The following is a 55,213-nucleotide window of genomic DNA, read 5'->3' as shown; positions in this document are numbered from 1 at the left end:
GGTGTCCTCGTCGTCTGCGTCTTGCTCTCGGATCCTGAGATTGTACTCGCGGATGAGGTCCGCGTCCTCGACTTCCTCCTGGCCGGCGAACCCGGCCTGCTGGCTGTCGACTGTCCCGCTGGCGCTCCCCGGCTCCCCGGTGTCCGGCGACGACGGGAACGACTGGCTCCGGTCGATCTCCTCGTCGCCGCCCGTCGAATCGATTTCGGCGGTGAGATTCTCGTCGCCGGCCTGCACGTCCTCGCTGTCACCGAGTATCGCGTCGCCGTCTTCGAGCCCCTGGTACCTGCTGGGCCGGTCGTCCGGCGACTCCGTCTCCACCGGGTCGCGGTCGAGCAGGCCGATGTCCACGACGGCCACCTGCACCGTCGCCAGGCTCAGCAGGATGACGAGGACCAGCGTCCCGAGCAGCCGCCGGCTGTCGACGAGTGCGACGCTCGAACTCTGTTTCAGGCCCTCGAGAACGTCCTCGTAGAGCCGGGCCGCCATCCGCGTCTCGGCGCCGTCCGCGACCGCGTCCCGCGCCGTCCGGAGCGCGTCGGTGACGTTCGCGTTCGCCGCCTCGAACTGCTCGACGAGCGGCTGGCGGACCCGGTACAGATACTCGCCGAGGAACCAGAGTAGCCCGACGACGATGCCGACGACTGCACCTGTGGGGAAGGACAGCGCAGGTATCGAGCGGCCGACGGCCGCGCCGACGGGCTCTGTCACCGCCGCGGGAACCGACACTTGCGTCGGGAGTTCGGCCGGTGAGAGAACAGTCAGCAGGAGGTTCATCAGGAGAAAAATCAGCACTGCGTCCACCACGGCATAGACGAACGCCGCCTTCTTGCCCTCGCGCCTGACCTCGGCGATGGCGGCGGCCATCCGCTCGCGTGCCTGGGCCCGTTCGTTCCGGGAGCGGTCCTCGTCGTCGGGTTCGCCGTTGTCTGTGTCTGGTCCGTCCATCAGTAGTCCCCACAGGTCGGGTCCGGTGTGTCCATCCGGTTACAGATAGTCTCGATATCGTCTCTCAGCTCCTCGTTCTCGTCTTCGAGGTCCTCGATGTCGCTTTCGAGAGAGGAGATCCGTGATTCCAGCCTGTCGATATCGTCTTGCAGGTCTGACACCTGGTCTTCCAGCTCGGCGCGCTCGTCCTCTAGCTCCTCGTTTTCGCTCTCCAGGTCGCCGATTGTCGATTCGAGGTCGTCGACTTCGTTCTGAAGCTCATTGCGCTCGTCCCGGAGGTCGTCGACTGTCCCCTCCAACTCCTCGGCTCTGTTCCGACTGTCGCGGAGCGACTGCCGTGTCTCTGCCAACTGGCTCTCCGTGGCGTTCAGTTGCGCCTCCGTCTGGTTCAGGTTGGTCGCGACCTGGTTGACGTCTCTCGACCGCGTCTCCACCCGCTCTTCGAGTTCGTCGACTCGAGTCTGCGTGGATTCGAGATTACTCCGGGTCTCGGTGAGGTCCTGACGGAGCTCGGCGTTTCGCTGTCGGAGGTCCTCGTTCTCCGAGCGGAGCTCGCTCGCGGATTCCTGGTACAGCATCGTCGTGCCGGCGGCTCCGACAATCGAGAGGACGACGAGCACCACGAGTCCGAGGTTGATACGCCGGCCGATTGCGCTCACGGGAGACCACTCTCCAGGGAGGTGCGGCCGCGGTACACTTGAACACGGCGGGCGACCACCTCGCCGGTGAAAAGCAGGAGCGCGCCAAGGAGGGCGACCCAGTCCCAGGTGTCCCGAACGGTGCGGACGCGGGTGGACTTCTGGCGTGCCTGTCTGGCTATCTGCTCGCCCTGGCTCGGACTGAAAGTCTGCCCGCCCGTCGCTTCGACGAGCGCATCGAGGCTGTCACTCGGGCCGAACGCGCTGTACTCGACGGGGTAGTTCGCCGCGTACTCGGTGTCGAGTGCGGTCTGGTACCCGGCCTCACGGGGCGTGAACTCACCGCGGTACCGGCCGTCGCCGACCTGGCGGAAGGAGATGTCCGTCGCCTCCGGGCGGCTATCGCCCTGGTAGGTCAGCATCGTCGGACTCCCCACCCTGGCATCGCCGACCGCCGTGACGCCGGTCTGGGTGCGCATCGGGTCTCCGACGGCGTAGTTCACCGATTTCGTGACGACCAGCGAGTCCGGCCGGTCGAGCAGGCCGCCCATCGTGTTGTCCGAATCGTAGGCGGTAAGAGAGACCACCCGTCCCAGCCCGAACCGCCAGGAGGCGATGGCCGGCTTCCCGTCCGCAGTGGCGACCTGGTAGTCGGCACCGGGCTTGACCTGGACGTTGTTCGCCTGCCCGGGGTTGGCCGTCAGCTCGACGCCGGCGGTGATGAACGTGTCTTCCGTGACGATGGTGAGATTCTCCCCCTGGTAGCGCCGCGAGGAGCCGCCAAAGAGGAGCCGCAGCCGCTCGGTCTCGTCGGCCGCGAAGTACGAGCCGCCGGACTCGCTTGCGATCTGGCGCATCGTCGCGACGCCGATCCGCTTGCCGACGCCGACTGAGACGACGCGTGTCCCTTCGCGGCCGAGCTGGTTGGCGACGGCCGCTGGCGGGCCGAGCCGGTCCTGGCCGTCACTGAGGAGGATTATCGTCCCCTCGCGGTCGCCAAGCAGTTCGTCGGCGCCCTGGAGTCCGACGGCGATGTCCGTCGCGCCGCCGGTTTCGAGCCGTCGGATTCTGTCTTCTGTTTCCGCTCGGTTCCGACCGAGCGGTTGCAGCTCCGAGACGCGAAACGCCCTGTAATCGAACGCGACGACGCCGACCTGGTTCTCGTCGCCGAGCTGGTCGAGCACGTCCAGCGCGACGGCTTTCTGTATCGAGAGGCCGCCCTCGGCGCTACCGGAGACGTCGACGAGGATGACGATGTTTGACTCGCCGCCGGTCGCGTTCCCCACCCGGACCGGGAGCATCGAGGCCACCGGCGACGTCTCATAGCCCCCGTTCTCGTAGGCGTTGTCCCCGCCCGCGACGACCAGCCCGCCGCCGTTGATGACGAAGTCCTGCAAGGCGGTGGCGTTCCCGATACTGCCTGCCGGCGTGTCCTGCATGACGACGGCGGCGTAGTCGTCGAGGTCCGCCGGGACCGACGAGGCCGTCGTGACGTTGTACAGCGAGTCGAGGTAGTTCCGGAGCGGGTACTCGCCCTGTGAGACGTACAGCACGTCGGGCTGTTCGACGACGCGGACGCTCTTGTAGAACACGTCGTTTCGCGCGTACTCGTCGTCGCCGGACAGCGTCGCGGTCACGCGATGGGCCCCGAGCTCCTCGAACGTGTGGTCGACGGTGAGCGTGCCGTCCGGCAGGAGCTCGCCCTCGGTGACCGTCTCGCCGTCGATGGTCACCTCGACGGGCACGGGCTCGAGGACGCTCACTCCCTCCATCGAGACGGTGTACTGCGACTGGACGCCCCGACTCACCGTCGACGGCCCCGTGATCGCCACGGCTCGCTCGGTGCGTGGCGACTGCGGGGAGACGCTGTGGACGGTGGCGTTGAGCGCGGCGGCATCCTCGGCGGCCGTCGCCAGGCTCCGCCCCGCCGTGACGCGGCCGTCGGAGACGACGACGACCGTCCCGTTCTCCTGGAGGTTCGCCGCCACGCCGTCGCCGAGCCGCGAGTTCGACCCGCTGCCGATTGTCGCTCGCGTCACCGGGACGCCCTCGTCTTCGATGTCCCGTACCAGCTCGTCGGTCGTGTTCGGATAGACCCCCATGCTCGCAGAGTCGTCCGTCAGCAGTGTCACCCCCGGTTCGCCCGGCGTCTCGCGGGTCTGGACGGTGTACGGTTCCATCGCGCCCAGCACGAGCAGGCAGACGATGAGCACGCGGCTGGCAAGCAGGAGCCGACGGCTCCGGTTCGAAGCCGACCGCGGCCCGCCGTCGCCCCGCCGGATGAGATACGCGAGAATCCCGACGGCAACCGGCAGGGCGACCAGCGGCCAGAGGTGCTCGACGCCCACGGTGAGTCCCTCCGCGAGGGTGTAGGAGACCGCCATCAGAGGTCACCCCGCCGGCGCAGGTAGCCGACTTCGGCCAGTGCGAGCACCAGCCCGCCCAGCGCGAAGTACTCGGTCAGCGGCTGTGGCACTGACCGCTGTTCGGTCCGGGTCAGGTTCCCGGCCGTCCCGGAGCGCTGACCGAGCGCTCCGACGTCGGTGTTTGACTCGCTCTCGTCCAGCAGCGACGCGCTCACCTGCCGGCTCTCGCTCCGATAGAAGCCGGCCCGCTGGAGCGGGACCCTGGTTCCGGAGACGGAGCCGGCCGGCCCCTCGACAGTGGTGTTGCCGAACCGGACTGTCTCGCCGGTCTCGTGGTTCAGGGCCGGGAGCTGTTCCCTGTCCGCGAGGTAGTACACCGCCCGCTTCCAGAACACCGGGTACTGGTAGTTGAACTTGAAGCTGGACCGGTCCTCGATGTAGCCGTAGTACATGATTCGCCCGCCGGTTCGCTCCTCGGTCGCGATGAGCGGCGTCCCGTCGGCCAGTTGCACCTGGGCCGACCCGGAGCGCAGCGACCCGGAAATGTACTCGTCCGGAGCCTGGAAGTCGATGCCGCGGGTGAGCTGTGTCTGGGCTGTCTGGCCCACTGTCGCGCCCGCCCGGGTCTCGCCGGGTTCGATGAGGAGAAGGTCCCGGTACCGCTGTGGGAGGTTGTCCTGTGCCAGCACCGCCACGCCGCCACCGTCTTCGACCAGTTCGCGCCCGCTTTCGACGTTGCCGGGCAGCAGCGAACTCGGGTCGACGTTGCTGTACAGGATGACGTCGTAGTCGTCCTGAATCGTCGTCGGCGGCTGCCTGACCGTCACGTTCACCCGGTCGACGACCGACAGGGCGGTGGTCAGATACCGGTTCCGGTCGTTTGTCAGCACCAGTACGTCGACAGCCGCGTCCGCCGGCGCGGCGACGTAGACGCTGTCGTCGGTCGCGAAACTGTCGCCCGGGCTGAGCCGGGCCTCGCTTCCGCCGGCTGGAACCGGGAGCCTCACTGACCCCACGTCGTCGGGGCCGAGCTGGAGCTCTTGTTGCGTGTTGCCGAGCCGGACGGTCCGGGTGACGGTCGAGTCGCCGTAGTTTTTCACCGACAGCGTCACCTCCGAGCCGGAGAACCGGCGGTCGATGAACCCGACGTTCGCGTCGCCGCCGCCGTTGAACTGCCGGAGGTCGACGGAGAGGTCCCGTCCCCGCGCCGTCGTAACCGCAGTGGTCCACTCCTCGCCCGCGAAGTCGCTCAGGACGACGACCCTGGCGTTCTCGCCGGCGAGCGAGGCCGCCTGCGAGATAGCGCCGCCGAGCTCCCCCGGCGCGTCCGTCGGGCCCAGCCCGTCCAGCGCCCCCTGGGCCGCTGTCGGCGTGCCACGCTGGAGCACCACCTCGCCACCGTTGGTCGTGGTGACGACGGACGTCGTCCCCGTCACCTCCTCACGGGCGGTTGCGACGGCCCGCTGGAAGCGTGTCTGCCCGTCCGCGTCGGTCCCCATGGACGCGCTCGTGTCCACGACGATGACCGTCTCCTCGACCGTCGCGCGCTCGGAGACAGTGATATACGGCGTCGCCAGCCCGACCGCGAGCACCAGCACGACAAGCACCTGCAACAGCAGGAGGAGGCTCCGCGATATCCGTTCGAGAAACGGCGTCGCCGACTGCTGGCGTTCTCCGGCGACGAGAAACTGGAACGTCGGCAGTGTGACCTCCTGTGGGTCGGGTCGGATGAGATACAGCACCACTATCGGCACAGTCAAGAGGAGGGCTGCCAGTCCCAGAGGGGCGAGCAAAACGTCCGAGAGGACCATTACCTGTGTATCAGGCGGGGGCGGCATTTATTTTGTGACTCTAATGACACCACTGCGCAACCGTCCGAATCCGACGCCGTCTACTTGCGTCCCGGCGTCGAACCGGACGTATGCGTCTCAGTCGCGCCCGCACGGAGGAGGTCCTGCGGGCTCTCGTTCACGAAATCAGGGCGGAACGGCTCACGTTCATGGCCGGCTCGATAGCCTACCACGCGTTCCTGTCGATTCTGCCGCTGTTGTTGCTGGTGTTGACCTTCGTCCAGCGGACGGAGAACGTCACGCTGCGGGCCTCGATTGTCGACATCATGGAAGCCGTCCTGACTGCACAGGCAAGCGGCGTCATCCAGCAGGGGCTGACCGAGGCCGACGCGTCCGTGTCGCTTCTGGGCGTTGGGTTTCTGCTCTGGGGGTCGCTGCGCATCTTCCGCGGACTGGACACGGCCTTCTCGGACATCTACGAGACGGGGGCGGCCAACACCTTTCTCGACCAGCTCAGAGACGGGCTGCTCCTGCTCGTGACCGTCGCCGTGGCGATACTCAGCGCCAGCGCGCTCGGCAGCGTCCTGCCCGAGGCCGGAAGCGGCCTGCCGTGGGCGATCGCCGGCGGGCTGGTCCGGGCCGCCGGCCTGTTCGTCGTCTTCTACCCCATGTACTACGTTTTTCCGGACACCGACGTCTCACCGCTTGAGGTCGTTCCCGGCGTCGCGTTCGCCGCGATTGGACTCACCGTCGCACAGGTCCTGTTCACGGCCTTCAAATCCGGCTCGACGGGCGGGAACCTCATCGCCAGCATCCTCGTCTTGCTGAGCTGGCTGTACGTCATCGGCCTGATTGTCCTGCTCGGGGCGGCGGTCAACGCCGTCCTCTCGAACCGCTCCGAGGACGTGGATATCGACCCCGTCGTCGGCGAGCACGTCCAGCAGAACACGGCCCGGACGACGACGATGTCCCGCGAGGCGCTGCTTGCGGAACTCGATACGCTCGCAGACCGCTTCGGGCACGGGCAGGGGACGGTCACTGTCGAGGTCGCCGACCAGCGCACGGATATCGACTGCCCCGAGACCGCTGTCGTCGACCGTTCCTCTGACGTGTTCGGGCTGGACCAGTCCGTCGCGCTCACGCTCAGATGGTGGCCCGCCGAGGAGTAATCGGCGCTCTCCGAGTCACGGTTTCACCGTCTCCAGCACCCACGCCTCGGGCGTTTCCCGCCGGACCTCGAACGGGTCGAAGGCCTCCCGCGGTGCGTCGGCCAGTCGACCGAGGAACTGCCCGACCGGCGTCGGGTCGCGGTCGCTGACGAGGACGAACGACTCGCCCCCCTCCAGCGCGGTGAACCGGTCGCGAACCAGTTCCTTGCGTTCCTGTGGCGGCAGCCCCCGGATATCGGCAGCTGGGTCCTCGACGCCGACCTCGCCGGCGGTGTCGAGGGCGTCCCCGACTGCGTCGCCCAACCCGCTGACCGCGTCGGGGACCGCTCCGGGCGCCGGCGTCCCCTGGAGGTCGTGGGAGAAGGGCAGTTCCGCGAGGACGTCGGCATCGAGGTCGGCCAGCGCGTCCCCGGCGAACAGGTCGTTCGGTTCCCCACAGCAGTCACAGACGTACTCGGCCATGTTGACGACGGTCCCCAGGACCGGCACGTCGTTGTCCCGGAACAGTTCGACGGTTCGGCTGGTGTCGCTGACGCTTGCGTGAAACGGCGTCGTCACGACGACCACACCGTCGACGGGCACCTCCTGGAGCGTCGTCAGCACCACGTCGCCCGTCCCCGGCGGCAGGTCGAGCACCAGTACGTCGTCGTTGCGCCAGGCGGTGTTCTCGAAGAGGTCCTCGAGCGCGTCGTGGGCCATCGCGCCGCGCCAGGCCAGCGGCGCGCCGCTTTCCATCAGGCCGACGCTCATCACGTCCATCCCGCCCACGCGGACCGGCAGCGGGTCGCCCGCTTCGCTCGAATGGACGGGACCGGTCACGTCCAGCAGTTCGGGGACGTTCGGGCCGTGGATGTCGGCGTCGAAAAGCGCTACGTCGCTGTCGGCGGCCAGCGCACAGGCCAGCTGCGTGGCGACCGTCGACTTGCCGACGCCGCCTTTCGCGCTGGCGACAGCCACGACGTGGTCGAAGGACGCGACGCCGGCCTGGCCCTCGCTCGTGGGCGTCGTCCGTTCGACGTGGACGCTCTCGACGCCGTCCACGTCGTCGACCGCGTGGAGCATCGCCTGGACGACCTGGGTGCTCGTCTGCCCGTCCAGCGCGGTCAGGTCGGCCTCGATGGTTACCTCGCCGTCGGCCGCGTCGATGTTCTCCACGAAGCCCGCGTCGAACACGGAGAGGTCGGCGTTCGGGTCGCGCACGTCTCGCAGTGCGGCTTCGATACGGTCGGTCAGTGTGGTGGGCGTTCCGTCGGTCATCGTCTCAGAGGTCGGGCATCCGGTTGAGTCTGTCCTCGCCGGGCAACAGCCGGGCGTCGTTCTCCAGTGCGCCGCCGAACTGCCGCCGGAAGGTTCCGGGGTCCGCTTCGAGGGACCGCTCGGCGGTCTGTCTGACGACGGTGGCGGGGTCGTCGGTGAGTTCCCGCAGTCGTTCGCGGGCGCGGTCCTCGTCGACGCCGCCGAGCATGTGGGCGGCCCACTCGCGGACCCGTTCGCTGTCGTCGCGGCTCTGTTCTAACAGCAGGTCGGCCATGGCCTCGCCCCGGAGCTTGAAAAGCGAGATGGCCGCGTTGCGACGGACTGCGTGGTGGTCGTCCGTGATGGCGTCTTCGATGTCGTCCTCGTGGGCCTCGCGGTCGACGTTGTCCAGCGTGACGACGGCCTCGGCCCGGACCCACGGGTCGGGGTCGTCGAGGAGTTCCACCGCCACCGCCGCGGCCCGCTCGCCGCCGTGGGCCGTCAGCGCCTCGACGGCGAACTGGCGCACGTCGCTGTCGTCGTCGGTCGTCGCGGCCCGCGCGAGTCCGCTCACGACGGCGTCCGTGGTGTCCCGGTCTTTCAGCGCGAGGACGGCGCGCCGGCGGTCGGTCTTCCCGCCGTGTTCGATATCCGAGAGCAACGACGCCACCGCGTCGTCTTCGACGGGTTCCGTGTCGCTGGCGGCCAGTTCTTCGGGTGTGGCCTCGCCGATGGTCACGTCCTCGCGGCTCACCTCGATATCTTCGAGCGCCTCGATGTCGGTGTGTAATCCCGGACTGCGTTCGGGGTCGAGTTGCGGGTCCGGGTCCTCTTCGAGGTGCTTCTCGAACTCGTCGTCGTCGTGACAGCCAGTCATCGCCCGCCCTCCCGTACGAGCGCGGCGATACCGAGCGCGAACGGAAGCGCCCGCGGGAGCGACGCCGGGACGCCGGCGAACGCGACCAGTGCGACCCCAGCGAGGAGCACCCAGCGACGGGTTCGGCTGGCCGCGCTGGCCGTCGTCACCGCACCGGCGGCGGCCAGTGCCACGACCGGTAGGCTCGTTCCGACGACGCCCGTGCCGGTGAGCGTGACCGCGCCGGTGACGAAGGGGACGGCGCGACCGACGGCGACGACGACGGCGAAGGCGGCGAAGCCACCGATCACTGCGCCCCAGTCCGCCGTCGACAGCGAGCCCCAGTCCGTCGCCGCGAAGGCCGGCGTCGATGCAATAGCGAGCAGTGCAACGGTCGAGGCGACCGGACGGAGGCCCGTCCAGCCGCCGACGCCGCTGGCAAGCCCGACGCTCAGCGCCGCGACGAGCAGGGCGACTGCGACGACTGCGACGCGGTCCAGCCGCCGGCCCGCGACGGCGGCGACGGTCGCCGTCCCGAGGACGGTTGCGGCGGCCGCTGGGAGCGCCGCCGCGCCGCTGACGAGCGACAGCAGGCCGAACACGCCGACGAACAGCAGCCCGATACCGGTGAGCGGGTCGGCGTCGGTGACGGCGACGACGAGCGCTGCGGCGGCGACGAGTGCCGTAGACGCGGCCGTCGCCAGGCCGGGCGCGACCGGGACGCCGCCGTATCCCGGCGCGTTGACCAGCAAAACGGCGACGTAGCGTGCGGCGACCGCGATGGCCGCAGCGCCGACCGCGAGGCCCGCGAGCGAGCGGTTCCAGTCGGGGAGCAGTGGTCTGACTCGCCGCTGCAGCGCCGCTGTCATCGCTTCCCCTCCAGACGTGCCGCGAGGTCGTTGCGGTCGGCGCGGACGAACGCGTCCAGCAGTTCGCCGAAGGCGCCGTAGATGTCGGTTCCGGGCTCGTCGGCCAGTCGGTCCGCGACGCCGGCCGCCGCGTGGCCGAGGTGTCGGTCGTGGAAGTCCAGCCGAGCGGCCGCGGCGTCGTCCCCGACGGCGGCCTCCCGGCGGGCCAGATAGCCCGCGAACTCCAGTTCGTAGGTCACGGCGTCGTGGTTGTCCCGCTGGTCCTGGTCGATTTCCAGGCCGTAGTGGCTGTAGACCCGCGAGAGGTCCAGGTTCACGTCGTTCCAGGAGTGGTCCGGCCGGTACTTGGACTCGTACAGCGGGACCGGCGGTCCCTCCGCTTCGAGCGAGCCGTCGGTGCGGTCCGTGTACTCGCTGTAGCCGAGTTCGAAGATGTCGTTGTAGCGGGCCGCGAGCGTCTCGTAGGCGTCGTCGGTCGAAAGCGACGGGACGGCCACGTCAAGGCCCGACCGGTCGAGACACGCTCGCAAATCGGCTTCTAGCGTCCCGTCGGCCGCCACGCTGTGGAATGACTCCTCAGGGTACTCGAACGCCTTCGCGAGCGTCGCGTACACCGCGCCCCGGGCGGCCGCGTCCTCGTCGATGTCGTCCATCGGGTCGGTCGGTGTGGTCGCCATCACTCGGCCCCCCGCGTGCGGTAGATGCCGAAGCCGGTGACGCCGACCACGGCCACGATGGCGATGCCGGCGACGGTCCACAGCAGCGTCTCGTATGGCGGGCCCTGCGGGCCGCCGCTGAAGGGATAGTAGTGCCACTCGCTGACCGCTTTCTGGCCGGACCGCTCGCCGTTGGAGCCGTTCCAGACGGCGAAGGCCACGTCGAGGTCGCCGTCGGTCCGCAGGTCAGTCCGGTTCTCGCTTGGCGCGTCCAGCTGGCGCGAGTAGACCACCGCCCAGGTGGCGTTGCCGCCAGTGCCGCTGTAGCTCGCGTTCGCCTGCACGGTCGGGTTCTGGAACGGCGTGGTCGAGCCCGCGCCGCCGGCCAGCAGCTCCTGGGTCCCGGTCGACCCGCTCCAGTACCAGACGTTGACCCGGTTGTCCGGGCCGCCCATCGCTATCGGCGGCCGGGAGCTCGTGTTCGCCGGGAACTGGACCGCGACCGCGTCGGCGAACCGCCGCGTCCCGTTCGCGTCGACGTCCCGGGTCGCGTCGTGCCACTCCAGGCGGACGTACAGCCGCTCGTCGGTCCGGGCGGCCTGGACGTCGACCGTCTCGACGGACGTGTCGTCGGCGTTCGGAACGCTACTCGGGGCGCTCGCAAGCGGCACGTCCGAGGCCGGGACCTCCGCCCAGCCGTCCGCTGTCGGTTCGGCGAGGTCGACCGACGACACCTCCGAGACCGGAATCTCGTGTGCCGGCCGGGCGCTGGCCATCGGCGCGGCCACAGTCGAGACGAGGACGAGCGCCGAAAGTACCGCCGTGAGTACGAGCGTGCGCCGGTGGTCAGCCATCGTCGACCACCCCCGGAGCGACCTCCGGCGCGGCCGACTGGGGCCGCTCGCGGGCATCGCCCGCTCGCGTTTCCGAGCCGCTACGCGGCTCGCTACTCATCGTCGAACACCGCTGGCGTATTCGCCAGCGGATTCGAACTCGCTCACTACGCTCGCTCGTTCGAACGCCGGAAGACCGCCAGTCTTCCGAGCTCGACGTTCGTTCGCGGTGCTCACTCATCGTCGAAGACCTCCAGTCGGTACTGTTTGGCGGGGTTCTTGTCCTGGAGCAGCTCCATCAGCTCGCTGTCACCGCCCTGTCGAACGCGCTGCCGGTGGGCGTCGATGGTGTCGAGCGCCTGGTCGACGCCGTCGCCGAACAGCTCCCGCAGGTACTGCCGGGGAATCCGGTCGATGTCGACGGTCTCGCCGTCTTCCGTGTGCTGGCCCGGTGCAAAGGGCGGGATGTAGTAGACGTTGGGCTGTGTGCGGAACTCCGGATGGAGCGGCAGGGCTACCTCGTACTCCTCGATGAGCTTGTAGATGGGGCCGTCCTCGTCGTCGAGGAAGCCGACCAGCCGGAGCTGGGGGGGACACTCCTCGGCACAGGCCGGGGCGAACGTCTCCCCTTCGGGGCCCTCGCCCTCGATGCGGGGGTAACAGAAGATGCACTTCTCGGATTTCTTCGAGACGGTGTTGTAGTACACCTTCTTGTAGGGACACCCCTCGACGCAGTAGCGGTAGCCCCGACAGCGCTCCTGGTCGACGAGGACGATGCCGTCCTCCTGGCGCTTGTACAGCGCCGAGCGCGGGCAGGCCTCGACACAGGAGGGGTGGGTGCAGTGGTTGCAGATGCGCGGGAGGTAGAAGTAGTAGCTGTTGGGGTACTCGCCGGCCCCCTGGTCCTCGTCCCAGTTGGGCCCCCACTCCGCGCCGTCGCGGGGCCGCAGCGGCTCGTCGCTGCCCTCGTACATGATCTCTTCGTGGTTGAACTCCCAGGCGCGGCCGTAGTCCTCCTGGTCTGGAATCTCGCCGGGCGAGCGGTCGGAGTGCTCGCCCGACTCCCAGCCGCCGCCGGAGTCCTCCCAGCCACGCGGGTACCCTTCGCCGGGCTTGGTCTCGACGTTGTTCCAGTACATGTACTCGCTGCCGCCGTCCTCCGTCCAGAGGTTCTTGCAGGCGATCGTACACGTCTGGCAGCCGATGCACTTGTTCAGGTCCATCACCATCGCGACCTGGTGGTCGACGCCGTCTGCGACGTTGACCAGGGTGTCCTCCTCCTGTTCGTCCTGTCGGTCGGTGCTCATTCGGTGTCACCTCCGGTCGGTCGCACGTCTACGCGTACGTCGCTGTTGACCCCGGTCGGTCCCCAGTAGTTCGGGAAGAAGTACAGGTGTTCCCCGGTGTCTTCCGGATACTGGACCAGCTGGGTCGGTTTCATGTACATCGGGACGAGCGTGTTGAAATTGTCCCGGTCGGGGTACTGGAACTTCTCCCAGGCGAAGAACTGCCGGACGGTCCCCGGTTCGCCGGAGGGGTAGATCTTCGCCTGGACCTCGACGCTTCCGAGGTCGTTGTACACCTCCACGCTGTCGCCGTCCTCGATGCCCCGTTCGGCGGCGTCCTCGGGGTTCAGGTACACCACGGGCTCGCCGCGCTGGAGCCTGAGCATCTTGGGGTCGTCGCGCCACGTCGAGTGGATGGACCACCGGCCGTGGGGCGTGTTGTACGACAGCGGGTAGTCGCCGCCGGTGTCTTCCGGCCCCTCCTTGTGGGTCGGCAGTTCCTCGCCGAGTTCGAGATACCAGTCGTGGTCGATGTAGTACTGCTGGCGGCCGGTGAAGGTCGGCCAGGGGTTCTTGTCGTGGACGTAATCTTGCCACGGGACGTAGGCCTCCCCGTCTTTGATATCGGAACTCCAGTGGTCGCCGGCAGTGAGGAACCGCTGTGGCTGCTCGTCGATGTCGTCGAAGGTTATCTGCTCGTCGCTGTCCGCGGGGTTGGTCTCCTCTGAGTGTTCGAGGATGAACTCTGCGGCGGCCCTGTCTTCGACGAGCCCCCCTTCCTCACCGGTCTCCCAGTCGCGGACGTAGTCGTCGTGGATTGTCGTGAGGTCGATGGTCCGGTCGAACTTGCGGTCCTCGACCGGCTCGACGCCGCGTTCCCGGGCGCGCTCCTGTATCTTCTCGGCGAGCAGGCGGAATATCTCCCAGTCGGTCTTGGCCTCGCCGAGCGGTTCGACGGCCGGCGTGAACGGGTGCACGTAGGTGTGCATGTCCGTCTCCGAGAGGTCGTACTTCTCGTAGTGGCTGGCCGCCGGCAGGACGATATCGGAGTACATCGCCGTCGAGTCCATCCGGAAGTTGATGTCGACGACGAGGTCGAGTTTGGGCCAGAGCTGTTCTTCGAGGGCGACGTTGCCCTTGGCCTGGTTGAAGTAGTTCCCGCGCCAGACGAACATCGTGGACGGATTCGGCCGGCTCCCGTCCTCGCGTTCCTCGGGGTAGACCGGCATCCATCCCTCGTCGATGGACTCGCGTATCTTCTCGGCCGTGTCCGGATCCGTGTTATCGAGGATGCCCGCGTGGAAGTACGTCCACAGCGTCGTGGGCACGCCCCGGACGCTGCCGGTCGGGAACGAGAGCACCTTCCAGCCGTGGAACGACCAGATTTTCTCCTGGCCGACGTAGTGGTCCAGTCCGGTGCCTGGGTCGCCCAGGTTCCCCGTCAGCGTCACGAGCAACTGGATAGCGCGGTTGCCCAGGTCGTTGTGATACCAGTCGTTGACCCCCTTCCCGTGGATTATCTTGGCGGCGTCGGCCTCGGCGAACTCGCGGGCGACTCGCTGGTAGGTGTTCTCGCCGACGCCGGTCTCCTCGTGGACGACCGCCGGCGTGTACTGGCCGAGTTCGTCGGTGAGGTTCTCCCAGACCGACCGGACCGCGACGCTGCCCTCGTCGGTGTCGACGCTGCGCTCGACGCTCAACTGCGGGTCGAAGTCCAGTTCGATGCTCGCCGAGTGGTCGTGCTGTCCGTCCCGTTCACCCAGCGAACCGGGCGCACGACGGAGGGTGCCGTCGGCGTCGACCATGACGAACACCTTCTCGGGGTCGTCGGCGTCCCCGGCGAGGCCGACCTCGCTGGCCCGGAGGAACTTGCCGGTGTCCTCCCGGACGAGCAGCGGCATGTCGGTCTGCTCTTTGAGGTGGGCTTCGTCGTACAGCCCCTCGTCGACGATGGTCTGGGCCATGCCCAGTGCGAGCGCGGTGTCGCTGCCGCCGTGGGGCGAGAGCCACTCGTCGGTGTGGATGGCCGTCTGGGAGTAGTCGGTGAAGACCCCGACCCGTTTCGCGCCCTCGTAGCCCGCATCGAGGAAGTACTTGGCGTCGGGGATGCGCGTGACGTTGATGTTCGACCCCCAGGCGATGATGTAATCCGAGTTGTGCCAGTCGGCGGATTCGGCGTTGTCCGTCTGGGTGCCCCAGGTGATGGGCTGGCCCGGCGGCAGGTCCGAGTACCAGTCATAGAAGCTATGCGAGACGCCGCCGAGCAGATTGACGAGCCGGCTCCCGCTGGCGAAGCTCACCGGCGACATCGCCGGAATGGGTGTAAAGCCCGATATAGCGTCGTACCGGCCCGCCTGCACCTCGTCGATGACGTGGTCGGCAATCTCGGTCAGCGCCTCGTCCCAGGAGATGCGCTCCCACTGGCCCTCGCCGCGTTCGCCGGTGCGGCGGAGCGGGTGGAGGACGCGCTGGTCGGCGTTGACGTAGTCCGTGTAACAGGCCCCCTTCTGACAGCCCCGCGGATTGGGGTCCGGGAGGCTCTCGTCGAAGGTCGGGTAGTCGCCGGCCTGCTCCTCGCGCCAGACCTGGCCGTCCTTGACGTAGACGTTCCAGGAACAGGAGCCCGTGCAGTTGACGCTGTGGGTCGAGCGGGCGACGGAGTCCCAGTCCCACTCGTCGCGGTAGAGGTCCTCCCAGTCCCGGTACGGATACGAGCCGATGGGGTCCTCGACCGCTTCGAGGCCGTCCATGCCGTCGTCCGCGAAGGACAGCCCCGTCGCGCCCAGCAGCGACGCGGCGCCGAGACCGCGCACGAAGTCGCGGCGACTGATTCCCGCACTGTCCGCCTCGTCGTCGGTCAGGTCGTGTCTACTCATTGGTGATGAACACTGTCGCAGTCGCGCAGGCAGCGCCGACCACGGCCAGCGCGATGCCGGTGAGCGTGCCGCCGCCGACTTCGAGGCCGGCGGCGACCAGCCCGAGGCCGACCAGCTTGCTCGTCGTATCCAGCAGGCGATACTGGCGCTCGGTCAGGTCGATGCTCGCAGTCATCCGTCTCCCTCCGATTCGATGCTGTCCGGTTCGTCGCCGACGGAGCCGCCGTCGGCGGCCACGTCTCCCTCACGCGATGGTGCGGGCTCGCCGTCGCGCAACAGCAGGTACGTGATACCGCCGAAGACCGGCGGGACGACGAGCAACGCCGCCGTCAGGATGGGGTTGACGACGCCGGTCGTCGTTCCCAGCACCTGGTCCGCGAGGATGTTGTTCATCCCCGCGATGGAGGCGATCATGATGAACGCGACGGCGCCCACGCCGACGCCGGTCTGCCAGGCCCGGTCCAGCGGGTCCGCGGTGAAGTGGGTCGGCTCCGTCCGGTCGATAAAGGGCCAGGCGGCGACCGCGGCAAACACCAGCCCCGGGAGGACGATGCCGCCGACGAACTCCCCGTTGATGTGGGCCGGGCCGACGTCGAAGCTGATCTGTGGCAGGAGCTTCAGGAAGCCGTACACCCACATCAGGAACCAGTCCGGCATGATGAGTTCCGGCGTGGACGCGGGGTCGTTCGGGCCGTACTCGGCAACGTTGTGGACCGGGAGCAGGCCGGACAGCGCCGAGAGTGTCGCCGCAGTGACGAAAAACACCACCGCGGAGACGGCGGCCTGGTTCGGGAACGCCGGCAGACCGATGATGATGTTGTCGTCGTCCTCGTCGACGGGCTGACGGCCGCCCGTCACGTCGCCGTCCCGCGGGGCCTCGGTGTGTTTCTGCCGGATGAGGATGGCCATGTGGACGGCCAGCCCCACGGCGATGGCCGCCGGTATCACGAGGACGTGCAGGAAGTACAGCCGCGGGATGGTGGCACTGGAGGGGAACTCACCCCCGAACACCACCTGGCCGAGGAAATCACCTAACAGGGGGATGGATATCGTGAGGTTGTAACCGATGCTCGTGGCCGTGGCGGCGAACTCGTCGAACGGCAGGGCGTAACCGGTGTAGGCCGCGCCCATCGCCAGCGCCGCCAGCCCGGTCCCGACGAGCCAGTTCGGCTCCCGCGGGTTCCGGTACGCGCCCGTGAAGAACACCCGTAACATGTGCAACCCGATGGAGGCGACGAAGAGGTGGGCCGCCCAGTGGTGGAGCCGGCGGATGAACATCCCGAAGGGCACGTCGTAGGTGATGTGCAACACCGAGACGAACGCCTCGGGCATCTCCTGGCCCTGGAACTTCTGGACGCTGCCCTCGTACTCCACGTCGGAGGTCGAGGGCTCGAAGAAGAACCCGAGGAAGACACCCGACAGAATCAGCAGGAGGAAACAGAACAGCGCAACTTCCCCCAGCAGGAACGAGTCCTCGGCCGGGAACGCCTTGCCGAGGAACTTCTGGCCGTTCTCCAGGTCGAGGCGGGTGTCGAACCAGTCGTAGACGGCTTTGGCGCGGGACATCATCCACCTCCGGGGCCGACTGGCCCCTCGAAGTCACCGGTGGCGACGAGCTGGCCGTCGCTGGTCACCGTGATTGGCAGTTGCGGGAGCGGGCGCCCCGGCGGGCCGCCGCTGACCGCCGCCCCGTCCAGAACGTTGAACTTCCCGAAGTGGCAGGGACAGACCACCAGGTCCTCCTCCCTGTCCGAGACCATACAGCCAGCGTGGGTGCACACCTTCGAGAACGCGGCGTACCCGTTGACGGTGAACCCGGTCTTGATGTCGCCGCCGTACTCCGATTCGGGATAGCGCACCAGCAGCGTCGGGGCGTCCTCGATGCCGGGCCGGGGCTCCGGGAACACGGTCATGTGCTCGCCCTCGGAGAGGCGCCCCTCCGTGATGCGCTCGCCCTCGCTGTCGACGAGGTGGATGCCGTCGGAGTACACCGGCCCCTCGTACCCGCGCTCGAACACCTGCGTGGTGCTGGCAAGCGGTGCGGTGAGGCTGGCGACGGCGGTCAGGCCGCCGACGGTCGCGAGGAACTTCGCGAAGTCCCTGCGGCGGAGCTCCGCGCGGGCGTCCCCGTACAGGGTTGGCGTGCCGGTGGCGTCACACGAGCAGTCGTCGTCCTGTGCCTCGTCGTCGGGCTTCGGATACTCTCTCATTCGTGCCCCCTGTGTTCTGCGACTTCGACGTGTGGCATGAACCAGGCGTAGTACGCGACCGTCGAGAGCGCGAGCGAGAGGAACATCCCGGTCGCGTACAGCCCGAAGTACTGGGTGCGAGCGAGCGTGAGGTACTCGCCCGTGAACAGCGCCGCGAAGACGATAGAGAGGACTGTCAGCCCGCTCATGGCGACCAGTCCTTCGATAGCGTCCGAGGCGTCGTGGTACTCGACGACCCAGCGGTGCTCCGTATCCAGCCACGGCAGCGAGACGGTCCCGCCGTCGGTGACCGGCTCGGCGTCGTCGGGCGGTCGAACCGCTCTGTTCATGAACTGGTGGGCGGCCGTCAGCACGCCCACGAGGCCGAACAGGGCGACCCAGACGACGACGCCGACCTGGCTCGGCGACAGCTTGTTCGGCGTCTCGACCGGGCCTTCGAGCGGCCGGATGTCGCTGACGCTCTCGTCGATAGCGATCTCCTCCGACGGTGGCTCGCCGTGCATGGCGACGTACCACATCGGCAGCAACACCGCTGTTATCAACAGACCGATGAGTATCGTGTTGCGTCTCATAATCTTGGGTTGTCTCGGTTCGTCAGCGAGTCGAACGGCTACGCTGTGTTCGGGGTTTGTCCCAGGACCCGGATGAACGGCCAGCCCGACATCTTAGGCCCATTATATGGCGGTTTTTTATACGAACATGTTCGCATGGACCTTCTTATGCCAGCCGAGTCAACTACCGCGCATGTCGGGCCGGATGCTTGCCGAGGTCGAAGTATTCGGTCCTCGGTCGTGCAAGGTACAGCCACACGCTGACGACGAGTGGTCGGTGTCGACAGTCTCCCGGAGCAAAGCGAGTAGCGATGCCGACCGAGTCATCGAGGAGTTCACGCTCAGTGGCGGTGACGAGCCGCCGTCAGCGCTGCGGGACGACCACTCGACTGTGGAACACGTGTTCGAACACGACAAGCGACACATCTTCCAACTGTCCCGGGCGGCCGACCAGGGCTGTGTCTGTGAACGCATCGAAGCGGCCGGCTGCGTCGTCCAGGACTTCTCGGCGGACACCGAGTCCCTCGTCGTCACGTTCCTCGTCGACGACGTACCGACCCTGCGAGAGATCGTCGAGGACCTCAAGTCGGAGGGCGAAACCGTCAAACTCCGGCGACTGCTCGAAGACACGGCCTCGGAGACGGACCGCCCAGTGGTGTTCGACCGCGCGAAACTGACCAGCCGCCAGCGCGAGGTTCTGAGCCGGGCCCACGAGATGGGGTACTTCCAGCACCCGCGCGGGGCGACCGCCGGCGACGTGGCCGATGCGCTGGATATCTCCACGTCGACGTTCACCGAGCACCTCGCCGCCGCCCAGCGGAAACTCCTCGACGACCTGCTCGACTCCTGTTGACTGTCCCCACTGCCGGATATTTGCCTTCCCCGGCGGCGAACTCCGTCACGGAGGGACACTGCGACGGCTCGACCGGTCCGCTGTCACAGAACCCTTTACCCTCGCCCCGGCGACACTGCAGCCATGACCGAGTTCGACGCCGACAAGTTCGACGAGAAGTACGTCCACTACTTCGAGGAGCTCGAAACGGCGTACTCGAACGCCTACCAGGAGCTGCACGGGCAGTACGACTCCGAAGTGCTCCGCGGAATCGACCGGCAGATTCTCAGCGAGAGCGAGCCGGTATACGAGGGCGACGGGACGTTCAGCGTCCGGCTCCCCGAGGACACTGCGGCGCGTGCGCAGTCCCTGCCGGGCGACGAAGAGACGTTCAACACGGTTCTGTCGGCGTTCACTGACGCCATCGAACGCGAACTCCGTCGGCTGTTCGAGTTCGAGTAGCCACCGTCTCCCAGGCGCTTCCGTCACCGGTCGGAATGGCGGATCGAAAACACCAGAATCAATGCAGTGCCGATGCTAGATTGACCAATTATACTAATGGCGACCGATTCAGATCTTCACTGTCTCTTTACCGCCCCCATCGAGGAGCAGGACGACTCGTACGTTATCGAGATTCCGAAACAGGAGGTCGAACTGGGGACTCTGGCCCCAGAGACGCTGTACCGGATTGCACTGCTCCAGTCGACTGGTGGGCCGTCCCGGCAGCAGGGAGAGCCCGAGTCAACGTCCGAATCTCGGTCCGACGAACCCAGCAGGGAACCGGAGTTCGCACCGTCGTCCCCGCCTGTCGCCGAGGGTGAGACGCGCGTGGTCGAGATCGACAACATCGGCGACAAAGGCGACGGCGTCGCGCGTATCGACGGCGGGTACGTCGTCATCGTCTCCGACGCGGACGTCGGCGAACGCCTCCGCGTCAGGATGGACCAGGTCCGCGAGAACGTCGCCTTCGCGGAGGTCGTCGAACGGCTCCCGTACTACGAGTAAGCCGCCGCCTCTGTCGAGTCGGTCTCCCTCCGCGCTCTGCCGGGAGTATCGTCCGAGTGCCGGCCAGACAGCCGAGGGTATATTTCACTGCCGACTGTCATTCCCGGTATGGGACACGAACACGACGAGGCGGCTAGCGACAGCGAGGCGGGTCACGGCCATGCGGACCACGGCCACGATGACAGTCACGGAGAGCACGGCCACGACGACCATCACGCCCACGACGCCGAAGGGGTCGGAATCGGGGTTCTCACGGTCTCGACCTCCCGCACGCTTGCCGACGACCCGGCCGGCGATATCATCGCTGCAGCCTGTGAAGACGCAGGCCACGAAATCGTCGAGCGCCGCCTCGTCGCGGACGAGATGGACGCTATCGAGGACGCCGTCGCCGCCCTGCTGGACGACGGCGTCGAGGTGGTTCTGACGACCGGCGGGACCGGACTCACGCCGGACGACGTCACCGTCGACGCCATCGAACCGCTGTTCGACCGGCCGGTTCCCGGCTTCGGCGAACTGTTCCGCTGGCTCTCCTACGAGGAGGTCGGGCCGATGGCGATGGCGTCGCGGGCGACCGCCGGCGTCGTCGACGACCGCCTGGTATTCTGTCTGCCCGGGAGCGAGAACGCCGCCCGGACGGGCGCGGAGAAACTTGTCGCGCCGGCGGTGGGCCACCTGCTGGGGCTCGTCCGCCGATAGTCCGGACCCGCACGGTTTTGGGCCGGCGTCGGCTACGGGTAGGCATGCCCGAGGAGTTCACGCACGTCGACGAGGCGGGGGACGCACAGATGGTCGATGTCGGCGACAAGGCCGAGAGCCAGCGCCGCGCGGTCGCGCGGGGACGGATTCGGCTCACCGAGTCCACGCTGGCGGCCATCGAGGCCGACGAGGTGGAGAAAGGCGACGTGTTGACGACGGCCCGCATCGGGGCGATTCAGGCGGTGAAACACACCTGGGAGACCGTGCCGATGTGCCACCAGATACCAATCACGAACGTCGAAGTCGAGTTCACCGTCGGCGACGAGGCCGTCGAGACCACGGTCGCCGTCGAGACGGTCGGCAAGACCGGCTGCGAGATGGAGGCACTGGAGGGCGTGACGACCGGCCTCAACGTCGTCTGGGACATGGTGAAGGCAAACGAGAAAGACGACGACGGCGAGTATCCCACGACGGCCATCGAGGACATCCGCGTGGTCGAGAAGACAGTCGACCGCTGAGCGCGGGCAACTGACAGCAGTTGCGTCGCTGCCATGAAAAAGGTCTATCTACGTTGCCCTGTTACTGGGTTGCATGCAAGTCCTCGGTATCGTCGGGCACTCCGAGACGGGGAAGACCACGCTGGTCGAGCGGCTGACCCAGCGGCTTTCCGGAACCGGACGTGTCGCGACGGTCAAGCACTGCACGCACGCGCCGGATATCGACACGGACGGGAAGGACACGGCCCGCCACCGCGACGCCGGCGCGGCCGAGACGGTCGCGCTCACCGACGACGGCGAGTGGTACGCGACTGGGGAGTCACGGACGCTTGAGGAGACGCTGGACGCCCTTGCGCCCGACTACGACTACGCCCTCGTGGAGGGGTATTCGGACGCGACCATCCCGAAGGTCGTCCTCGGTGACCGTGAGGTCGCCGACCCCGTCGTCCACCGCGCGCCCCACGGCGCGGACGCTGACCTCGACGAGATCGTCGCGGCGATGGAGGACCGGGACCCCTACATCACGCTGGAGACGCTCGTCGCGGACGTAAAGCGGGACCCGGACGAGGTCTACTCCGGCGCGATTGCGACCTTCACCGGGCGCGTCCGCGCACAGGAAGGGCCGGACGACCCGCCGACGGAACTGCTGGAGTTCGAGCGCTACGACGAGGTCGCCGCCGAAAAGATGGCCGCGCTCCGGCGGGACCTCGAAGCGCGGGACGGCGTTCACGCGGTCCGCCTGCACCACAAGACCGGGGTAGTCGATGCTGGCGAGGACATCGTCTTCGTCGTCATCCTGGCCGGCCACCGGGGCGAGGCGTTCCGCGCGGTCGAAGACGGCATCAATCGCCTGAAAGAGGAAGTGCCGCTGTTCAAGAAAGAGGTCACCGTCGACGAGGAGTTCTGGGCGCACACGCGGTAGTCAGAAGCGCCGTTTCCGCGACGGCGACCGCTATCGCCACGGTGTCGCCCGAAGTGCGTGGACCAGAAGCAACGTCCCCAGCGCGACGCCGAGCAGGACCACCGCCACGGGCAGCGCCGCGTCCAGCCCGTCCGAGATGAACGAGGCCCAGATCTGGACCGGCAGCGTCCGGGGGTAGTACGCCAGCATCATCGTCGCGCCGAACTCGCCCATCGCGCGGGCGAAGGTCAACACCATCCCGGCGAGCAGGCCGGGCTTTGCGAGTGGCACCGTCACCGCGCGCATCGTCCCGACCCAGTCACGGCCCAGCGACCGCGAGGCCTCTTCGAGGTGGTCGTCGATGCCGTCGAAGGCGGCCTTGGCGGTGACGACGAAGAACGGCGACGCGACGAACGTCTGGGCGGCGACCACGCCCAGCAGCGACCGCGTCAGCGCCAGGCCTGTGAACCCGCCGAGGCCGTTCGGGCCGACGACGGTCAGCAGCAACATCCCGCTGACGACCGGCGGGAGGACGAGCGGCAGGACGACGGCCCCCATCGCGGCGGTCGTCAGCACGCCGGTGTTCCTCGAGAGCCAGTAGGCCAGTGGCAGGCCGAACACGACGGCGATGGTGGTACTGCCGAGCGCGGCGACGAGGGAGGTAATCGCGGCGTTGATGACGTACGTCTCCGTCAGACTCGAAAACAGCGCCGCCGGTGAGTACGTGAGCACGAGCACCAGCACCGGGACGACGAAATACAGCAGCAGCACCGCTCCCAGGACGGGAACGAGTTCGCGCACGCCGACCGTGTGGCCGGGCCGAGTCTCACCGCGTGACAGTACTCGGGACATCTCCCACAACTCGTGGATACTCTTCGCGGACGGTAAATCCGTGTGGTGCGAGCCAGTCCCCGGACAGGACTGCCTCGAAGGCTGTACGCGTCGCTTCCTGTTCGTCACGGCGGACGGCCCCGTACTCGATGGGGCTGGCTCCGATTGTCGTGCCGTTCGGGAGTTCGTAGCTGGTCTCCCGATACTGGGCTGTGTGAGCGGGGTCGCCCAGATGTATCTCCGGCGGGAACTCCCGGAACGGGTAGTCCCGCTCGATCGCCATGCTCCGGTAGACGAAGGCCGCGTCGACGGCCCCGGTCTCGAACTGCGCGAGCAGTTGTGTCTCCGGATAGGTCTGGTCCGAGGCGAGGACCGCGTCGGAAAGGCCCGGTTCGTCGTAGTAGTCGGCCGCGAGGGCCAGCACGAACAGCGTCCGGTAGCCGAGCGGGTCCAGCGCCGGGTCGGTCCGGCCGAGCGAGACGTCGTCACTCTGGAGCGGGTCGTACCACGGCTCCGCGGCCGCGACGCTCGTCCCGCCGTCCGTCTGCGGGTTGTACGCCAGCACCATCTCGTTGCTGGCGACCACAGCGTACCAGGCGGTGTCCATGACCCGGTCGAACAGGGTCGGGTCCGCCAGGGCGACGATAGCCGGGTCGCGCTTCCCGTCGGCGACCAGGCGTGCGGCCCCGACGGACCCGCGGGCTTCGACAGCGAGTTCGACGTCTGTCCGGGTCTGGAGCGTCTCGCTGGCCGCCTTCTGGAGGCTGCCCGCGACAAGCACGTCTACCCGCTCCCGACCGAACGCCCCGCATCCCGCCGTCAGGAAGAGACCGCTCCCCAGCGCCGCGAGTACCGACCGGCGGGTCTGTCGGGCCATTGGTCGTTCATTTCTCGCTCTCGCACATCGGTGTTGGGGTCAGTCCCAGTATTTCCGGGGCCGACCTTCCCGGCCTCGACGCCCAGCCGTCTACTGACTCTGGGGGCTGTGTCGAAGAGTAGCACGGCGATAGTTCTTTATAATCGGTGTTCGAACGTTGAAATGATGCAAAAGAAAGTCATCGCCCTGGTTGCGGTCATGGCGCTTGCCCTCGCGTACTACGTCAAGCGGTAAGCCTGAATTCCAGAGCTGCACCGTCCCCTGAATCGTGCTGTCGGCCGCCCTGCCCACTGGTCCTCAGCGGTATCGTGTCGGGTGGGCCGCCTCCTCGCTGGCCGGCAGTATTCCTTCGGACTCACTTGCCGGCGACAGCGCCGGTGGGTTTCCGAACCCTTACCCGGCGAACACCCGTAGCAGCGTGTATGTACGGCGTCGTCACCCGTAACGAAAAGGAGGCGGAGTGGTCCGAGTTCGACCTGGCGTTCTACGAGGTCAAGGACGTGACCGGCCGCGCTGTCGAACCGATCGAGGGCGCGGTCAACATGGTGTCCTGTTTCGGCGACAACGCGGTCGAGAGCGAGGAGGACCTGCTCGCGTTCGACGAGGAGGGCACGCCGGCGACCCGGAACCAGCCGTACTTCGACTGGACGTACGTCTGTCCGACCCACGACCGCTACCGCGAGGGGCTGCTCGATATCATCGCGGAGGCGGCCGCGGTCAACGAGGACGTTCGCCTCGACGACGTGGGCTTTCCCCGCGACGAGTACTGCCACTGTGACCGCTGCGAGCAGCGCTTCGCCGACAGCGAGTTCGAGGACTGGTCGGCCTGGCGCAGGAACGTCATCACGGAGTTCGTCGCCGAGGCCCGCGAGGCCGTACCCGGTAAGCTGTATCTCACGCTGTATCCGGACCCCTACCCGGGCCACCTCGAAGCCCGGTCCGGCGTCGCCGTCGACGACATCGCCGAGTACGTCGACGAGTTCGTCGTCCCCATCTACGACATGGCGTACTCGACGACCTACTGGCTAGAGATTCTCGCAAAGGGGTGGCAGGACCGGCTCGCGACCCCGTTCAGCATCGAACTGTACGCCGTCGACGTGGACGTCGACGACCTCTCGAAGGCCCTGGAGGTAGCAGAAGAATACGCCGAGACCGTGCTGTTTGGCTACGACGCCAGTAACGCCCGCGCGACCATCCGGCGGATGAACGCCGACGCTCGCGAGGGCCAGTCGTTCGGACCCGAGTAACGCAGTTTCGTCGACCTACGCCCCGCCGCCGAACCGCCGCTTGCGCCACTCCAGAACCTCCTCGCGGTCGCGCGTGTCGTCCGGGAGCTCGTCGAACCACCGGGCCTCGCTGATCTCGTGGTCCGGGTCGTCCACGGCGATGTCGGTCGTCTCTGCCCGTGCCTCGAACACCGGCAGGACGCCCCAGGCCATGTTGCCGTCGCAGTAGAACTCCACCCGCCCGAGCATCCCCAGTCCCTCGATGGTCGCGTCGACGCCGCTTTCCTCCCCCAGTTCCCGGAGTGCGGCCCCCCGGAAGGATTCGTCGCCGTCGAGTTCGCCGCCGGGCAGGACCCACATATCGACGCCCTCGTGGCGCACCAGCAGGAGTTCACCGGTGGCCTGGTACGCGAGCGTGTGCGCGCCGTACGGTGCGCCGTGGTCCCGGGCGGCGGCGGCCACGTCCCGGAATCGACCCCGCGGAACGTTCCGGTGACGCGTGAATTCGACGTAGCCACTGTGTTGCTCCCGGAGATGGTGATACGTCTGTTCGGCGGTCTGACACGCGCCGTCGGCGAGAAACCACAGGTCGTCGACGCTCGTCATCTGTCCGAACGCCGTCGGAGCGCCCGCCGTGGCGGCGACGAGTACCCGGGGACCCCTGCCGTGCTGCTCATGGCAAGCAGTTGGCGCGAGGAGCCTATAAGCCTTCGACACTGAATCAGTCCCTTTTTGACGAGCCACCGAGTACCGCCGGGTATGGCATTCGAAGAGGACGACAGCGTTATTCTCCACGACGAGCACAGCGACTACGACGGCGAGGAAGGCACCGTCACGCAGGTCGTCGAGACGATGTTCGGCGACGCCAACTACACGGTTTCCTTCGAGGACGGACAGGAGCAGGGCGTCCCCGAGGACAACCTCGAAGCCGCCGAGGACGAGTAGGGCCTCGATGTCGTCGGTTCCGTTCCACTACGTCGACCTCCGGACCTTCTGCTACGCGACAGAGGACGACAAGCGCGTCGAGGAGGCGCTCCGGACGTTTCTCCCGGAGGACTATCCCATCGAGCGCGCCAAGAGCGAGGGCCATTACGGCGACCGTATCGTCGTGCTCTCGGCTCGCGTCGAGAACGCCGACGACATCCGGCACGTGCTCACGCAGGTGGCCTCGGCGCCGGACATCGACGCGGTGCGTGCGGAACTGGACGACCGGGTCGACGACAACTGCTCGTTTTTCCTCACCTTCGACAAACAGGCCGCGTTCGGGGGGAGCGTGGAACGTGGCGACGGCATCACGCTCCGGGCGAAAGTCGAGGCCTATCCCGCAAAGCGGGAGAAGGCCGTCGAAAACGCCCGCGACCTCCTAGAGGAGCTGTGATGTACGAGGCCGTCTACGCCCACCCCGACGGCGACAGCACCGTCGCCCGACACGCGCTGACGGCCGCCGACTCGGACTACGACGGCATCGTCGTCAGGAACCACGGCGACGAGCCGGTCGAGTACGACGCCGACGCCATCACCGACGCCTATGGCGTCGACGTCGCGGCCGGCGTCGAGGTCCGGGCGGAGGACCCGTCGCGGGCGAGCGGCTTCGTCGGGAACTACCGGAGCGACAGGACAGTCGTCGTCGTCCACGGGGGCGACCGCCGCATCAACCGGTTCGCCGTCGAGCAAGCGACCGTCGACGTGCTCGCCCACCCGATGCGCGATGACGGCGACTTCAACCACGTGCTGGCGAACGCGGCGGCCGACAACGGCGTCCGCGTCGAGTTCGACTTCGGTCCGGTGCTCCGGGCCGCAGGCGGCAGTCGCGTCCGCGCCATCAAGGAACTCCGGAAGCTCCGGGAACTAGTCGAGGACGCCGGCGCCCCCTTCGTCGTCTCGGCGTCGCCGAGCACCCATCTCCAGCTCCGGGCGCCACGAGACGTCGTCGCCGTCGGGGAGACCATCGGCTTCGACCCCGACACCGTCCGCGAGGGGCTGGCAGAGTGGGGTCGAGTCGTGGAGCGCAACCGCGAGCGCCAGTCCGACGCCGTCATCGAGCCGGGGGTCCGGCTGGAGGGCGGGGGCGACACCGAGTAACTGCGGCCGCCGGAATCCCCACTTTTCGACATCGACCACTGTAGTGCAGACCCTGGCCCGGTTTTTCGACCCCCCGGTACGTCAGCCGACTGACCCGAACGCGTTTGCATCCGACCGGAGTACCGGGACGTATGAAGCAGCGACAGAAGCACAAGCTTGCGGACACGGCCCAGCAAATCGTCGGCGGGTTCCTGCTGTCCGGTCCGTTCGTCGTGACCCAGGAGGTGTGGGCGCTCGCGCTGAACATGACCGTCTTCCACAACGTGTTCCTCGTCTGTATCGTCACCGCCATCGGATACGGCGGGCTGTACGGCGCTGACAACGACCGGGACCCAAGACGCGAGGCCGCGGTCGCCGGTGTCCCGGTCCGGTTCATCTCTGTCCTCGCCGTCGCCTTTGGCTCCGTCGGAACGCTCGCAATCGCGGTCACCGCCCCCGACCAGTTCATCGGTGGCCTCCCCCTTTACGACCGGGTGGTCGTCACGTTCCGCGCAATCAGCGTCGGTGCCGTGTTCAGCGTCGTCGGTGCGGTGACGACCGACAGCCTGTTCTAGCGCGACGCTGGGACAGGCTCGTTCCACAGGACACTGCTCCGGGCGGCCAGTGCGGTCTACCCCCATCTCACACCACACCGCTCATTGTCCTCCGTCCCAACACTGGCGTATGAAACACCTCCCCAAGCATCTCCGGCCCCGGTGGCGCTACCTCGCCGTCGAACTCGAAGCGTGGCCCAACGCCTCCTTCGACCGCCGGGCGTTCCAGCGCGAGGTGTGGTACGCCGCGCAGAACCTGCTGGGCGACACCGGCAGCGCCGAGACGGATATGACCGTCCTCCAGTTACACGACTACGACGGCACGGCAGAGGCCATTGTCCGGACCAGACGCGGTCAGACGGACGCGGCGCGGGCCGCGCTGACCTGTCTGGACAGCGTCGACGGTGACGAGGTACGGGTCCGCGTCCGGGGGATTAGCGGCACCGTGCGTGCCTGTGAAGAAAAGTATATACGCGGGCCGCCGGAACCAACTGAACAGAGACACGTCGTGTTCGAGAACGCAGACCGGAGCGCTACTGTTCGGCCTCCGCGCTACGATGTCGAAACGGCCTCCGACGGTGCGTTCGTCGGCGCGACAGCACTCGATTTCCGATAACTATGCAGGGACAAAACCAACAGCAGGCCTACGACCGCGGGATTACTATCTTCTCCCCGGACGGACGCCTCTACCAGGTCGAGTACGCCCGCGAAGCGGTCAAACGCGGCACAGCAAGCATCGGCGTCAGAACGAGCGACGGCGTCGTTCTCGCCGTGGACAAGCGCATCCGGTCGCCGCTGATGGAGCGCTCCTCGGTCGAGAAGATCCACAAGGCCGACGACCACATCGGCATCGCCTCGGCCGGCCACGTCGCCGACGCCCGACAGCTCATCGACTTCGCCCGCCGACAGGCGCAGGTGAACCAGCTGCGCTACGGCGAGCCGGTCGGCGTCGAGACCCTCACCAAGGAAATCACGGACTACATCCAGCAGTACACCCAGGTCGGCGGCGCGCGCCCGTTCGGTGTCGCGCTCATCATCGGCGGCATCGTCAACGGCCAGCCGCGACTGTTCGAGACCGACCCCTCCGGGACGCCCTACGAGTGGAAGGCCCTCGCTGTCGGGGCCGACCGCGGCGACATCCGGGACTACCTCGAAGAGCACTACGACGAGGGCATGGACCTCGACGACGGCGTCGACCTCGCGCTGGCCGCCCTCGCGTCGGTCAACGACGACGGAGTCACGCCGGAAGGTATCGGCGTCGCGACGGTCGACGTGGAGACCGAGACGTTCGGCCAGCTTTCCGACGAGGAAAAGCGGACCCACCTCGCGGAGGCCGACCTGCTCGACACCGACGAGGACGCGGACGACGAAGAGACCGACGAGGAGTAACGCGTCCGACGCGCCCTCGCGGGCGGCTGGACCCCCCTTTTCCGACCACGCAGTAAGGCCTTTAACTGGCCCACTGCTACCGACGGGTATGATATCGCTTGACGAGGCAGTGACGGCGCGCCTCGAATCCCACGGCCAGCGGTTCGAGGTACTGGTGGAACCGGACGCTGCGCTAGCGATAAAGCGCGATGACTTCGACGGCGACCTCGAGGACGTTATCGCGGCGGAGGACGTGTTCGAGGACGCCTCGCGGGGGGACCGACCGCCCGAGAACATGCTCGAAGAAGTGTTTGACACCACCGATCCGATGGCCATCATCCCCGAGGTGATAAAGCGCGGGGAGATCCAGATCACGGCCGACCAGCGCCGCGAGATGCAGGAGCAAAAGCACAAACAGCTCATCCAGCGGATCACGCGCAACGCGGTCAATCCCCAGATGGACGACGCGCCACACCCGCCGGAGCGCATCAGGTCCGCCCTCGAAGAGACGGATTTCAGGGTCGACCCGATGGAACCCGTCGAGGCGCAGGTCGACGACGCCCTCGATGCGCTCCGGCCGGTCATCCCGATCCGGTTCGACGAGGTCACGGTGGCCGTGCAGGTCCCCGCGGACTACGCCGGGAGCGCGCAGGCACAGATACGGCAGTTCGGCGACCTCGAACGCGAGGAGTGGCAGTCAGACGGCTCGTGGGTCGGCGTGCTGACGTTCCCCGCCGGCCTGCAGAACGACTTCTACGACGTGGTCAACGAGCACACCAGCGGCGAGGCGGAGACCCGAATCATCAAAGACGAAGACGACATCAGTACGCGCGGCTGAGGCCGCGGCGTCGCGTTATCCCTTCTTGAACCCGACCAGAAAGCCGGCGGTGAACCCGGCGCTGACCGGCAAGGCCGACAGCAGCGACATGATCCAGGACGGCGGCTGGGCCGCCGCCGCGTCCCCGGCGGTACCGGTCGCGTTCTGTGCGGCCCCGCCTATCGCCGACCAGTTCACTTCGAGGATGCCCCGCGTCTCCAGGAACTTGAAAAGCGCCAGCTCGATGCCGACGATGACGGCGATGAGCTTGGCGACTTTCTTTGCGGCGAACCCGATGATGCCGCCGATAAGGCCGCCGCCACCGAACTCGAGGCCCATCTGCCGGAGTCCCAGCCCGTCTAGTTGTAGTACGAACTCACCCATACCGCGTACCTGACTGTCTGTTTTTAAATCCTTTGTGCTCCCTCGAAGCGCCCCTTTTATACTCAGGTGCCGCCCGGGTGACAGAACGGTGCTCCCAGTCGGGACGACCCGAAGAATTCAGGGAAATATTTTTCAGACGGTACTATTTCTTTACTCATAACCAAAGATTTGTATGCGACGGACGAATCTTAGTTACTGTTCAGATGGCAGATACACCGGATACCAGTACGGCTGACACGGCTGACGTACGTTCGAAGACACCGAAGTCCAACCGGGACTGGTGGCCCAACAAGCTCAACCTGGAGATTCTCGACCAGAACGCCCGGGACGTCGGCCCGATGGAGGACGACTTCGATTACGCGGAGGCGTTCCAGTCGCTCGACCTCGAAGCGGTGAAGTCGGACCTCGAGGAGCTGATGACCTCCTCGCAGGACTGGTGGCCGGCCGACTACGGCCACTACGGGCCGCTTTTCATCCGGATGGCGTGGCACAGCGCCGGCACGTACCGGACTGCCGACGGGCGCGGCGGCGCGGCTGGCGGACGACAGCGCTTTGCACCCATCAACAGCTGGCCGGACAACGCGAACCTCGACAAGGCGCGACGGCTGCTCCTGCCGGTCAAGCAGAAGTACGGCCGAAAGATCTCCTGGGCCGACCTGATGATTCTCGCGGGCAACGTCGCTATCGAGTCGATGGGGTTCAAGACGTTCGGCTACGCCGGCGGCCGCGAGGACGCCTTCGAGGAGGACAAGGCCGCCAACTGGGGGCCGGAGGACGAAATGGAAGGCCAGGAGCGATTCGACGAGCCGGGAGAAATACAGGAGGGCCTCGGTGCCTCCGTGATGGGCCTCATCTACGTGAACCCGGAAGGGCCGGACGGCAATCCGGACCCGGAGGCGTCGGCGAAGAACATCCGGCAGACGTTCGACCGCATGGCGATGAACGACAAGGAGACGGCCGCGCTCATCGCCGGCGGACACACGTTCGGGAAAGTCCACGGCGCCGACGACCCCGAGGAGAACCTCGGTCCCGAACCGGAAGCGGCCCCCATCGAGCAGCAGGGGCTCGGCTGGGAGAACAAGAACGGGAACGGGAAGGGCGGCGAGATGATCACGAGCGGTATCGAGGGGCCGTGGACCCAGTCCCCGACCGAGTGGGACATGGGCTACATCGACAACCTGCTCGATTACGAATGGGAACCCGAGAAGGGTCCCGGGGGCGCGTGGCAGTGGGCGCCCACGAGCGAGGACCTGCAAAACAGCGTGCCGGACGCCCAGGACCCCTCGGAGACGCAGACGCCGATGATGCTCACGACGGACATCGCCCTGAAACGGGACCCGGACTACCGAGAGGTCATGGAGACCTTCCAGGAGAACCCGATGGAGTTCGGGATGAACTTCGCGAAGGCCTGGTACAAGCTGACCCACCGCGACATGGGGCCGCCCGAGCGGTTCCTCGGTCCGGAGGTTCCCGACGAGGAGATGCTGTGGCAGGACCCGCTCCCGGACGCCGACTACGACCGCATCGGAGACGCGGAAATCGCCGAGCTCAAGGCGGAGATCCTCGATTCGGACCTCTCGGTCTCCCAGTTGGTCAAGACCGCGTGGGCGTCGGCGTCGACCTACCGCGACAGCGACAAGCGCGGCGGCGCCAACGGTGCACGCCTCCGGCTCGAACCCCAGAAGAACTGGGACGTGAACGAGCCGGAGCAACTGGAGACGGTTCTGGGGACGCTCGAGAACATCCAGGCGGCGTTCAACGATTCGCGCTCTGACGACACGCGGGTCTCGCTTGCTGACCTGATTGTGCTGGGCGGCAATGCAGCCATCGAACAGGCGGCGGCGAACGCCGGCTACGACGTCGAGGTTCCGTTCGAACCCGGGCGAGTGGACGCCGGGCCGGAACACACCGACGCAGCCTCCTTCGACGCGCTCAAGCCGACGGTCGACGGGGCCCGGAACTACATCCACGACGACGTCACGCGACCGGCAGAAGAGGTGCTGGTCGACAACGCGGACCTGCTGAACCTGACGGCGTCGGAGCTGACGGCCCTGATCGGCGGGATGCGCTCCATCGGTGCGAACTACGGGGACACCGACCTCGGGGTCCTCACCGACGAGCCGGGGACGCTGACAAACGACTTCTTCGTGAACCTGCTCGACATGGGCACGGAGTGGGAGCCGTCGTCGGACTCCGAACACGTCTACAAGGGTCTCGACCGTGACACCGGTGCGGTCAAGTGGGAAGCCACACGCATCGACCTGGTCTTCGGTTCGAACGACCGACTCCGGGCTATCTCGGAGGTCTACGGCTCGGCCGACGCCGAGGAGAAGCTCGTCCACGACTTCGTGGACACGTGGAGCAAGGTCATGCGGCTCGACCGCTTCGACCTCGAATAGACCACGGCTTCGGTGGCCGTATTGTAGCGTTCAAGCGGGTATCGAACTCTCGGGCGTCGGTAACTGACCGCAGTCATCTAAATTCTACCGCGCACTTCTCGCCCTACCGGACGACCATGAGAGCCGCCCGGGAGGTTAAATAATCGGACACCGTAGATTTCTAACGAGTGACGGCGACACACACCACGGAACGGGCGGTCATTGCGAAGCGCGTCGACAGTGGCACGGCCGACACGGAGGAGATCCGTGACCTCGCTCGGGCGGCCGGCTACGATGTCGTCGACGAGGTGACACAGACCAGGACGGAGGACCCGGCGTACCACCTCGGCGAGGGGAAGGTGACGCGGTTGAGCAATGCGGTCGCCCGTGAAGGGGCCGCCGTCGTCATCTTCGACAACCAGCTCGGTCCGTACCAGACGTACAACATCGGGAACAAGCTCCCGGAACGGGTGCGTGTCATCGACCGCTTCCGGCTCATTCTGGAGATATTCGGCCAGCGGGCCCAGACCAGGAAGGCCCAGCTCCAGGTCGAACTCGCGGAACTGCGCTACGAACTCCCGCGGGCCGAGGCCAAGGCGAGCCTGGCCAAACGCGACGAGCGACCGGGGTTCATGGGCCTGGGCGAGTACGACGAGTCCCGCGAGGAGGACATCAAAAAGCAGATCTCCAACATCCGGGACGAACTGGACTCCATCGAGGAGACCGAGCGGCACCGTCGGGACCAGCGCCGGGAGTCCGGGTTCGACCTCGTCGCGCTGGCCGGCTACACCAACGCCGGGAAGTCGACGCTCCTGCGCCGTCTCGCCGACGACCTCGAGGTCGACGAGAACGACGATCTCCATCCCGACCTCGACACGACGGCCGAGAGCGAGGACCGCCTGTTCACGACGCTTGGCACGACCACGCGGCGTGCGAAGGTCGGCAAGCGCGAGGTGCTGGTCACCGACACTGTCGGGTTCATCCAGGACCTGCCCCACTGGCTCGTCGAGTCGTTCAAGTCGACGCTGGGGTCGGTGTACCACGCCGACCTCGTCTTGCTCGTCGTCGACGTCTCCGAATCCGTCGAGGCAATCCGGGAGAAACTGGTGACGAGCCACGACACCCTGTACGAGCGCAACGAGGCCCCCATCGTCACGGTGCTCAACAAGACCGACACGGTCGACGACGAGGAGGTCCGTCGCAAGAAAGACGCGCTCTCCTCGCTGGCCCCGAACCCCGTCGCCGTCAGCGCCAAGCAGGGGCTCAACATCGACGACCTGGCCGAGCGCATCGACCACGAACTGCCGGACTACGAGCGCGAACGGCTCGTGCTCCCGATGACCGACGACACGATGAGCCTCGTCTCGTGGATCCACGACCACGCCAGCGTCGAGACGGTCGATTACGGCGACCAGGTGGTCATCGAGTTCGAGGCGCGGCCGGCGGTCATCGAGCAGTCCCGGGCGAAAGCCGGGGACCTGGTCGGTGCGTCGGCCTGACTGTGGCCTACCCTTCTCGCTGCCACAGCACGCCCGGTATCTCTTCTAGCAGGTCTGTCGCCACCAGCCCGTAGCCGCGGTCCTCGACGACGCGGTCGCCGACCGTCCCGACAGTGTAGGCGGCGATGGCGGCGGCGTCGAATGGGTCCTGGACACAGGCGAGCGCGCCCGTCACGCCCGCGAGCACGTCGCCGGTTCCGCCGACTGTCATCCCCGGATTACCCGTCCGGCCGACGCGGGTCCGCTCGCCGTCGGAGACGATGTCGTAGGGGCCCTTGACCAGCAGCGTCTGGCCGACCTCCGAGGCGAAGGACTCGACGAGGTCCGCTCGCTCCCGCCAGTCCTCGGCGGTCTCTCCGCCCATACCGCGGAGTTCGCCCTGATGGGGCGTGCAGACGAGTTCGGCGTCTGTCTCGATGTCCGGAACCACAGACAGGGCGTCGGCGTCGACGACCGCCGTCCCCTCGAACCCTGACAGCAGGTCCGCGACCGCCTCCAGGGTCGCGTTTGCGCCCCCGAGCCCCGGTCCGACGACCAGCGTGTCGTGGTCCGCCGCCAGTTCGGCGAGGCGGTCGACGTGCGGTGGCGCGAGGTGGTCCCCGTCGAACGGCCTGAGGATGAGGTTCTCGCTGTAGGACTGTATCTCGCGCGCGACGACGGCCGGGCAGGCGACCCGGACGAGGTCGGCCCCGCCTCTGAGGGCGGCCTGGGCCGTGAGCGCCGGCGCACCGGTGTACGGGCCGCCGCCGACGACCAGTACTTCGCCGTTGTCGCCCTTGTGGCTCGCGGGGTCCCGTTCGAGGCGGGTGAGGTCGCCCCGTTCGATGAACAACTCCGCCGCGTCGGGGATGCCGATGTCGGCCACGGTGACTGGCACGTCGAGGTCCGGAAGACCGGGCTTGGTGTCGTGAAACGTGACGACGTGGTCGGCGTCGACGGCGGAGTCGGCCAGCTGCCCGGTCTCGGCGTCGAGGCCCGAGGGAACGTCCACTGAGAGGACGGTCCCGTCGCTCTCGTTCATCGCCGCCGCAGCCGTCGCCGCCGGTTCCCGGAGGTCGCCAGCGATACCGGTCCCCAGCATCGCGTCGACGACCACGTCGGGGGTTCCGAGGTCGACCGCTGTGGAATCTTTGACCGCCTCGGTCGGGTACTCGGCGTTCTGGAGGGCCTCCCAGTTCTCCCTGGCGATCGTCGTCGAGATGGCGTCGGGGCGACCCAGAAGCAGGATTCGGAGGTCGTAATCGTCGAGAAACCGGGCGGTAACGAGCGCGTCCCCGCCGTTGTTTCCCCGCCCAGCGACGACGGTGACCCGGTCGCCGGGGTCCGCGAGGGAACGGACCGCTCGGGCGACGGCGTGCCCGGACGACTCCATCAACTGTTTGCGCGGGACGCCGAGCGCGGCGGCGTTCTCATCGACCACACCCATTTCGGAGCCGGTGAGCATACCCGCGGGTTCGCCCGCCAGCGAGGTAACTCTACGGGACGGCGGCTTACCAGCGGACCTCGAAGCCGTCGATGCCCTCCGGGTCCTCGTCCTCGATTTCGAGGTCAGTCACGTTCGCACGTTCGCTCCCCTCCTGACAGAACTCGACCATCGCTTCCACGTCGGCTTCGGGGCCCTCGAACACCGCCTCGACGCGGCCGTCGTCGAGGTTGCGGACCCACCCGTCGACGCCCTGTTTTTGTGCGCGCTCCCGCGTGGTCGCTCTGTAATAGACGCCCTGAACACGACCGGAGACGAACACGTGCACTCGCCTGCGAGCCATAGCCGGGGGTTTGCCGGCCGAGCCCGTTATACTGTCGCCTCCCACGACGCCGTCTCAGTTCTCGTCGCTGCCCGTCCGGAGGTAGTGAAACAGATAGGTCTGCGTGTAGCCCGCGTACTCCCCACCGAGTGCGGCCCGGATGGCCCGCGAGGTGTCGGTGTAGTTCCCCCGTTCACACTCCGGGTAGTACTCCTCGATGGTCGTCCGAATCCAGGTGTCAAGCGGGACCGCTTCGAGGTAGCCAAGCGAGAACAGCAACACGCAGTCCGCGACCTTGTCGCCGACGCCGACGAACCGGGTGAGCGACTCCCTGGCGTCCTCGTAGCCGAGGCCGACGGCCGCTTCCGGGTCGGCCTCGCCGGTGGCGACCATCTCGGCGGTGCGCTGGACGTACGGGGCACGATAGCCCAGTCCGAGCTCCCGGAGCCGCTCCTCCGTCGTTTCGGCCAGGGCCGACGGCGTCGGATAGGCGCTGTAGGTCCGGCCGTCGAACTCGACTGTCTCGCCGAACGCGTCACGGAGCGCCTGCTGCATGCTGTGAATCCGGGCCACCCGCATCTGGGCCGAGCAGATGAACGAGACGAGCGCGCCGAAGGGCGGGTCCTGAACGAGTCGCATCCCCCAGAACGTCTCGTAGGCCGACTGGACCACGTCGTCGTCAGGTGCCGTCTCCCGGACTGCGGGGAGGTCGTCCGCAAGGCGGAGGAGCCGTTTGAGGTCCGCCTCGGCGTCGGTTGTGGCCTCCCATTCGAGGACGCCATCTCGCTGGCGGACGCGGATGACTGCCGGCGACCCGTCTCGTCGGACTGTGGTCCAGTACCACGCGTCGCCGCCGGTCTCTCCGTCGCGCTGGTACATCTCGCCGTCCGCCCGGTTCCAGAGGTAGGACTGACCGCTCTCGACAGTTGCCTGGAGGTCGATACCGCCGGCAAGCGACCCGACATCGATGACGCCCTGTTCCATTGTCGTATGATACGGACCAGGAGGTAATGGCGTTACGAGTTCCGTCCACGCCGCCTCGGGATGCATCCCGGGGAGCCAGAACTCACAGCTGGCTCACCTGTCACTGTTTTTTGTGGTCGTGACGTTCCGCGGCGCTCGGCTGTGTACCACTCGATTGCACACTCAGACCCTCTATACTCCGATATACGGGGAGTAACGCAAACGCTGTTTCAGGGCTAACCTTCATTATATTGGAAAACGAACATGCTAGTATGAATTGCCGAGTTGTCGTCGAGGCCGCAGTCCCAGTGTACGACGTGGCATCTGCGGACGAGGCAGTTCGCATCGCCATCTCGAAGACTGGGGAGATGCTGAACCCCGATCTCAACTACGTCGAGATCAACATGGGAGACCGGCACTGCCCGCACTGCGGTGAGACACTGGAACCCGCTTTTCTCGCTGCCGACGAGAGTCTCGTCGCACTCGAACTGGAGATGACCGTGTTCAACGTCGAACGGGACGAACACGCCGCCCGAATCGCCCGCAAGGAGATCGGGCAACGGCTCGAGAACATACCGCTTGACGTGCTCGAAATCGAGGAGATACCGGAGGAATCCGACGAGGATGCAGACACCGAGTCGAGCTCGACTGAGCCGACAGCCGAAACCGACGACCAGCCCGAGGACGAAGCGGATGACGTGTTACCCGAGTTCGAGGAGCTAATCGACGAGTAAGCGTGGGCAGCGGAGCAACGGGAACTGTATGCTCCACCCTCGACATCCGGCGATTCTGATACGAATTCGTCAGCCGTTATATGATTACTAACAGCAGCAATCTCGTGGAAACCGGTGAAGAAACTACGGACAACCGTTAATCCGCGGCGGCAGAAACAGGCTCTTTGGATTCGTTGGCCATCTCGGATGCAATACCGTCAGCAATCGCAAAGACAGCGGCCTTGTGGTCCGTCTTCGACTTGTGAATCGATGTCGGCTTGACGCCCAGTTCCTCGTATTCGTCGTGGTCCACTTCTGTCCCGGATTCTGCTTCGTAGTGGTTCTGTACCTGTGCAAGCAGGCCGTGAAGGTGGATGAGCTCCTGCTTTTTCATAGTCAACCCAAGGTAATAACTCGAAGGTTATAGTACTACTCTGATGAAGGTTAACACACGACTCTGCATTTACTACGTTATAGTTTATGATTATTTCGGGCTACGATCTACATTGTGTATATTTTACACTGAATTTTACGATATCTGTGGTGGGGCTGGCATGCAATATCAGGTGCCCCGGTCCAGTGACCAGTCGCGGACGGTCGCACAATACCGACTCGGTCTCATTGCTGACGACGGCGGCTGACAATCATGATTATGGGCTGGCTGCCCCCACTATCGGTATGGACAAACCGACTCTCCCGTCGGAAACTGAAATCGGCCGGGTAGCCCTGACTGTTGCTGATCCGCCACCGGTTGTCGATTTCTACCGTGATGTTGTGGGACTGGCGGTCCTGGATTCGGGCGACGGCCGGACGATACTCGGTGCGGGTGGACAGGCGCTACTGGTCCTGAACCACCGGCCGGATGCACCAGCGAGGGACTCCGCGGGGACCGGGCTGTACCACGTCGCGTTTCGCGTCCCCTCGCGAGCGGCACTGGGTGATGCACTCCGCCGAATCGACTCGGAGTGGACTCTCTCAGGTGCGTCGGACCACGGCGTCAGCGAGGCGCTGTACCTGTCGGACCCGGCCGGTAACGGCGTTGAGATCTATCGGGACTTTCCGCGGGCGTCGTGGAACGAGACACCGTCCGGACACGTCGAGATGGTGACCGAACCCCTCGATACCCAGGCGGTTGCGTCTGCTGCGGGCGGCGAACAGTCGATGCCCGCCGAGTCCGACATCGGACACGTGCATCTGGAAGTCTCGTCAGTCGAGACGGCCCGGTCCTTCTACGTCGATGCGCTCGGACTGCGAGTCAGGGCCACGTACGACGGCGCGGTGTTTCTGGCGGCCGGAGACTACCACCACCACGTCGGGGCCAACGTCTGGCAGGGGCGGTCCAAGCCCCATCACGGACAGGGTCTGGCGTGGTTCGAGGTCCGGCTCCCGGACGACGCGACTCTAGACGCGACACGCGAGCGCCTCCGTCGGTCCGGCTACGCCGTCTCAGAAACCGACACTGGTCTCACAGTGCACGACGGTGACGACATCGAACTCCGACTGCGGACCTGAGCACGGGACGTTTCGGCCTACTAACCGATGTGCCAAGTCAAGTGTCTTCGCGCGCTATCTGGGGCATGCACGCGACACGGTGGCTGGCTTTCGAAGCCGGACGCATGGGAACCGAAACCGACCGCGCGGCGTCGACCGGACGCAGCCGACACCCGGGAGGAGAGCGATGAGCGGCCCCCATCAGGGCCAACAGCTCGTGACCGCGGGAACCACGCTGTCGGAGGCCAACGCGGCGGCGGTGCTGATTCACGGCCGGGGCGCGACTGCCCGGAGCATCGTCCAGATGGGGGCGGAGTTCCAGCAGGACGGCCTGGCCTTGCTGGCTCCCCAGGCCGCGCGGAACACCTGGTACCCCAACTCCTTCCTCGCGCCGGTCGACCAGAACGAACCCGGGCGGACGTCGGGACTGCAGGCCGTCGCGGACGCCGTCATGGAGGCCGAGGAGGCCGGGATTCCGACCGACCGCGTGCTCGTGCTTGGCTTTTCTCAGGGGGCCTGTCTCGCGAGCGAGTTCGTCGCTCGCACCCCCCAGCGCTACGGCGGCCTCGTGGCTCTCAGTGGCGGCCTCATCGGCGAGACCATCGACGAAAGCGAGTACGGAGGCGACATCGAGGAGACGCCGGTGTTTCTGGGCTGTAGCGACGTCGACCCCCACATCCCCGAAGAGCGCGTCCACGTCACCGCCAGGGTCTTCGAGCAACTGAACGGGGACGTGGAGGAACGTATCTACGAGGGGATGGGACACGGCGTGAACGAGGACGAACTGGCGTACGTCTCGTCGCTGGTGGCTGATATCGTCAGCTAGGCGGCTCGACTGCTAGCCCGTTTACCGATATTGCACCGCTGAGTGGACGAACAGGGAGTTACCGCGCCCTCACCGCGAGACTTAGTGGTTAGGAAACTCACAGGTAGTATGGACCTTTCCCGCCGACAGCTTCTCGCGACGTTCGGCGCCGGTATGACACTCGGCGGTGCAGGCTGCGTGGGAGACGACAGCTCGAATACTGGATCTGGTTCGGCAGCCGGGTCCGGTACTGGACGCGACACGGTGTCGACAGCGACCGAAGGACGCGACGGGCCAGAGCCACCGACAGCCGACAGCCGACTGTATCTGGACTACGATATCGGGACGCTCGAAGAGAACGTCGTCAGCGGCGGCGTTCCCAAGGACGGGATTCCGGCCATCGACGACCCGACGTTCGCGGACACGCCCCCGGACGGGCTGGCTCCGGACGACCCGGTGTTCGGTGTGGTCCGTGACGGGGAAGCGAAAGCGTACCCACAGTACATCCTCGTCCACCACGAGATCGTCAACGACGCCATCGCCGGCGACCCCGTCGCCGTTACATACTGCCCGCTGACGGGCACGGCACAGGGATTCGAGCGCGGCCCGGTGGAGTTCGGCGTCTCAGGTCGACTGGTGAACTCGAACCTGACGATGTACGACCGGGGCACCGACAGCTGGTGGCCACAGATGCTGGCGACGGCAATTAAGGGCCCACTGACGGGCGAGTCCCTGCGGGAGTTCCGGGTCACCTGGACCACGTGGGCCCGCTGGGCAGACACGTATCCGGAAACAACGGTTTTGACCGAGGAAACCGGCTTCTCCCGGCGCTACGGTGTCGACCTCTACGGTCAGTACAACGAGAAGCGGGGCTACTATTCGAGCAGTCGGACGCTGTTCGAGCCGTTGCAGGGAGACAGCCGCGCACACCCGAAGGCCGTCGTCATCGGGACCCGGACGGCGTCGGGGGCAGTGGCCTTCGACAAGGAGACTCTGCTGAATCAGCGCGTGCTGACCGGCCCCATTGAGGACACTTCCTACGTCGCCGTCGCCGACAGCGACCTCGCAACGGGCTACGTGTACGCGAATCCGGAGTCAGCAGCCGTCGAGGCGTCGGACGACGGCTACACGCTCGACGGGACGACGTACGCTGCCGATTCCCTTCCGCTTGAGCGCTCGCTGTCTTTCGACGCGATGTGGTTCGCATGGGCCGGCTTCTATCCGGGGAGTGCGTATGTCAGCTGACAGTGCGGCCGACAGGGCAGGTGTGACTGCCAGCATCGAACGCTTGCTTCGGAACACTGCGGTTGCGATCCGGGGAGCGCTCACTCGCCGCGACGGACGAGTTACCCTGGGCGGTTCGGGACTCGCCTACTTCCTGTTGTATCTCGTCGGCCTCAGACATCTCGGCTTCGGCCAATCCGGCTACGAGGTGTCTGTCGTCAGTAACCCGCTCACCCGTGCGTTCCGGCAGGTCGGGCCGTTTCAGTGGGAACCGATTGCGCTGGTGGTCGTCGGCCCGGTCGAACTGCTCGTCGCGCCGCTGAACATGCTTCTCGGGGGCGTCCTGGCATTGTTGGTCGGACTCAATCTCGCTGTCTCCGTCGTCGCCTGGCGCGGCCCGTCGGCCTGCCGTCTCGGTCCGGGCGCTGGGACCGCGGCGGGACTGCCGGGACTGCTCTCCGGGTTTGCCTGCTGTGGTCCAACAATCCTGCTCGTTGTCGGCGTCCAGGCGAGTGCCGGCATCCTGGCGCTGTTCCAGTGGCTGCTCCCGATCACTGTCGTGGCACTGCTCGCAACCCTCCTGTGGGTCGGCAGTCGAGTCGAGGCGGCGTGACAGGCGAAGTAGATAGTTCCTACTGACGGGTGTCGGACGGTAGTCGCTGTCTACCGGGACGGGCGGTGGCTGACACTTTCTCCCCTCCATCCGGGGAAACACATAATTACTCCGTACGACCCAACTACGGGTATGACCGCTACTGTCGTGAGCGAGGTCAACCGACCATACGTGCCGACGGGCGGAGCGAAACTGACCGCTGAAATCGAAGTCGAGCCCGGACGGCTGGAGGAACAATCCACGCGACAGATCGCCCTCTGTATCGACGCCAGCGGGTCGATGGCCGGCGACGACATCGAACAGGCACGCGCCGGCGCCGAGTGGGTGTTCGGCCTGCTCGACGAGGAGGACTACATCTCGATCATCGCCTTCGACAACGAGGTCACGACGGTGCTCGAGCCGACGCGGTGGGGGGCCATCTCGCGCGAAACAGCGGTGGACGCGGTTGCTGACATCTCCGCCGGCGGCGGCACCGACATGTACAGCGGCCTGCTGGAGGCGAAGGCATCGCTGCAGGATTTACCGAGCGACGACACCACGGCCAGGCGGGTCCTGCTCCTCTCTGACGGGAAGGACAACTCCCACGACCCGGACGCGTTCGACACGCTGGCCCGCGAAATCGACAGCGAGGGCATCAGAATCAAGGCGGCAGGCATCGGGAGCGACTACCGCGAGGAAACCATCCGGACGCTCGGCACCGCCGCTCGCGGCGAGTGGACCCATCTGGACGCCGCCGGTGACATCGAGTCGTTCTTCGGCGACGCAGTCGAGGCGGCCGGCACGGTCGTCGCCCCCGACGCCCGACTCGAACTCGACGTGGCCGACGGCGTCGAGGTCAGCGAGGTGTACCGCTCGCTCCCACAGACCCAGTCCGTGTCCCCCGCGTGGGAGGAAAATGCGGCCGTCGTGCCGTTGCCGGACCTGCTCGACCGGGAGACCCAGCGGGTCGTGCTGAAGATTCACGCTCCGGCCCACGACTCCGCGGACTCGGTGTCTCTTGCGGATGTCACGCTGGCCGCCGGCGGCGAGACGACCCGTGAGTCCATCACCGTCGACTACACCGACGACGCGGGGAAACTGGCCGAGCACAACGAGCAGGTCGACGTGGACCACCGACAGACCGTCATCAAGACGGAACTCGGCAAGGGCAACGTCGCCGAGGCACAGACGCAACTGGAGCGGATGACGCGCATCCACGGCGAGGACGCCGAGGCGGTCCAGTCAGCCGAGCGGGAGACAGAGATTGTGATGGAAGGCGGCCGCAAGGAGCAAAACAGGGCGACGAAGGTCGTCACTGACGAGGGAATCCAGAAGTGACCCCGCCAACCACCGGTGTCGGTATAGTCGCTGTACCCTGGAGAAACGATTGATTCATGACCTGGGAACCTGAGAGCGGCGACGTCATCGCCGGCCGGTACGAGTTCGATGAGTTCCTCGGCAAGGGCGGGTTCGCCAAGGCGTTCCGTGCCACAGACCTCGAGACGGGCGAGTCAGTCGCTGTCAAGTACCCCAACTACACCGAATCCCAGAACGACCCCGATATCATCGAGGAGTACTTCAACAAGGAGGTCAGCTCACTGGAGCGCATCCGTCGGGCCGGCGGCCACGAGAACGTGATGGACTACTACGACCAGGTCACGGAGCGTGACGTTCCGTTTCTGGTCGTCCAGCTCGTCGTCGACGGAATCGAACTCGACGGGGTCATCGACCGGCACGGCCCGATCGACGACACCGAGCAGGTCCGCCAGATCGGCATCGACCTCTCCGACGCGATGGGGTTTCTCCACGAGAACGAGATCGTCTACCGGGACCTGAAACCGGAGAACGTGATGCTCACACCCGACATCACGCCCACGCTGATCGATTTCAACACGGCGACGGGCTTCGATGCCACCGGTGACCCCACCTCCGGGAACACCGGGACGACGATTCTGGGGCCGTTCAAGCCCCGGGAGGTCGCCGAGGCCAGCCGGACAGACGTTCGGCAGGGCCCGTGGTCGGACGTGTATTCCATCGGAAAGATACTCCTGTTCCTGCTCAAGGGAAGCGTCCCGAAGAAAGACGGCGTGAACCCCCAGGCGTTCGGGGCCGACTGCGACGACTACCTGGCCGAAATCGTCGAACGTGCTACGCAGACGCATTATCGGGACCGGTACCGGAACGCGACGGTCCTCAAGGAGGTCCTCGAACGGCGAGACCCCACGCCGCCCGCGACGGCGTCGGTGACGTACATCCAGGCGGACCGGCAGTTCACCGTCGAGCCGGGCGACACTATCGGGCGAGAGGGCGCGAGTGGCCCCCCGGCGTCGATAACAATCGACGACCCGAAGGGGGAGTACATCTCGTCGGTCCAGGTGCAGTTCGACATCGAGGACGGTGACTGGTCCCTCCACGACCGGAGCCTAAACGGCACGTTCGTCCAGAAAGGGGCCGGCTGGCAGCGGGTCCTCTCAGCGCCCGGACGCGAGCGCCTGCGCTCCGAAGGCGAGGACCCGACCGACAGACACGGTAACATACCACCCGAGTCGGTCACACTCACTGACGGCGACCTGGTGTCGCTGGTCCATCCGACCTACGGGGTCACGTTCGAGTTCTATCCGGAGGAGTCATGAGATACAGCACGCACTACGACATCGGCGACAGGAAGCGAGGACAGGGAATCAACGAGGACAGCGTCTCACTGACGGTGTTCGAAGAGGGCCACCGTGACGGCTATCGCGGGCAGGACTGGCCAGAGCCGCCGACCCACTCCACAGCGGCCGATGACGGAGCGGCGGACCCGACAGACGGGCCATCCGATACCCGCACCGGGGACGACGAGGCCGACGCGTCGGACGACGCCGACACCAGTCGGCCGATGAACCGCTCGGCCGGCGTGTTCGTGGTCGCAGACGGTGCCGGGGGGCACGACGCCGGCGACATCGCGTCGTACATCACGACGACTGTCGTGGCCGAACAGCTCGCCCCCGTGGCGATACGAGCGGCCCGGAGCTACCCCGGCGGATTCGACGTGGATGTGGCCCGTGGCGTCCTCCCCGACCCGCCCGGTGAGCGGGAACTCGAAGCCGCTGTGGCCGAGGCGGTTACGACGGCCCACCGCGAGATTATCCGGTACGCCGACGAGACCGGAACCCAGTCCTACACGACGGTCGTCGCGGGGATCTACGCCGACGGGAAGCTCCACTACGGCTGGGTCGGTGACAGCCGGGCCTACGTCGTCAACGGGACCCGCGAGACGATTTCGCCGCTGACCCGTGACCACGCCGTCGTCCAGGAGTGGGTCGACAGCGACGAAATCGACCCCGTCGCGGCACACGTCCATCCGAACGGGAACGAAATCACACGCGCGCTGGGGGGGTCCGGCTACGAGGACCCAGAGGAGGCGACCGTCGAGGTGGACACGCGGACGGTCAGACTGTTCGCGGAAGACACGGTGCTGGCGACCAGCGACGGGCTCGTCGACGCACAGACCGACGCACCGGACCTGTACGAGGAGTACGTCGAAGCGGACCACGCCGACGCGGTGGCCGAGCGTATCCGCGAACGGGTCGTCACCGACGAGGAGATCCGGGACGCAGTCCTCGATGCACCGTCCCTCGACGCAGCGAGTCAGGCGCTCGTGTCGCTGGCAAACGACCGCGGCGGGAAAGACAATATCTCGGTGCTCCTGTTCGCCGACAGTGCGCTCCCGGAAACGCCGGAAAGCGGCGGAATGCCGGTTCGAAACGTCGATCCGGATATGGACATCTCGGACCGTGAGACGGTGATTATGACAGACGAATAAGGAGAAAGTTTTGCGGGGTAAGCGTTTTATTTCTTCGCTCTATACGTGCTAACGAAATACATGCCCGAACCCGACCGCACGGTAAACTGTCCCATCTGCGACGAGGCTTTCGACCCGACAGTCGCCGGCGGGTGGTGCACGAACCCGGACTGTGGTGAGTGGCAACACACCGACGACGCTGGCGCTGATTCCGATACCGACGACGCGGTTCCGGACGACGGCGACCTGATAGCGGAAGGCACGGCGGAGGGGTCTGTGGCGGAAAGCGACGAAGTCGACACCCCGGATGGGCACGCTGGTGACCACGGTGGTGACGACGAGGCTCCACTGGAGGAAGCCCCAGTGCGCGAAACCCCGGATACTGGGGGAGTCGAGGACGGAGACGAGTCCGGCGGTGATTCCGACGAGCGCGACGAACCGTCCGACGAGCGCGACGAAACCCCGGACGTGGACGACGACGCGGCGACGATTACCTGCCCGGACTGCGACCGCGCACTCGACGCCGACGCGAACTTCTGTGTCGACTGCGGTGCCGACGTGGGGGACATCACGCCGGGAGACGAGGGGGCGCTCGACGCGTGCCCGTCCTGTGACACCGCCGTCGATGACGAGGCCAGTTTCTGTGTCAACTGCGGGGAGAACCTGGACGCCCACCGCAACGGAACCGCTGGGGCGACAGCCAGCTCGGAGCCGGAATCGTCGTCTGCCGACGCGACGGCGACCGCTGACGCGCTCGCCTCACAGTCCACCGACGACGCGACGGTCCCGGACAGACTCGTCCTCTCGGTCGAGGGGCGCGACATCACGGTCGAAGACGGGGACCGCATCGGTCGGGAGATCCGGGCGGCGCTACTGGACGCCGGACGGCCGGAAGACGAAGCGGTTCGGATCCACCGCGAACACGTCCGGTTCGACCGCCAACCGGAGGGGTATTATCTGGTCGACCTCGGGGATAACCCGACGCGGCTGAACGGGACCCCGCTGAAGAAGGGCGACCGGGAACTGGTCGAGCCGGGCGACGAGCTCGAACTGTCGGGCGTCGTCACAGTGACCATTCAGGCGGCGTAACCACCCACAGTTAAGCGGTCGGTCGGGAAACACCAGGCTGATGGAGCGTGGTCGACTGGGGTCGGAACTCCGCGAGTCCGCCGCACTACTGCGAACCGAAACCTGGCTGTTCGTCGGCGTGGCTCTGGCAGGGGTCGCCTACGGCGGCTGGGTACTTGCGACGGGAATGCTACTGGAGCAGTTTTCGGGGCTCGAACGTACTGTTCTCGTGGCCACCGACGGGAGCATCGTCTCCGTGCGGACCGTTCTCGCCGCCGGCACCTGGCTCGTCGTCCCGTCGCTGGCTACCGCCGCGTTCGTCAACCGACGGCTTCGGAACCGCTACGGCAACCTCATCGACGCGTATCGGCTGGACCATCCGAGCCTGTTGCTGGCTCTGCCCGGGTGTGTACTCGGCGGTTGCCTGCTGGGCAGCCTCACGTTCGGGCAGCGACCGTCGCTCACGGTGGTTGCACTGTTCGGGACAGCGCATCTGGTCGTCCGGACCGTCGCTTACGGGCACCGCGTGTACACGTTCTCGGCCCCGCCACTCCTGTCCGTGCTGACGTTTGTGAGTGCGGTTTCCCTCGGCGTCGGTTGGCTGACCGCCGCACCCGGCGCGTCGTCGACGCTGTCCCCGTGGCTGGCGCGGGCCGGCGTCGGTCCCGTGGCCGAGACGGCACTCACACTGACGAACGTCCGACCGTCGCAAGCCACACCCTTCTTCATCGCCGTCCCCGGCGTGCTGGCGAGCGTGTACCTCCTTTGCCAACTGCTTGCCGGGACTGTCGTCAGAATCCGCGCACCGCTTGCGAACCCACAGCGCCGTCCGGACCAGCGGTTCCCTATCATGCCACCGGTCGGCGGTCCCCAAACCGGCGGCGAGAGCGGGGTCGCCCAACGGGATGTGGACGCTGAACCGGCGTCCACGGAACAGACCGGGACCGACACCGAAGCTGCCGACCGCGAGGCGGAGTCACCGGGACACACCGGGACGCGAGTGTTCTCGCCCGAGGAGGTCCCACAGGCCCGCGAATCGGCACAGTCCCCGGACGGTGACGGTTCGGGGACAGCGACTGCGGACAGCGATACAGAACCGGAGACATCCGGAACGGAGGCGGCTGACGAGGCGTGGATGGACGATACAGCCGTCTTCACGCCGGGCGCACGGGACGCCGGGCAGTCGTACTGCGGCGAGTGCGGCGAATCGCTCCCGCCCGACGCTGACACCTGCCCGTCCTGTGGCGACCCCGTCGACGAGTGAGGTGGTCAGCGGTTCGAAACGGGGATGTCACCGAGGGCAACGGTGTACTGCGTCGATTGTGTCGCCGCACCGTCCGGATACACGGACACCGTTACAGAGACCGTGTCCGGTCGTTCGCCGGGGGGAAGCAGCCACGACTTGGCCACGTCACCAGTTTGTCCCACTGGGAGCTGTCCAGTGCTTGCGGCTCCGTCGATTGTCTCCCCGCTGCGGGTGGTGACGCTGTCGAGACGAACCGACGCGGTCTCCGACCCGGTGTTCGTCACGTTCACTGCAATCGTGAACCGCCACCCCTCGTCAGCGGTGACGACAGACGCCGACTCGATACGGGCCGAGACTGCCGAGGGTTCGAGAATCGGGTCCCCGACGCCAGCACCGGCCTGCTCCGGCGTCGGCGTTTCAGGGACCGCCTCGCCCCCGGGGTCTCCCGTCAGGTGATGCCCCATCATACTCCCGAAGGTAACGACTTCGATGAGGATCGGCAGGCCGATTCCGACGATGATGAGTAGTCGTAGCAGCGTTTTCTGCTCCGGACCGTCGACGTCTTCGAACATGATGAGAGAGTAGTGAAGTGGTGTTAGACCGGAATCGGCGGACTGCCGGGCGCGAACAGTCCGTCAGCCACCATGCTGGCCAGTGGCGGACCGTACGCGATGACGATGAGCAGCAGAGCAATCGCCGTCCAGAGCTTGTAGTTGTCCAGGATGCGCGGGCTGTGGTCCGCGCCGGACAGCGGCTCCGGGATGTTGCTGTTGACCGATAGCGTGCCGCCGCGTCGAGCGAGCAGGGTGTCCGCCATGACGATGAGGAACATCGCCGCGCCGACGAACAGTAGGAAGCCGCCGATGGCGATCTGGAGCCGCATTTCGCCGACGGTTCCCGCGACGCCCTCGAACGCGAACTCGTCGTACGTGGGTTCGGCGGTCCGTCGTGGGATGCCGGCAAGTCCGGCACGGTGCATGGCGTTCGACATCACCGCCATGCCCACGAACCAGACGTAGGGCTGGAGTACAGCCATACTCCGCTGTCGGAGTTTCTTGCCGGTTATCTGTGGGACCAGCCAGTAGCTGATCGCCATCGCCGTCAGCGCGAACGCAGTCCCGACGGTGAGATGGAAGTGGCCGGGGACCCAGATGGTGTTGTGGATGAGGTAGTTGATGTTCATCCCGGCGTTGATCATGCCCGAGAAGCCCCCGGCGGCGAACATCAGGCCGGCGAGCATACAGCCGGAGAAGGCCGGTTTGTCCCAGGGCAGGTCCCGGAGCCAGGAGAGGTAACCGCTCGCACCCCGCTGGCGAGCCCCGTGCTCGACCGAGGCGACCACGGTGAACGCGGTCAACAGCGAGGGCAACAGCAGGAACATCGTGTTCGTCATCGCGATGAACTTGTAGCCCGACGGGATGCCGGGGTCGGTGTACTGGTGGTGGAAGCCGACCGGGGTCGACAGCAGCAGGAACGCGACGAACACGACGCGGGCCAGTGGGTCGCTGAACAGCCGGCCGCCGGCCAGCTTCGGCAGGATAGTGTACCAGACGAGGTACGCCGGCATGAGCCAGAAGTACACGACCGGGTGGCCGAAGTACCAGAACAGCGTCCGGGTCAGCAGCGGGTCGACGTTCTGGATGAGACCCAGCGACCACGGGATGAGGAAGACGACGACTTCGACGGCGACGCCTATGGTTGAAATGTACCACATTAGCATCGTCGTCAGGACCATGAACGTCTGCAGCGGAATACGCTCATCGGGGTTGTCCGAGCGCCAGTCCCACAGGGTCTTGAAGTACGCCAGGCCGGCTATCCACGACCCGACGATGATGAGCGCCGCACCGAGGTAGAACGCCGGGTGCGCCTTCATCGGGGCGTAGAAGGTAAACAGCACGTCCGCTTCGAGGTCGTGGCCGAGAATCGTCGGCGAGCCGACGATGCCGCCGATGATGGACACGGCCGCGAGCACCGTTCCCGTGACCATCAGCCAGAAGGCCGACCAGGCGATGCGCTGTGGCAGTTCCCGTTCGAGACTGTTCGTGACGGCCCACGCGAACAGTCCCGCGATGAAGAACGTGGTAAACACGAGCGCCAGCAGGACGCCGTGCCCTGTCAGGATCGTGTAGTAGTCAGCTGAACTGACGAAGCCCCGGAACACGCCCGTGCGATGGAGCGCCTGGACGACGCCGAACAGCGCGCCGATTCCAAGCGCGATAAAGGAGACGAGGAACTCGCTACGGACGAGTTTCGAGGTTTTCGGATAGGAGTCGACGAACACCATTACTGATCCGCCTCCTCTTGAGCCTGTGCGTCATCTGCGGACTGGTCGATGTTCTCTTGCTGCATATCGTACTCCTCCGGTGGGACGACTTCGACGGAGCCACCCATCGTGTGATGGGCCGCACCACAATACTCGTGACAGATAAGCCCGTAGCTACCGGGTTCGTTGAACCGCGCCGAGACTTCCGAGACCTGTCCCGGGATCACCATCGTGTTGATGTTGGTCTCGACCACGGAGAAACCGTGGACCACGTCTGCACTGGTCACTCTGAACGTGACGTTCGCACCCGCGGGGACACGGATAGGGGTGTCTCCGGTTCCGGGAACGAACTGGAACTGCCGGGCGACGACGTACACGACGTACTGGTCGTCGCCCTCCTTGACGACACCGGGGTCGTCGAACTGGGTTCCGGTGTCGCCGTTCTGCACCGCTTGCGCGCTGATCTGTCCGCCCGAATCGTCGACCATCCCGACGCCAACGCCGACCGACCCGTACGCGATGGTGGCGATGAAACCGACGATGAGCAGTATCGCTGCACCGAGCCAAAGCTTTTCGAATCTATGAACCTGCATGATATCACCCGATTATTGAGACGCGGCCCAGGAACTCGACGAAGTACATGAACACCCACAGCAGGCCGATCAGCACGAAGTAGAAGGCGACCAGCGCCGCCGTTCCCTTCGGGTCGTACTCGTCGTGGCCCAGTTCGACAGCCGGTTCCGTTTCAGCGGCCTCTTCGACCGGTTCCGGTCCGGTCGCCCGCTGTAGCTCGCCACCGCCACTCGTCTGTGGAGGGCGTCCGTTCTGGCGGCGTCGCATCGCGACTGCGAAAAGCAGCGGCGAGAAGAACGCCAGCAGGACCGAGCCCGAAAGGAGCCACTGCGGGCCGGACAGTTCGATACCGCCACTACCGTCCTGTCCGCTGCCGCCGCCACTGCCGCCACCAAGTGGGCCACCGACGACCACAGCGCCTTTCATCCCGAGTGACTCGTGGGGCGTACAGACGTACTTGTACACGCCCATCTCTTCGAACGTGTGGCTGTAGGTGGTCCCTGCTTCGCTGACCGGGTCACCGGAGTTAAGCGGCCCGTCGCCGTCCGAGACGACGTTGTGGCCGCCGCCCTCCCCGGTCCAGGACCACGTCACCTCGGTTCCGGGCGTCACCCGGACCGCCGGTGGGTCGAAGGCGAACGCGCCGTTGTTGCCCTGTGAGCCGACCGATATCTCGACGCTGTCGGCGTCGGTTCTGTCGACCGTGGTTCCGTCGTAGTTCGAGACGTCGTCGAACCAGCCGCCGTAGTCCGGGTTCGCCGGCGGGCCTTGCTGCTGTTGGCCGCCGGAGCCACTGCCGCCGGAGCTACCGCCGCCGGGCCGGACGACGACCGCGCCTTTCATCCCGAGCGCCTCGTGGGGGACACAGACGTACTTGAAGATACCCTCAGACTCGAAGGTGTGGCTGTAGGTCGTTCCGGCTTCGCTGACCGCCCCCCCGGAGTCGAGCGGACCGTCGCCGTCCGAGACGACGTTGTGGCCGCCGCCCTCCCCGGTCCACTCCCAGACGACTTCCGTGCCAGGACTGACCATCACCGCGGCCGGGTCGAAGGCGAACGCGCCGTTGTTGCCCTGTGCGCCGACAGTAATCGTAACGGTGTCCTGGCCTCGCTGGTCGACAGTGCCGTCGTAGTTCGAGACGTCGTCGAACCAGCCGCCGTAGTCCGGTTCCTCCTGTGCTGTCGCCGTGCCGGTCGCGGCCAGTGCTGCTGTCCCGGCTGCGGCACCGACGAACTGTCGCCGACTCAGCGCCATCGTCGCACCCCCATCGCGATGTGCGAATCCGGCACCCGACTACCTCTAGCTTCGTGCCATACCATATCTGGAGGAATAGCATATCACATAAAAAAACCCCTGATGGTGTTTTCAGTCGGCAGGAACGACCCGTTTATTTTTATAACCCCTCTAACGTACGGCCAGGTATGTCTGCGTCAAGCCCTCGAATCGTCACGTTGCTGGTGTTGCTCGGGCTCGCGCCGGTCGCGTACTACATGCAGGGAACCGGGCGCTCCATCGTTGCGCTCTCGCTCGTCAGCGTCGTCATCATCGCTGCGAGCCTGTTCTGGATGACGAAACCAACGGAGTCGAAAACCGTCTGATATGCCCTTCGGGACGGCGGGGCTGAGTTCCGGTGAGACGGCCGGTCTCGCGGCGTTCGTCGGGCTGGGGCTCGTCGGAAGCGTCCACTGCCTCGGCATGTGCGGGCCGTTGGTCACTACCTACGCCGACAGACTCGACGACGGCGGGCCGGTGTCCGGCCACGAGATACGCCAGCATGCGCTGTTTAACGCCGGCCGGACGCTGAGCTACGCACTCGTCGGGACAGTCCTTGGCGCTGCCGGCGGTGTTCTGTACGACGTCGCCGGGCTAGCTCGGCTCGGGACCGCCGTCCGGGGAGCCGTCGGGGTTTTCGTCGGCCTCGCTATCATCACCGTCGGCCTCGGGTATCTCTCGCGTGGCCGTGCCGTCGACGTGGCCCGGTCGCTGCCGCTGGTCGGGACCCTGTTCCAGCGCCTCTCCGCGTCGCTCGTCGAGCGGGTCGACCGGTGGGTCGACGGTCCGGGGATGGTCGGGCTGGGCGCGATGCACGGGCTGCTCCCCTGTCCGCTGCTGTACCCGGCGTTCCTGTACGCCTTCGCCACGGGCTCTGCGTTCACCGGCGGGCTCTCGCTGGCCGCGCTCGGCCTCGGGACGTTCCCGCTGGTGTTCGCCTACGGGACCGCCTTCGGAACGCTGTCGCCGGGCCATCGCGCGACGCTGCACCGGGCGCTCGGCGTCGTCTTCATCGCGCTCGCGCTCGTCCCGCTGTCGAACGGGCTGGCGGCGTTCGGCATCGCCATCCCGAAACCACCCCTGCCGATGCCCTGGACATGACCCACTGCACGCTCTGTGACCTGTCGGTCGAGACGCCGGTCACCGACGACGCGGTCGAGGGGACGTTCTGCTGTCGCGGCTGTCTGGAAGTCGCGCGGACGCTCGACGACCCGGCGGCGGAGACCCGCGACGCAGCCGACACCGGACCCGACCCCGATGACGCCGACGGCGAGACTGCCTTCCTCTCCGTCGAGGGAATGCACTGTGCGACCTGCGAGACGTTCCTGGAGGCGCGGGCCACCGACCACGACGGCGTCACCGCCGCGGCCGCAAGCTATCCGACGGGGACGATGAAGCTCACCTACGACGACGACGCGCTCTCGGAGTCGGACCTCAGGGACGCGGTCGCCGGCACCGGCTACGACGCCAGTCTGCAGGCGACGGAGACCGACGACGAGTACGAACTCGAGGGGCGGCTCATCGTCGGCGGCTTCTTCGGGATGATGACGATGCTGTGGTACATCCTCTTTCTCTATCCCGCCTACCTCGGCGTCGACCAGTCCCTGTTGCTGTTCGACCCGGCAGGGCAGGCGGGGGACTACCTGCTGTGGAACATGGCCGTCATGACCAGCGTCGTGGTCGGCTACACCGGGTGGCCGCTGCTTCGCGGGGCGTACGTCAGCCTCCGTGCCGGCCGCCCGAACATGGACTTGCTGGTGGCGATGGCCGCTGTGACCGCCTTCCTGTACAGCGTCGTCGCCGTGGTTCTGGGTCAAACGGAGGTGTACTTCGACGTCGCGACGGTCATCGTCATGGCCGTCTCGGTCGGCGACTACTACCAGGACCGGGTCCGGCGGGCCGCGTTAGACCGCCTCACGGAGTTCACGACACAGCGGGCCGACAGTGCCCGGCGACGCACCGATGGGGGCCACGAGGAGGTCGACGTGGCGGCGCTGTCGGCCGGCGACGAAGTCGTGGTCCGCTCCGGCGAGCGGGTTCCCGTCGACGGGACCGTCGTCGAGGGGACCGCGGCCGTCGACGAGTCGCTCGTGACCGGCGAGTCGCTGGCCGTCCGGAAGGCGGACGGCGCCGAGGTCATCGGGGGGTCGCTGGTCACGCAGGGCGGTGTCGTCGCCCGTGTCGGACCGAACGCCGAGAGCACCGTCGACCGGCTCACGAACCTGCTGTGGGAGGTCCAGAGCACGCGGGGCGGCGTCCAGCGGCTGGTCGACCGCATCGCCGCCGTCTTCGTCCCGCTGGTGGTCGTCCTGGCTGTTCTCGCCGCCGGCGGGCACCTCGTCGCCGGCGCGACGCCGACCGACGCGATGCTCACCGGGCTGGCGGTGCTCGTGGTCTCCTGTCCCTGCGCGCTGGGGCTGGCGACGCCGCTGGCGACCGCGGCCGGCATCCGTCGGGCACTGGACGGCGGGACCGTCGTCACCGGCGACGCGGTGTTCGAGACGGCGACCGACGCCGACGTGGTCGCGTTCGACAAGACCGGGACGCTGACGACCGGCGAGATGGAACTGCTGGAGCGGGCCGACGAGCAGGCGATGGCACGGGCGGCCGCCGTCGAGCAGTTCGCGGACCACCCCGTCGCCGAAGCGGTGACGGACGCCGTCCCGGTCCCCGACGCGGCCGTCTCCGGGTTCGAACAACACCCGGGCCAGGGCGTCAGCGCGACGGTCGACGGGGAACGGGTCGTCGTCGGGACCCGGGCCCTGTTCGACGACCTCGCTCTCGACGTGCCGACCGCCCTCCGGAGCCGGTGTGAACGCGCGACCGAGAACGGGCGGGTCCCGGCGCTGGTCGGCTGGGGCGGCGAGGCGCGGGACGTACTCGTCGCGGGCGACAGGCTCCGATCGCACTGGGAAGCGGTCGTCTCCACGCTCGCCCGTGACCGCGAGGTGGTCGTCATCACCGGCGACCGGCCCGAGGCGGCGACTCCGTTCGAACACCACGACGGCGTCGACGAGGTGTTCGCCGGGGTCCCGCCCGAGGCGAAGGCCGAAGTCGTCGACCGACTGCAGTCACGCAGGACCGTCGCGATGGTCGGCGACGGGAGCAACGACGCCCCGGCGCTGGCCGCTTCCGACGTCGGCATCGCTATGGCGTCGGGCACGTCACTGGCCGCCGATGCGGCCGACGCGGTCGTGACGACGGACGACCTGCGGGCCGTCCCTGACGTGTTCGCGGTGACGGCCGCAACCCGCACACGGGTCC

Annotated in this window: 57 protein-coding genes (2 of these 57 cut by a window edge); 30 read left to right on the top strand and 27 right to left on the bottom strand. The window is 66.8% G+C overall.

Annotated features, from left to right (window positions below; translation table 11 throughout):
- The 4 genes in view from KZ498_RS12790 to KZ498_RS12775 are tightly spaced (each overlapping or abutting the next) and all read right to left on the bottom strand, a layout consistent with a single transcriptional unit that may run on beyond the window.
- On the bottom strand, positions 1-948 hold the 5' portion of the coding sequence (locus KZ498_RS12790) for a hypothetical protein (RefSeq protein WP_312619289.1). It extends 9 nt beyond the left edge of the window; only the first 948 of its 957 coding nucleotides appear in the window; the start codon lies at positions 946-948; its stop codon lies beyond the left edge, outside the window.
- Positions 948-1,607 carry a chromosome partitioning protein gene (locus tag KZ498_RS12785; RefSeq protein WP_312619288.1) on the bottom strand — a complete coding sequence of 220 codons (660 nt, stop codon included), beginning with the start codon at positions 1,605-1,607 and terminating at the stop codon, positions 948-950. The genes KZ498_RS12790 and KZ498_RS12785 overlap by 1 nt, the downstream gene beginning before the upstream one ends.
- Positions 1,604-3,970, bottom strand: coding sequence for a VWA domain-containing protein (locus KZ498_RS12780; RefSeq protein ID WP_312619287.1), 2,367 nt, complete (start codon positions 3,968-3,970; stop codon positions 1,604-1,606). Before KZ498_RS12780 ends, KZ498_RS12785 begins: the two co-directional genes overlap by 4 nt.
- Positions 3,970-5,763, bottom strand: coding sequence for a BatA and WFA domain-containing protein (locus KZ498_RS12775; RefSeq protein WP_312619286.1), 1,794 nt, complete (start codon positions 5,761-5,763; stop codon positions 3,970-3,972). The genes KZ498_RS12780 and KZ498_RS12775 overlap by 1 nt, the downstream gene beginning before the upstream one ends.
- 110 nt (positions 5,764-5,873) lie before the next feature.
- On the opposite strand from KZ498_RS12775, the gene KZ498_RS12770 reads away from it, so the two are divergent.
- Entirely contained in the window at positions 5,874-6,911 is a 1,038-nt protein-coding gene (locus KZ498_RS12770) for a YihY/virulence factor BrkB family protein (RefSeq protein ID WP_312619284.1), read from the top strand.
- Between the two features lie 15 nt (positions 6,912-6,926).
- On the opposite strand, the gene KZ498_RS12765 is transcribed toward KZ498_RS12770, so the two are convergent.
- The 11 genes from KZ498_RS12765 to KZ498_RS12715 all read right to left on the bottom strand — a co-directional run bounded on the left by KZ498_RS12765 (position 6,927) and on the right by KZ498_RS12715 (position 18,305).
- A complete protein-coding gene (locus KZ498_RS12765) occupies positions 6,927-8,168 on the bottom strand; it encodes a P-loop NTPase (RefSeq protein ID WP_312619283.1) in 1,242 nt (413 codons plus the stop codon).
- A gap of 4 nt (positions 8,169-8,172) precedes the next feature.
- Positions 8,173-9,024 (bottom strand): HEAT repeat domain-containing protein, encoded by an 852-nt coding sequence (locus KZ498_RS12760; protein WP_312619282.1) that lies wholly within the window; start codon positions 9,022-9,024, stop codon positions 8,173-8,175.
- Positions 9,021-9,872, bottom strand: coding sequence for a phosphate ABC transporter permease (locus tag KZ498_RS12755; RefSeq protein ID WP_312619280.1), 852 nt, complete (start codon positions 9,870-9,872; stop codon positions 9,021-9,023). Before KZ498_RS12755 ends, KZ498_RS12760 begins: the two co-directional genes overlap by 4 nt.
- Positions 9,869-10,549: a molecular chaperone TorD family protein gene (locus tag KZ498_RS12750; protein ID WP_312619279.1), complete on the bottom strand. Its 681-nt coding sequence runs from the start codon at positions 10,547-10,549 to the stop codon at positions 9,869-9,871. Before KZ498_RS12750 ends, KZ498_RS12755 begins: the two co-directional genes overlap by 4 nt.
- The gene (locus KZ498_RS12745; RefSeq protein ID WP_312619277.1) at positions 10,549-11,382 is read right to left on the bottom strand and encodes an ethylbenzene dehydrogenase-related protein; all 834 of its coding nucleotides are present in this window, start codon (positions 11,380-11,382) and stop codon (positions 10,549-10,551) included. Before KZ498_RS12745 ends, KZ498_RS12750 begins: the two co-directional genes overlap by 1 nt.
- A gap of 212 nt (positions 11,383-11,594) precedes the next feature.
- Positions 11,595-12,668, bottom strand: a complete 1,074-nt coding sequence (locus KZ498_RS12740) for a 4Fe-4S dicluster domain-containing protein (RefSeq protein WP_312619276.1) — start codon at positions 12,666-12,668, stop codon at positions 11,595-11,597.
- Positions 12,665-15,523 carry a molybdopterin-dependent oxidoreductase gene (locus KZ498_RS12735; protein ID WP_312619275.1) on the bottom strand — a complete coding sequence of 953 codons (2,859 nt, stop codon included), beginning with the start codon at positions 15,521-15,523 and terminating at the stop codon, positions 12,665-12,667. The genes KZ498_RS12740 and KZ498_RS12735 overlap by 4 nt, the downstream gene beginning before the upstream one ends.
- Positions 15,516-15,698 carry a hypothetical protein gene (locus KZ498_RS12730; protein WP_312619274.1) on the bottom strand — a complete coding sequence of 61 codons (183 nt, stop codon included), beginning with the start codon at positions 15,696-15,698 and terminating at the stop codon, positions 15,516-15,518. The genes KZ498_RS12735 and KZ498_RS12730 overlap by 8 nt, the downstream gene beginning before the upstream one ends.
- A complete protein-coding gene (locus KZ498_RS12725; protein WP_312619273.1) occupies positions 15,695-17,089 on the bottom strand; it encodes a cytochrome bc complex cytochrome b subunit in 1,395 nt (464 codons plus the stop codon). Before KZ498_RS12725 ends, KZ498_RS12730 begins: the two co-directional genes overlap by 4 nt.
- Positions 17,089-17,733: a Rieske 2Fe-2S domain-containing protein gene (locus KZ498_RS12720; protein ID WP_312619272.1), complete on the bottom strand. Its 645-nt coding sequence runs from the start codon at positions 17,731-17,733 to the stop codon at positions 17,089-17,091. The genes KZ498_RS12725 and KZ498_RS12720 overlap by 1 nt, the downstream gene beginning before the upstream one ends.
- Entirely contained in the window at positions 17,730-18,305 is a 576-nt protein-coding gene (locus tag KZ498_RS12715; RefSeq protein ID WP_312619271.1) for a hypothetical protein, read from the bottom strand. The genes KZ498_RS12720 and KZ498_RS12715 overlap by 4 nt, the downstream gene beginning before the upstream one ends.
- A 172-nt stretch (positions 18,306-18,477) precedes the next feature.
- On the opposite strand from KZ498_RS12715, the gene KZ498_RS12710 reads away from it, so the two are divergent.
- The 6 genes from KZ498_RS12710 to KZ498_RS12685 all read left to right on the top strand — a co-directional run bounded on the left by KZ498_RS12710 (position 18,478) and on the right by KZ498_RS12685 (position 22,236).
- Positions 18,478-19,137 carry a helix-turn-helix domain-containing protein gene (locus KZ498_RS12710; protein ID WP_312619269.1) on the top strand — a complete coding sequence of 220 codons (660 nt, stop codon included), beginning with the start codon at positions 18,478-18,480 and terminating at the stop codon, positions 19,135-19,137.
- A 123-nt stretch (positions 19,138-19,260) separates the two neighbouring features.
- Positions 19,261-19,578 carry a DUF5783 family protein gene (locus KZ498_RS12705; protein WP_312619268.1) on the top strand — a complete coding sequence of 106 codons (318 nt, stop codon included), beginning with the start codon at positions 19,261-19,263 and terminating at the stop codon, positions 19,576-19,578.
- 96 nt (positions 19,579-19,674) lie between these two features.
- Positions 19,675-20,121, top strand: a complete 447-nt coding sequence (locus KZ498_RS12700; protein WP_312619267.1) for a TRAM domain-containing protein — start codon at positions 19,675-19,677, stop codon at positions 20,119-20,121.
- 108 nt (positions 20,122-20,229) lie between these two features.
- On the top strand, positions 20,230-20,817 hold the full coding sequence (locus tag KZ498_RS12695) for a molybdenum cofactor biosynthesis protein B (protein WP_312619266.1): 588 nt from the start codon (positions 20,230-20,232) through the stop codon (positions 20,815-20,817).
- 44 nt (positions 20,818-20,861) lie between these two features.
- Entirely contained in the window at positions 20,862-21,335 is a 474-nt protein-coding gene (moaC, locus tag KZ498_RS12690) for a cyclic pyranopterin monophosphate synthase MoaC (RefSeq protein ID WP_312619265.1), read from the top strand.
- A 73-nt stretch (positions 21,336-21,408) separates the two neighbouring features.
- Positions 21,409-22,236: a molybdopterin synthase gene (locus tag KZ498_RS12685; RefSeq protein WP_312619264.1), complete on the top strand. Its 828-nt coding sequence runs from the start codon at positions 21,409-21,411 to the stop codon at positions 22,234-22,236.
- A 30-nt stretch (positions 22,237-22,266) separates the two neighbouring features.
- On the opposite strand, the gene KZ498_RS12680 is transcribed toward KZ498_RS12685, so the two are convergent.
- Both KZ498_RS12680 and KZ498_RS12675 read right to left on the bottom strand, forming a co-directional pair.
- Complete coding sequence (locus tag KZ498_RS12680; RefSeq protein WP_312619263.1) at positions 22,267-23,067, bottom strand: ABC transporter permease; 801 nt, start codon at positions 23,065-23,067, stop codon at positions 22,267-22,269.
- The gene (locus KZ498_RS12675; RefSeq protein WP_312619262.1) at positions 23,042-23,923 is read right to left on the bottom strand and encodes an extracellular solute-binding protein; all 882 of its coding nucleotides are present in this window, start codon (positions 23,921-23,923) and stop codon (positions 23,042-23,044) included. Before KZ498_RS12675 ends, KZ498_RS12680 begins: the two co-directional genes overlap by 26 nt.
- Before the next feature lie 422 nt (positions 23,924-24,345).
- Between KZ498_RS12675 and KZ498_RS12670 the strand changes: the two genes are divergently transcribed.
- The gene (locus KZ498_RS12670) at positions 24,346-25,170 is read left to right on the top strand and encodes a hypothetical protein (RefSeq protein ID WP_312619261.1); all 825 of its coding nucleotides are present in this window, start codon (positions 24,346-24,348) and stop codon (positions 25,168-25,170) included.
- Between the two features lie 15 nt (positions 25,171-25,185).
- On the opposite strand, the gene KZ498_RS12665 is transcribed toward KZ498_RS12670, so the two are convergent.
- Complete coding sequence (locus KZ498_RS12665) at positions 25,186-25,755, bottom strand: NUDIX domain-containing protein (protein ID WP_312619260.1); 570 nt, start codon at positions 25,753-25,755, stop codon at positions 25,186-25,188.
- Between the two features lie 153 nt (positions 25,756-25,908).
- Here KZ498_RS12665 and KZ498_RS12660 point away from each other — a divergent pair, with 153 nt between their 5' ends.
- From KZ498_RS12660 to KZ498_RS12630, 7 genes are all read left to right on the top strand, one after another.
- Complete coding sequence (locus KZ498_RS12660) at positions 25,909-26,094, top strand: hypothetical protein (RefSeq protein WP_004592435.1); 186 nt, start codon at positions 25,909-25,911, stop codon at positions 26,092-26,094.
- Positions 26,095-26,101: 7 nt separating this feature from the next.
- A complete protein-coding gene (locus tag KZ498_RS12655; protein ID WP_312619258.1) occupies positions 26,102-26,527 on the top strand; it encodes an RNA-binding protein in 426 nt (141 codons plus the stop codon).
- Entirely contained in the window at positions 26,527-27,231 is a 705-nt protein-coding gene (locus tag KZ498_RS12650; RefSeq protein WP_312619257.1) for an RNase P subunit p30 family protein, read from the top strand. Before KZ498_RS12655 ends, KZ498_RS12650 begins: the two co-directional genes overlap by 1 nt.
- Positions 27,232-27,362: 131 nt before the next feature.
- Positions 27,363-27,785: a DUF2391 domain-containing protein gene (locus KZ498_RS12645; RefSeq protein ID WP_312619256.1), complete on the top strand. Its 423-nt coding sequence runs from the start codon at positions 27,363-27,365 to the stop codon at positions 27,783-27,785.
- Between the two features lie 109 nt (positions 27,786-27,894).
- A complete protein-coding gene (locus KZ498_RS12640; RefSeq protein WP_312619255.1) occupies positions 27,895-28,380 on the top strand; it encodes an Rpp14/Pop5 family protein in 486 nt (161 codons plus the stop codon).
- A 2-nt stretch (positions 28,381-28,382) separates the two neighbouring features.
- Positions 28,383-29,153 carry an archaeal proteasome endopeptidase complex subunit alpha gene (psmA, locus tag KZ498_RS12635; RefSeq protein ID WP_312619254.1) on the top strand — a complete coding sequence of 257 codons (771 nt, stop codon included), beginning with the start codon at positions 28,383-28,385 and terminating at the stop codon, positions 29,151-29,153.
- Between the two features lie 88 nt (positions 29,154-29,241).
- Positions 29,242-29,970 carry a ribosome assembly factor SBDS gene (locus KZ498_RS12630; RefSeq protein WP_312619253.1) on the top strand — a complete coding sequence of 243 codons (729 nt, stop codon included), beginning with the start codon at positions 29,242-29,244 and terminating at the stop codon, positions 29,968-29,970.
- A 15-nt stretch (positions 29,971-29,985) separates the two neighbouring features.
- Here KZ498_RS12630 and KZ498_RS12625 read toward each other — a convergent pair whose 3' ends face one another.
- A complete protein-coding gene (locus KZ498_RS12625; protein ID WP_312619252.1) occupies positions 29,986-30,333 on the bottom strand; it encodes an FUN14 domain-containing protein in 348 nt (115 codons plus the stop codon).
- Between the two features lie 203 nt (positions 30,334-30,536).
- Between KZ498_RS12625 and katG the strand changes: the two genes are divergently transcribed.
- Complete coding sequence (gene katG, locus KZ498_RS12620; RefSeq protein WP_312619251.1) at positions 30,537-32,732, top strand: catalase/peroxidase HPI; 2,196 nt, start codon at positions 30,537-30,539, stop codon at positions 32,730-32,732.
- A gap of 167 nt (positions 32,733-32,899) precedes the next feature.
- Positions 32,900-34,210 (top strand): GTPase HflX, encoded by a 1,311-nt coding sequence (gene hflX / locus KZ498_RS12615; RefSeq protein ID WP_312619250.1) that lies wholly within the window; start codon positions 32,900-32,902, stop codon positions 34,208-34,210.
- Positions 34,211-34,217: 7 nt separating this feature from the next.
- On the opposite strand, the gene KZ498_RS12610 is transcribed toward hflX, so the two are convergent.
- The 3 genes from KZ498_RS12610 to KZ498_RS12600 are packed head-to-tail and all read right to left on the bottom strand — an operon-like array spanning position 34,218 to position 36,939.
- Positions 34,218-35,654 (bottom strand): NAD(P)H-hydrate dehydratase, encoded by a 1,437-nt coding sequence (locus KZ498_RS12610; RefSeq protein WP_312619249.1) that lies wholly within the window; start codon positions 35,652-35,654, stop codon positions 34,218-34,220.
- Between the two features lie 46 nt (positions 35,655-35,700).
- Positions 35,701-35,976, bottom strand: a complete 276-nt coding sequence (locus KZ498_RS12605) for an acylphosphatase (RefSeq protein ID WP_312619248.1) — start codon at positions 35,974-35,976, stop codon at positions 35,701-35,703.
- Between the two features lie 54 nt (positions 35,977-36,030).
- Complete coding sequence (locus KZ498_RS12600) at positions 36,031-36,939, bottom strand: DNA glycosylase (RefSeq protein ID WP_312619247.1); 909 nt, start codon at positions 36,937-36,939, stop codon at positions 36,031-36,033.
- A gap of 251 nt (positions 36,940-37,190) precedes the next feature.
- On the opposite strand from KZ498_RS12600, the gene KZ498_RS12595 reads away from it, so the two are divergent.
- Positions 37,191-37,652, top strand: coding sequence for a DUF555 domain-containing protein (locus KZ498_RS12595; protein ID WP_312619246.1), 462 nt, complete (start codon positions 37,191-37,193; stop codon positions 37,650-37,652).
- Between the two features lie 136 nt (positions 37,653-37,788).
- Here the strand turns inward: KZ498_RS12595 and KZ498_RS12590 are convergent, their stop codons facing one another.
- Positions 37,789-38,025 carry a UPF0058 family protein gene (locus tag KZ498_RS12590; protein WP_312619245.1) on the bottom strand — a complete coding sequence of 79 codons (237 nt, stop codon included), beginning with the start codon at positions 38,023-38,025 and terminating at the stop codon, positions 37,789-37,791.
- Between the two features lie 284 nt (positions 38,026-38,309).
- Here KZ498_RS12590 and KZ498_RS12585 point away from each other — a divergent pair, with 284 nt between their 5' ends.
- From KZ498_RS12585 to KZ498_RS12545, 9 genes are all read left to right on the top strand, one after another.
- Positions 38,310-39,143, top strand: coding sequence for a VOC family protein (locus KZ498_RS12585; protein WP_312619244.1), 834 nt, complete (start codon positions 38,310-38,312; stop codon positions 39,141-39,143).
- Between the two features lie 166 nt (positions 39,144-39,309).
- Positions 39,310-39,948: a dienelactone hydrolase family protein gene (locus KZ498_RS12580; RefSeq protein WP_312619242.1), complete on the top strand. Its 639-nt coding sequence runs from the start codon at positions 39,310-39,312 to the stop codon at positions 39,946-39,948.
- A gap of 108 nt (positions 39,949-40,056) precedes the next feature.
- Entirely contained in the window at positions 40,057-41,172 is a 1,116-nt protein-coding gene (locus KZ498_RS12575; protein ID WP_396276122.1) for a DUF3179 domain-containing protein, read from the top strand.
- Positions 41,162-41,764, top strand: coding sequence for a hypothetical protein (locus KZ498_RS12570; protein WP_312619240.1), 603 nt, complete (start codon positions 41,162-41,164; stop codon positions 41,762-41,764). Before KZ498_RS12575 ends, KZ498_RS12570 begins: the two co-directional genes overlap by 11 nt.
- 132 nt (positions 41,765-41,896) lie before the next feature.
- Entirely contained in the window at positions 41,897-43,081 is a 1,185-nt protein-coding gene (locus KZ498_RS12565; protein WP_312619239.1) for a VWA domain-containing protein, read from the top strand.
- 56 nt (positions 43,082-43,137) lie between these two features.
- Positions 43,138-44,376, top strand: a complete 1,239-nt coding sequence (locus tag KZ498_RS12560; RefSeq protein ID WP_312619238.1) for an FHA domain-containing serine/threonine-protein kinase — start codon at positions 43,138-43,140, stop codon at positions 44,374-44,376.
- Positions 44,373-45,548, top strand: coding sequence for a protein phosphatase 2C domain-containing protein (locus tag KZ498_RS12555; RefSeq protein ID WP_312619237.1), 1,176 nt, complete (start codon positions 44,373-44,375; stop codon positions 45,546-45,548). Before KZ498_RS12560 ends, KZ498_RS12555 begins: the two co-directional genes overlap by 4 nt.
- Positions 45,549-45,608: 60 nt before the next feature.
- Positions 45,609-46,616 (top strand): double zinc ribbon domain-containing protein, encoded by a 1,008-nt coding sequence (locus KZ498_RS12550; protein ID WP_312619235.1) that lies wholly within the window; start codon positions 45,609-45,611, stop codon positions 46,614-46,616.
- Positions 46,617-46,656: 40 nt separating this feature from the next.
- Positions 46,657-47,859, top strand: a complete 1,203-nt coding sequence (locus KZ498_RS12545; RefSeq protein ID WP_312619234.1) for a zinc ribbon domain-containing protein — start codon at positions 46,657-46,659, stop codon at positions 47,857-47,859.
- A gap of 5 nt (positions 47,860-47,864) precedes the next feature.
- Here KZ498_RS12545 and KZ498_RS12540 read toward each other — a convergent pair whose 3' ends face one another.
- Genes KZ498_RS12540 through KZ498_RS12525 form a run of 4 tightly spaced genes read right to left on the bottom strand, consistent with a single transcriptional unit; the run spans position 47,865 to position 51,931 of the window.
- Entirely contained in the window at positions 47,865-48,413 is a 549-nt protein-coding gene (locus KZ498_RS12540) for a hypothetical protein (protein WP_312619233.1), read from the bottom strand.
- Between the two features lie 23 nt (positions 48,414-48,436).
- Positions 48,437-50,125 carry a b(o/a)3-type cytochrome-c oxidase subunit 1 gene (locus KZ498_RS12535; protein WP_312619232.1) on the bottom strand — a complete coding sequence of 563 codons (1,689 nt, stop codon included), beginning with the start codon at positions 50,123-50,125 and terminating at the stop codon, positions 48,437-48,439.
- Positions 50,125-50,697 carry a cytochrome c oxidase subunit II gene (locus tag KZ498_RS12530; protein WP_312619231.1) on the bottom strand — a complete coding sequence of 191 codons (573 nt, stop codon included), beginning with the start codon at positions 50,695-50,697 and terminating at the stop codon, positions 50,125-50,127. Before KZ498_RS12530 ends, KZ498_RS12535 begins: the two co-directional genes overlap by 1 nt.
- Positions 50,698-50,701: 4 nt before the next feature.
- Positions 50,702-51,931 (bottom strand): halocyanin domain-containing protein, encoded by a 1,230-nt coding sequence (locus KZ498_RS12525; protein WP_312619230.1) that lies wholly within the window; start codon positions 51,929-51,931, stop codon positions 50,702-50,704.
- A gap of 167 nt (positions 51,932-52,098) precedes the next feature.
- Here KZ498_RS12525 and KZ498_RS12520 point away from each other — a divergent pair, with 167 nt between their 5' ends.
- The 3 genes in view from KZ498_RS12520 to KZ498_RS12510 are tightly spaced (at most 1 nt apart) and all read left to right on the top strand, a layout consistent with a single transcriptional unit that may run on beyond the window.
- Complete coding sequence (locus KZ498_RS12520) at positions 52,099-52,275, top strand: hypothetical protein (protein WP_312619229.1); 177 nt, start codon at positions 52,099-52,101, stop codon at positions 52,273-52,275.
- Position 52,276: 1 nt separating this feature from the next.
- Positions 52,277-53,050 carry a sulfite exporter TauE/SafE family protein gene (locus KZ498_RS12515; RefSeq protein WP_312619228.1) on the top strand — a complete coding sequence of 258 codons (774 nt, stop codon included), beginning with the start codon at positions 52,277-52,279 and terminating at the stop codon, positions 53,048-53,050.
- On the top strand, positions 53,047-55,213 hold the 5' portion of the coding sequence (locus KZ498_RS12510) for a cation-translocating P-type ATPase (RefSeq protein ID WP_312619227.1). Its footprint extends 215 nt past the window's final position; the window shows 2,167 of its 2,382 coding nt (coding positions 1-2,167); it begins with the start codon at positions 53,047-53,049; its stop codon lies beyond the right edge, outside the window. Before KZ498_RS12515 ends, KZ498_RS12510 begins: the two co-directional genes overlap by 4 nt.

The sequence above is a fragment of the Haloarcula sp. 1CSR25-25 genome, from assembly GCF_032027985.1.
GTDB lineage: Archaea > Halobacteriota > Halobacteria > Halobacteriales > Haloarculaceae > Haloarcula.
Note: the sequence above shows the minus strand (reverse complement) of the source record. Positions and strands in the feature narration are given on the sequence as shown.

Excerpts from the sequence above, each read along its gene's own strand:
- KZ498_RS12585 (WP_312619244.1), top strand. The coding sequence starts at position 38,310 with ATGGACAAACCGACTCTCCCGTCGGAAACTGAAATCGGCCGGGTAGCC.
- KZ498_RS12680 (WP_312619263.1), bottom strand. The coding sequence starts at position 23,067 with ATGTCCCGAGTACTGTCACGCGGTGAGACTCGGCCCGGCCACACGGTC.
- katG (WP_312619251.1), top strand. The coding sequence starts at position 30,537 with ATGGCAGATACACCGGATACCAGTACGGCTGACACGGCTGACGTACGT.
- KZ498_RS12570 (WP_312619240.1), top strand. The coding sequence starts at position 41,162 with ATGTCAGCTGACAGTGCGGCCGACAGGGCAGGTGTGACTGCCAGCATC.
- KZ498_RS12780 (WP_312619287.1), bottom strand. The coding sequence starts at position 3,970 with ATGGCGGTCTCCTACACCCTCGCGGAGGGACTCACCGTGGGCGTCGAG.
- KZ498_RS12645 (WP_312619256.1), top strand. The coding sequence starts at position 27,363 with ATGAAGCAGCGACAGAAGCACAAGCTTGCGGACACGGCCCAGCAAATC.
- KZ498_RS12610 (WP_312619249.1), bottom strand. The coding sequence starts at position 35,654 with ATGCTCACCGGCTCCGAAATGGGTGTGGTCGATGAGAACGCCGCCGCG.
- KZ498_RS12590 (WP_312619245.1), bottom strand. The coding sequence starts at position 38,025 with ATGAAAAAGCAGGAGCTCATCCACCTTCACGGCCTGCTTGCACAGGTA.
- KZ498_RS12545 (WP_312619234.1), top strand. The coding sequence starts at position 46,657 with ATGGAGCGTGGTCGACTGGGGTCGGAACTCCGCGAGTCCGCCGCACTA.
- KZ498_RS12630 (WP_312619253.1), top strand. The coding sequence starts at position 29,242 with ATGATATCGCTTGACGAGGCAGTGACGGCGCGCCTCGAATCCCACGGC.
- KZ498_RS12560 (WP_312619238.1), top strand. The coding sequence starts at position 43,138 with ATGACCTGGGAACCTGAGAGCGGCGACGTCATCGCCGGCCGGTACGAG.
- KZ498_RS12540 (WP_312619233.1), bottom strand. The coding sequence starts at position 48,413 with ATGTTCGAAGACGTCGACGGTCCGGAGCAGAAAACGCTGCTACGACTA.
- psmA (WP_312619254.1), top strand. The coding sequence starts at position 28,383 with ATGCAGGGACAAAACCAACAGCAGGCCTACGACCGCGGGATTACTATC.
- KZ498_RS12715 (WP_312619271.1), bottom strand. The coding sequence starts at position 18,305 with ATGAGACGCAACACGATACTCATCGGTCTGTTGATAACAGCGGTGTTG.
- KZ498_RS12525 (WP_312619230.1), bottom strand. The coding sequence starts at position 51,931 with ATGGCGCTGAGTCGGCGACAGTTCGTCGGTGCCGCAGCCGGGACAGCA.
- KZ498_RS12520 (WP_312619229.1), top strand. The coding sequence starts at position 52,099 with ATGTCTGCGTCAAGCCCTCGAATCGTCACGTTGCTGGTGTTGCTCGGG.
- KZ498_RS12750 (WP_312619279.1), bottom strand. The coding sequence starts at position 10,549 with ATGGCGACCACACCGACCGACCCGATGGACGACATCGACGAGGACGCG.
- KZ498_RS12565 (WP_312619239.1), top strand. The coding sequence starts at position 41,897 with ATGACCGCTACTGTCGTGAGCGAGGTCAACCGACCATACGTGCCGACG.
- KZ498_RS12670 (WP_312619261.1), top strand. The coding sequence starts at position 24,346 with ATGTACGGCGTCGTCACCCGTAACGAAAAGGAGGCGGAGTGGTCCGAG.
- KZ498_RS12705 (WP_312619268.1), top strand. The coding sequence starts at position 19,261 with ATGACCGAGTTCGACGCCGACAAGTTCGACGAGAAGTACGTCCACTAC.
- KZ498_RS12515 (WP_312619228.1), top strand. The coding sequence starts at position 52,277 with ATGCCCTTCGGGACGGCGGGGCTGAGTTCCGGTGAGACGGCCGGTCTC.
- KZ498_RS12725 (WP_312619273.1), bottom strand. The coding sequence starts at position 17,089 with ATGTCCCGCGCCAAAGCCGTCTACGACTGGTTCGACACCCGCCTCGAC.
- KZ498_RS12640 (WP_312619255.1), top strand. The coding sequence starts at position 27,895 with ATGAAACACCTCCCCAAGCATCTCCGGCCCCGGTGGCGCTACCTCGCC.
- KZ498_RS12655 (WP_312619258.1), top strand. The coding sequence starts at position 26,102 with ATGTCGTCGGTTCCGTTCCACTACGTCGACCTCCGGACCTTCTGCTAC.
- KZ498_RS12710 (WP_312619269.1), top strand. The coding sequence starts at position 18,478 with ATGTCGGGCCGGATGCTTGCCGAGGTCGAAGTATTCGGTCCTCGGTCG.
- KZ498_RS12535 (WP_312619232.1), bottom strand. The coding sequence starts at position 50,125 with ATGGTGTTCGTCGACTCCTATCCGAAAACCTCGAAACTCGTCCGTAGC.
- KZ498_RS12550 (WP_312619235.1), top strand. The coding sequence starts at position 45,609 with ATGCCCGAACCCGACCGCACGGTAAACTGTCCCATCTGCGACGAGGCT.
- KZ498_RS12735 (WP_312619275.1), bottom strand. The coding sequence starts at position 15,523 with ATGAGTAGACACGACCTGACCGACGACGAGGCGGACAGTGCGGGAATC.
- KZ498_RS12605 (WP_312619248.1), bottom strand. The coding sequence starts at position 35,976 with ATGGCTCGCAGGCGAGTGCACGTGTTCGTCTCCGGTCGTGTTCAGGGC.
- KZ498_RS12685 (WP_312619264.1), top strand. The coding sequence starts at position 21,409 with ATGCAAGTCCTCGGTATCGTCGGGCACTCCGAGACGGGGAAGACCACG.
- KZ498_RS12665 (WP_312619260.1), bottom strand. The coding sequence starts at position 25,755 with ATGACGAGCGTCGACGACCTGTGGTTTCTCGCCGACGGCGCGTGTCAG.
- KZ498_RS12730 (WP_312619274.1), bottom strand. The coding sequence starts at position 15,698 with ATGACTGCGAGCATCGACCTGACCGAGCGCCAGTATCGCCTGCTGGAT.
- KZ498_RS12760 (WP_312619282.1), bottom strand. The coding sequence starts at position 9,024 with ATGACTGGCTGTCACGACGACGACGAGTTCGAGAAGCACCTCGAAGAG.
- KZ498_RS12755 (WP_312619280.1), bottom strand. The coding sequence starts at position 9,872 with ATGACAGCGGCGCTGCAGCGGCGAGTCAGACCACTGCTCCCCGACTGG.
- KZ498_RS12595 (WP_312619246.1), top strand. The coding sequence starts at position 37,191 with ATGAATTGCCGAGTTGTCGTCGAGGCCGCAGTCCCAGTGTACGACGTG.
- KZ498_RS12720 (WP_312619272.1), bottom strand. The coding sequence starts at position 17,733 with ATGAGAGAGTATCCGAAGCCCGACGACGAGGCACAGGACGACGACTGC.
- KZ498_RS12530 (WP_312619231.1), bottom strand. The coding sequence starts at position 50,697 with ATGCAGGTTCATAGATTCGAAAAGCTTTGGCTCGGTGCAGCGATACTG.
- KZ498_RS12765 (WP_312619283.1), bottom strand. The coding sequence starts at position 8,168 with ATGACCGACGGAACGCCCACCACACTGACCGACCGTATCGAAGCCGCA.
- KZ498_RS12700 (WP_312619267.1), top strand. The coding sequence starts at position 19,675 with ATGGCGACCGATTCAGATCTTCACTGTCTCTTTACCGCCCCCATCGAG.
- KZ498_RS12740 (WP_312619276.1), bottom strand. The coding sequence starts at position 12,668 with ATGAGCACCGACCGACAGGACGAACAGGAGGAGGACACCCTGGTCAAC.
- KZ498_RS12575 (WP_396276122.1), top strand. The coding sequence starts at position 40,057 with ATGGACCTTTCCCGCCGACAGCTTCTCGCGACGTTCGGCGCCGGTATG.
- KZ498_RS12555 (WP_312619237.1), top strand. The coding sequence starts at position 44,373 with ATGAGATACAGCACGCACTACGACATCGGCGACAGGAAGCGAGGACAG.
- KZ498_RS12580 (WP_312619242.1), top strand. The coding sequence starts at position 39,310 with ATGAGCGGCCCCCATCAGGGCCAACAGCTCGTGACCGCGGGAACCACG.
- KZ498_RS12660 (WP_004592435.1), top strand. The coding sequence starts at position 25,909 with ATGGCATTCGAAGAGGACGACAGCGTTATTCTCCACGACGAGCACAGC.
- KZ498_RS12650 (WP_312619257.1), top strand. The coding sequence starts at position 26,527 with ATGTACGAGGCCGTCTACGCCCACCCCGACGGCGACAGCACCGTCGCC.
- KZ498_RS12770 (WP_312619284.1), top strand. The coding sequence starts at position 5,874 with ATGCGTCTCAGTCGCGCCCGCACGGAGGAGGTCCTGCGGGCTCTCGTT.
- KZ498_RS12625 (WP_312619252.1), bottom strand. The coding sequence starts at position 30,333 with ATGGGTGAGTTCGTACTACAACTAGACGGGCTGGGACTCCGGCAGATG.
- KZ498_RS12600 (WP_312619247.1), bottom strand. The coding sequence starts at position 36,939 with ATGGAACAGGGCGTCATCGATGTCGGGTCGCTTGCCGGCGGTATCGAC.
- KZ498_RS12695 (WP_312619266.1), top strand. The coding sequence starts at position 20,230 with ATGGGACACGAACACGACGAGGCGGCTAGCGACAGCGAGGCGGGTCAC.
- KZ498_RS12745 (WP_312619277.1), bottom strand. The coding sequence starts at position 11,382 with ATGGCTGACCACCGGCGCACGCTCGTACTCACGGCGGTACTTTCGGCG.
- KZ498_RS12675 (WP_312619262.1), bottom strand. The coding sequence starts at position 23,923 with ATGGCCCGACAGACCCGCCGGTCGGTACTCGCGGCGCTGGGGAGCGGT.
- KZ498_RS12775 (WP_312619286.1), bottom strand. The coding sequence starts at position 5,763 with ATGGTCCTCTCGGACGTTTTGCTCGCCCCTCTGGGACTGGCAGCCCTC.
- moaC (WP_312619265.1), top strand. The coding sequence starts at position 20,862 with ATGCCCGAGGAGTTCACGCACGTCGACGAGGCGGGGGACGCACAGATG.